The 54,084-nt window shown below is 62.3% G+C and carries 57 protein-coding genes (1 of these 57 only partly in view); 23 read left to right on the top strand and 34 right to left on the bottom strand.

The features are described 5' to 3' along the window. Positions 1-1,077, bottom strand: the 5' portion of a protein-coding gene (locus ACYVOC_RS16360) for a hypothetical protein (RefSeq protein ID WP_461162472.1). Its footprint begins 372 nt before the window's first position; 1,077 of the gene's 1,449 nt are visible here — the first part of the coding sequence; it begins with the start codon at positions 1,075-1,077; its stop codon lies off the left edge, out of view. Positions 1,078-1,188: 111 nt separating this feature from the next. Here ACYVOC_RS16360 and ACYVOC_RS16355 point away from each other — a divergent pair, with 111 nt between their 5' ends. Further along, positions 1,189-1,500 (top strand): I78 family peptidase inhibitor, encoded by a 312-nt coding sequence (locus ACYVOC_RS16355; protein ID WP_116003197.1) that lies wholly within the window; start codon positions 1,189-1,191, stop codon positions 1,498-1,500. Positions 1,501-1,531: 31 nt separating this feature from the next. Here ACYVOC_RS16355 and hemW read toward each other — a convergent pair whose 3' ends face one another. From hemW to ACYVOC_RS16330, 5 genes are all read right to left on the bottom strand, one after another. Then, positions 1,532-2,764: a radical SAM family heme chaperone HemW gene (gene hemW, locus ACYVOC_RS16350; RefSeq protein WP_461162471.1), complete on the bottom strand. Its 1,233-nt coding sequence runs from the start codon at positions 2,762-2,764 to the stop codon at positions 1,532-1,534. A 92-nt stretch (positions 2,765-2,856) separates the two neighbouring features. Then, entirely contained in the window at positions 2,857-3,474 is a 618-nt protein-coding gene (gene rdgB, locus ACYVOC_RS16345; protein ID WP_461162470.1) for an RdgB/HAM1 family non-canonical purine NTP pyrophosphatase, read from the bottom strand. Between the two features lie 42 nt (positions 3,475-3,516). Further along, positions 3,517-4,248 carry a ribonuclease PH gene (gene rph / locus ACYVOC_RS16340; RefSeq protein WP_461162469.1) on the bottom strand — a complete coding sequence of 244 codons (732 nt, stop codon included), beginning with the start codon at positions 4,246-4,248 and terminating at the stop codon, positions 3,517-3,519. 120 nt (positions 4,249-4,368) lie between these two features. Then, positions 4,369-5,268 (bottom strand): PP2C family protein-serine/threonine phosphatase, encoded by a 900-nt coding sequence (locus tag ACYVOC_RS16335; RefSeq protein WP_461162468.1) that lies wholly within the window; start codon positions 5,266-5,268, stop codon positions 4,369-4,371. Continuing rightward, positions 5,265-6,281, bottom strand: a complete 1,017-nt coding sequence (locus ACYVOC_RS16330) for a serine/threonine protein kinase (protein WP_116003192.1) — start codon at positions 6,279-6,281, stop codon at positions 5,265-5,267. The genes ACYVOC_RS16335 and ACYVOC_RS16330 overlap by 4 nt, the downstream gene beginning before the upstream one ends. Positions 6,282-6,355: 74 nt before the next feature. Here ACYVOC_RS16330 and ACYVOC_RS16325 point away from each other — a divergent pair, with 74 nt between their 5' ends. The 4 genes from ACYVOC_RS16325 (at position 6,356) to ACYVOC_RS16310 (ending at position 10,519) form a co-directional block, all read left to right on the top strand. Further along, positions 6,356-7,273, top strand: a complete 918-nt coding sequence (locus tag ACYVOC_RS16325) for a YicC/YloC family endoribonuclease (RefSeq protein ID WP_116003191.1) — start codon at positions 6,356-6,358, stop codon at positions 7,271-7,273. Between the two features lie 36 nt (positions 7,274-7,309). Continuing rightward, entirely contained in the window at positions 7,310-7,930 is a 621-nt protein-coding gene (gene gmk / locus ACYVOC_RS16320; protein WP_116003190.1) for a guanylate kinase, read from the top strand. Positions 7,931-7,945: 15 nt separating this feature from the next. Then, a complete protein-coding gene (gene rpoZ, locus ACYVOC_RS16315; protein ID WP_116003189.1) occupies positions 7,946-8,149 on the top strand; it encodes a DNA-directed RNA polymerase subunit omega in 204 nt (67 codons plus the stop codon). Positions 8,150-8,242: 93 nt separating this feature from the next. Beyond that, positions 8,243-10,519, top strand: coding sequence for a RelA/SpoT family protein (locus tag ACYVOC_RS16310; protein WP_461162467.1), 2,277 nt, complete (start codon positions 8,243-8,245; stop codon positions 10,517-10,519). Here ACYVOC_RS16310 and greB read toward each other — a convergent pair. Next, entirely contained in the window at positions 10,512-11,069 is a 558-nt protein-coding gene (greB, locus tag ACYVOC_RS16305) for a transcription elongation factor GreB (RefSeq protein ID WP_461162466.1), read from the bottom strand. The genes ACYVOC_RS16310 and greB overlap by 8 nt on opposite strands. Before the next feature lie 223 nt (positions 11,070-11,292). On the opposite strand from greB, the gene ACYVOC_RS16300 reads away from it, so the two are divergent. Continuing rightward, positions 11,293-12,519 carry a multidrug effflux MFS transporter gene (locus ACYVOC_RS16300; protein WP_461162465.1) on the top strand — a complete coding sequence of 409 codons (1,227 nt, stop codon included), beginning with the start codon at positions 11,293-11,295 and terminating at the stop codon, positions 12,517-12,519. A 5-nt stretch (positions 12,520-12,524) separates the two neighbouring features. Here the strand turns inward: ACYVOC_RS16300 and ACYVOC_RS16295 are convergent, their stop codons facing one another. The 3 genes from ACYVOC_RS16295 to orn all read right to left on the bottom strand — a co-directional run bounded on the left by ACYVOC_RS16295 (position 12,525) and on the right by orn (position 16,772). After that, complete coding sequence (locus ACYVOC_RS16295; RefSeq protein WP_461162464.1) at positions 12,525-14,027, bottom strand: sensor domain-containing diguanylate cyclase; 1,503 nt, start codon at positions 14,025-14,027, stop codon at positions 12,525-12,527. 77 nt (positions 14,028-14,104) lie between these two features. Next, on the bottom strand, positions 14,105-15,940 hold the full coding sequence (locus ACYVOC_RS16290) for a DEAD/DEAH box helicase (protein ID WP_461162463.1): 1,836 nt from the start codon (positions 15,938-15,940) through the stop codon (positions 14,105-14,107). 253 nt (positions 15,941-16,193) lie between these two features. After that, positions 16,194-16,772, bottom strand: coding sequence for an oligoribonuclease (gene orn / locus ACYVOC_RS16285; protein WP_116005931.1), 579 nt, complete (start codon positions 16,770-16,772; stop codon positions 16,194-16,196). Between the two features lie 37 nt (positions 16,773-16,809). Here orn and ACYVOC_RS16280 point away from each other — a divergent pair, with 37 nt between their 5' ends. From ACYVOC_RS16280 to rsgA, 3 genes are read left to right on the top strand one after another with little or no spacing between them, the layout of a single operon-like run. Next, a complete protein-coding gene (locus ACYVOC_RS16280; protein WP_461162462.1) occupies positions 16,810-18,126 on the top strand; it encodes a M48 family metallopeptidase in 1,317 nt (438 codons plus the stop codon). Further along, positions 18,123-18,458, top strand: coding sequence for a 4a-hydroxytetrahydrobiopterin dehydratase (locus ACYVOC_RS16275; protein WP_461162461.1), 336 nt, complete (start codon positions 18,123-18,125; stop codon positions 18,456-18,458). The genes ACYVOC_RS16280 and ACYVOC_RS16275 overlap by 4 nt, the downstream gene beginning before the upstream one ends. 18 nt (positions 18,459-18,476) lie before the next feature. Further along, entirely contained in the window at positions 18,477-19,421 is a 945-nt protein-coding gene (gene rsgA, locus ACYVOC_RS16270; RefSeq protein ID WP_116003184.1) for a ribosome small subunit-dependent GTPase A, read from the top strand. Between the two features lie 124 nt (positions 19,422-19,545). Here the strand turns inward: rsgA and ACYVOC_RS16265 are convergent, their stop codons facing one another. The 7 genes from ACYVOC_RS16265 to rpsP all read right to left on the bottom strand — a co-directional run bounded on the left by ACYVOC_RS16265 (position 19,546) and on the right by rpsP (position 24,749). Further along, the gene (locus ACYVOC_RS16265) at positions 19,546-20,625 is read right to left on the bottom strand and encodes a hypothetical protein (RefSeq protein WP_116003183.1); all 1,080 of its coding nucleotides are present in this window, start codon (positions 20,623-20,625) and stop codon (positions 19,546-19,548) included. Between the two features lie 79 nt (positions 20,626-20,704). Continuing rightward, positions 20,705-21,691 (bottom strand): CobD/CbiB family protein, encoded by a 987-nt coding sequence (locus tag ACYVOC_RS16260; protein ID WP_116003182.1) that lies wholly within the window; start codon positions 21,689-21,691, stop codon positions 20,705-20,707. A 70-nt stretch (positions 21,692-21,761) separates the two neighbouring features. Further along, entirely contained in the window at positions 21,762-22,466 is a 705-nt protein-coding gene (locus ACYVOC_RS16255) for a CoA pyrophosphatase (RefSeq protein ID WP_116003181.1), read from the bottom strand. Between the two features lie 76 nt (positions 22,467-22,542). Continuing rightward, entirely contained in the window at positions 22,543-22,944 is a 402-nt protein-coding gene (gene rplS / locus ACYVOC_RS16250) for a 50S ribosomal protein L19 (protein ID WP_116003180.1), read from the bottom strand. A 120-nt stretch (positions 22,945-23,064) separates the two neighbouring features. Next, entirely contained in the window at positions 23,065-23,823 is a 759-nt protein-coding gene (trmD, locus tag ACYVOC_RS16245) for a tRNA (guanosine(37)-N1)-methyltransferase TrmD (RefSeq protein WP_461162460.1), read from the bottom strand. 19 nt (positions 23,824-23,842) lie between these two features. After that, positions 23,843-24,412 carry a ribosome maturation factor RimM gene (rimM, locus tag ACYVOC_RS16240; RefSeq protein WP_116003178.1) on the bottom strand — a complete coding sequence of 190 codons (570 nt, stop codon included), beginning with the start codon at positions 24,410-24,412 and terminating at the stop codon, positions 23,843-23,845. A gap of 85 nt (positions 24,413-24,497) precedes the next feature. Further along, positions 24,498-24,749 carry a 30S ribosomal protein S16 gene (gene rpsP, locus ACYVOC_RS16235; RefSeq protein ID WP_116003177.1) on the bottom strand — a complete coding sequence of 84 codons (252 nt, stop codon included), beginning with the start codon at positions 24,747-24,749 and terminating at the stop codon, positions 24,498-24,500. A gap of 152 nt (positions 24,750-24,901) precedes the next feature. On the opposite strand from rpsP, the gene ACYVOC_RS16230 reads away from it, so the two are divergent. Beyond that, entirely contained in the window at positions 24,902-25,423 is a 522-nt protein-coding gene (locus ACYVOC_RS16230; protein WP_461162459.1) for a GNAT family N-acetyltransferase, read from the top strand. Between the two features lie 7 nt (positions 25,424-25,430). After that, a complete protein-coding gene (locus ACYVOC_RS16225) occupies positions 25,431-25,877 on the top strand; it encodes a TM2 domain-containing protein (protein WP_116003175.1) in 447 nt (148 codons plus the stop codon). 66 nt (positions 25,878-25,943) lie between these two features. Here ACYVOC_RS16225 and ACYVOC_RS16220 read toward each other — a convergent pair whose 3' ends face one another. The 8 genes from ACYVOC_RS16220 to ACYVOC_RS16185 all read right to left on the bottom strand — a co-directional run bounded on the left by ACYVOC_RS16220 (position 25,944) and on the right by ACYVOC_RS16185 (position 33,362). Then, positions 25,944-26,954: an inorganic phosphate transporter gene (locus ACYVOC_RS16220; RefSeq protein WP_116003174.1), complete on the bottom strand. Its 1,011-nt coding sequence runs from the start codon at positions 26,952-26,954 to the stop codon at positions 25,944-25,946. A gap of 22 nt (positions 26,955-26,976) precedes the next feature. Then, positions 26,977-27,624, bottom strand: coding sequence for a DUF47 domain-containing protein (locus tag ACYVOC_RS16215; RefSeq protein WP_116003173.1), 648 nt, complete (start codon positions 27,622-27,624; stop codon positions 26,977-26,979). 133 nt (positions 27,625-27,757) lie between these two features. Then, entirely contained in the window at positions 27,758-28,120 is a 363-nt protein-coding gene (locus tag ACYVOC_RS16210; RefSeq protein WP_116003172.1) for a DMT family protein, read from the bottom strand. 120 nt (positions 28,121-28,240) lie between these two features. Continuing rightward, positions 28,241-28,966 (bottom strand): ABC transporter ATP-binding protein, encoded by a 726-nt coding sequence (locus ACYVOC_RS16205; protein ID WP_116003171.1) that lies wholly within the window; start codon positions 28,964-28,966, stop codon positions 28,241-28,243. Positions 28,967-28,968: 2 nt separating this feature from the next. After that, entirely contained in the window at positions 28,969-29,751 is a 783-nt protein-coding gene (locus tag ACYVOC_RS16200; protein WP_116003170.1) for an ABC transporter ATP-binding protein, read from the bottom strand. A gap of 22 nt (positions 29,752-29,773) precedes the next feature. Further along, positions 29,774-30,853, bottom strand: a complete 1,080-nt coding sequence (locus ACYVOC_RS16195) for an ABC transporter permease subunit (RefSeq protein ID WP_116003169.1) — start codon at positions 30,851-30,853, stop codon at positions 29,774-29,776. A 12-nt stretch (positions 30,854-30,865) separates the two neighbouring features. Next, positions 30,866-31,795, bottom strand: a complete 930-nt coding sequence (locus ACYVOC_RS16190) for a branched-chain amino acid ABC transporter permease (protein WP_461162458.1) — start codon at positions 31,793-31,795, stop codon at positions 30,866-30,868. Between the two features lie 256 nt (positions 31,796-32,051). Then, complete coding sequence (locus tag ACYVOC_RS16185) at positions 32,052-33,362, bottom strand: replication-associated recombination protein A (protein ID WP_461162457.1); 1,311 nt, start codon at positions 33,360-33,362, stop codon at positions 32,052-32,054. Between the two features lie 115 nt (positions 33,363-33,477). On the opposite strand from ACYVOC_RS16185, the gene ACYVOC_RS16180 reads away from it, so the two are divergent. Together ACYVOC_RS16180 and ACYVOC_RS16175 are read left to right on the top strand one after the other, a co-directional pair. Beyond that, positions 33,478-34,065, top strand: a complete 588-nt coding sequence (locus ACYVOC_RS16180) for a uracil-DNA glycosylase family protein (RefSeq protein WP_461162456.1) — start codon at positions 33,478-33,480, stop codon at positions 34,063-34,065. Positions 34,066-34,138: 73 nt separating this feature from the next. After that, positions 34,139-34,495 (top strand): DUF1304 domain-containing protein, encoded by a 357-nt coding sequence (locus tag ACYVOC_RS16175; RefSeq protein ID WP_461162455.1) that lies wholly within the window; start codon positions 34,139-34,141, stop codon positions 34,493-34,495. Between the two features lie 12 nt (positions 34,496-34,507). On the opposite strand, the gene lolA is transcribed toward ACYVOC_RS16175, so the two are convergent. From lolA to ACYVOC_RS16160, 3 genes are all read right to left on the bottom strand, one after another. Further along, positions 34,508-35,140 carry an outer membrane lipoprotein chaperone LolA gene (gene lolA, locus ACYVOC_RS16170; protein ID WP_461162454.1) on the bottom strand — a complete coding sequence of 211 codons (633 nt, stop codon included), beginning with the start codon at positions 35,138-35,140 and terminating at the stop codon, positions 34,508-34,510. An 82-nt stretch (positions 35,141-35,222) separates the two neighbouring features. Further along, positions 35,223-37,559 (bottom strand): DNA translocase FtsK, encoded by a 2,337-nt coding sequence (locus ACYVOC_RS16165; RefSeq protein ID WP_461162453.1) that lies wholly within the window; start codon positions 37,557-37,559, stop codon positions 35,223-35,225. A gap of 60 nt (positions 37,560-37,619) precedes the next feature. Next, entirely contained in the window at positions 37,620-38,294 is a 675-nt protein-coding gene (locus ACYVOC_RS16160; protein WP_461162452.1) for a Crp/Fnr family transcriptional regulator, read from the bottom strand. Positions 38,295-38,477: 183 nt separating this feature from the next. Here ACYVOC_RS16160 and trxB point away from each other — a divergent pair, with 183 nt between their 5' ends. The 3 genes from trxB (at position 38,478) to rpmG (ending at position 40,039) form a co-directional block, all read left to right on the top strand. Next, positions 38,478-39,437 carry a thioredoxin-disulfide reductase gene (trxB, locus tag ACYVOC_RS16155; protein ID WP_116003162.1) on the top strand — a complete coding sequence of 320 codons (960 nt, stop codon included), beginning with the start codon at positions 38,478-38,480 and terminating at the stop codon, positions 39,435-39,437. Between the two features lie 186 nt (positions 39,438-39,623). Then, entirely contained in the window at positions 39,624-39,857 is a 234-nt protein-coding gene (gene rpmB / locus ACYVOC_RS16150) for a 50S ribosomal protein L28 (RefSeq protein ID WP_116003161.1), read from the top strand. Between the two features lie 11 nt (positions 39,858-39,868). Beyond that, positions 39,869-40,039 (top strand): 50S ribosomal protein L33, encoded by a 171-nt coding sequence (gene rpmG / locus ACYVOC_RS16145; protein ID WP_008904999.1) that lies wholly within the window; start codon positions 39,869-39,871, stop codon positions 40,037-40,039. A gap of 266 nt (positions 40,040-40,305) precedes the next feature. Here the strand turns inward: rpmG and ACYVOC_RS16140 are convergent, their stop codons facing one another. Both ACYVOC_RS16140 and ACYVOC_RS16135 read right to left on the bottom strand, forming a co-directional pair. After that, positions 40,306-41,625, bottom strand: coding sequence for an RsmB/NOP family class I SAM-dependent RNA methyltransferase (locus ACYVOC_RS16140; protein WP_461162451.1), 1,320 nt, complete (start codon positions 41,623-41,625; stop codon positions 40,306-40,308). 47 nt (positions 41,626-41,672) lie between these two features. Beyond that, entirely contained in the window at positions 41,673-41,999 is a 327-nt protein-coding gene (locus ACYVOC_RS16135) for a DUF3579 domain-containing protein (RefSeq protein ID WP_116003160.1), read from the bottom strand. A gap of 236 nt (positions 42,000-42,235) precedes the next feature. Between ACYVOC_RS16135 and ACYVOC_RS16130 the strand changes: the two genes are divergently transcribed. From ACYVOC_RS16130 to ACYVOC_RS16120, 3 genes are all read left to right on the top strand, one after another. After that, the gene (locus ACYVOC_RS16130) at positions 42,236-43,432 is read left to right on the top strand and encodes an acetylornithine/succinylornithine family transaminase (RefSeq protein WP_461162450.1); all 1,197 of its coding nucleotides are present in this window, start codon (positions 42,236-42,238) and stop codon (positions 43,430-43,432) included. Positions 43,433-43,452: 20 nt separating this feature from the next. Continuing rightward, a complete protein-coding gene (argF, locus tag ACYVOC_RS16125; RefSeq protein WP_461162449.1) occupies positions 43,453-44,373 on the top strand; it encodes an ornithine carbamoyltransferase in 921 nt (306 codons plus the stop codon). A gap of 157 nt (positions 44,374-44,530) precedes the next feature. Beyond that, entirely contained in the window at positions 44,531-44,860 is a 330-nt protein-coding gene (locus tag ACYVOC_RS16120) for a YkgJ family cysteine cluster protein (protein ID WP_116003157.1), read from the top strand. 274 nt (positions 44,861-45,134) lie between these two features. On the opposite strand, the gene ACYVOC_RS16115 is transcribed toward ACYVOC_RS16120, so the two are convergent. Then, complete coding sequence (locus tag ACYVOC_RS16115; protein WP_461162448.1) at positions 45,135-46,553, bottom strand: aminotransferase-like domain-containing protein; 1,419 nt, start codon at positions 46,551-46,553, stop codon at positions 45,135-45,137. 189 nt (positions 46,554-46,742) lie between these two features. On the opposite strand from ACYVOC_RS16115, the gene dctP reads away from it, so the two are divergent. The 4 genes from dctP (at position 46,743) to ACYVOC_RS16095 (ending at position 51,105) form a co-directional block, all read left to right on the top strand. Continuing rightward, on the top strand, positions 46,743-47,789 hold the full coding sequence (gene dctP / locus ACYVOC_RS16110; RefSeq protein ID WP_461162447.1) for a TRAP transporter substrate-binding protein DctP: 1,047 nt from the start codon (positions 46,743-46,745) through the stop codon (positions 47,787-47,789). 111 nt (positions 47,790-47,900) lie between these two features. After that, a complete protein-coding gene (locus ACYVOC_RS16105) occupies positions 47,901-48,446 on the top strand; it encodes a TRAP transporter small permease subunit (protein WP_116003154.1) in 546 nt (181 codons plus the stop codon). Continuing rightward, a complete protein-coding gene (locus tag ACYVOC_RS16100) occupies positions 48,443-49,759 on the top strand; it encodes a TRAP transporter large permease (protein ID WP_116003153.1) in 1,317 nt (438 codons plus the stop codon). The genes ACYVOC_RS16105 and ACYVOC_RS16100 overlap by 4 nt, the downstream gene beginning before the upstream one ends. 62 nt (positions 49,760-49,821) lie before the next feature. Continuing rightward, a complete protein-coding gene (locus ACYVOC_RS16095) occupies positions 49,822-51,105 on the top strand; it encodes a hydroxymethylglutaryl-CoA reductase, degradative (RefSeq protein ID WP_116003152.1) in 1,284 nt (427 codons plus the stop codon). A 449-nt stretch (positions 51,106-51,554) separates the two neighbouring features. On the opposite strand, the gene ACYVOC_RS16090 is transcribed toward ACYVOC_RS16095, so the two are convergent. Genes ACYVOC_RS16090 through ACYVOC_RS16080 form a run of 3 tightly spaced genes read right to left on the bottom strand, consistent with a single transcriptional unit; the run spans position 51,555 to position 53,967 of the window. Next, the gene (locus tag ACYVOC_RS16090) at positions 51,555-51,782 is read right to left on the bottom strand and encodes a hypothetical protein (protein WP_461162446.1); all 228 of its coding nucleotides are present in this window, start codon (positions 51,780-51,782) and stop codon (positions 51,555-51,557) included. A 2-nt stretch (positions 51,783-51,784) separates the two neighbouring features. Then, positions 51,785-53,656 (bottom strand): ferrous iron transport protein B, encoded by a 1,872-nt coding sequence (gene feoB / locus ACYVOC_RS16085; RefSeq protein WP_461162445.1) that lies wholly within the window; start codon positions 53,654-53,656, stop codon positions 51,785-51,787. After that, positions 53,653-53,967 carry a FeoA family protein gene (locus ACYVOC_RS16080; RefSeq protein ID WP_116003149.1) on the bottom strand — a complete coding sequence of 105 codons (315 nt, stop codon included), beginning with the start codon at positions 53,965-53,967 and terminating at the stop codon, positions 53,653-53,655. The genes feoB and ACYVOC_RS16080 overlap by 4 nt, the downstream gene beginning before the upstream one ends. Between the last annotated feature and the right edge of the window lie 117 nt (positions 53,968-54,084).

Here is a 54,084-nt window from a genome sequence, read left to right as displayed (position 1 = left end):
GCCGTAGATGCGCTCGAGCATCGTGGCCAGCCTGCTGCGCACCTCGGGCGACAGGGCATAGCGGAACGGCACCACCACGACACCGATGCTCTGGCCCCTCCAGAGAGCGCCCAGGGTAATGAAATAAGCCCCGCGCATCGACAAGGGGAAAGCACGCCGCAAACGCCAGCGGGCCAGCGCGTTGAGCAGCACCAGGCACAGCCGGGGCGCCGCAACCCACACCAGCACGGAGGCACCATACAGCCAGATCCAGGGCTCGGCGACTTCGCCCGCACTGCCCGGCATACGCAAGCGGTCAATGTGCTGTGCATCCGGAATCGGCAGGTTCAGCAGCCAGGCGCCTGGCGCCAGCACCACGCTGACGATGGCGTGCAACAGTTCGCCGTTCACAAAGGCGTAGGTGGTTTTCCAGCCTGCACGGTACTCTTCGCTGATGCCCCGGGCCCAAAAACTGCCCACTGCGCCCAGTGCAAACAGCAGCGCGGCAAGGTGGGCTGCGAGCCTGAAGCGCACCGCCTGCAAAGGCGCCGCCAGCGTGGTCCAGGCCTGGCGGAAGTCCGCAGCCCAGGGGCGGCTTTTCCCACTGCGCAAGCCCAGCATCTCCCAAACCCACCAACGTCCCAGGGCAGCGGCTGGCAACCCGTGCGACCCGTGGCCCGGGCCAATCCGGCGCCACAGCCAGGCCAGGCAGAGCCAGGTAAACACCAGCCAATTCCAGCCAATCAACAGCACCAAAGGCCATTCCACCACGTCGATATGGGGCTGCGCTGCCAGGTAGTCGGTGGCAAAACCGGCCAGCAAGGCGCACACGGCCAGTACCCATCCCGCCCAAAAAGGCAGTCTGGGCACTCGCAGCCGAACCGCCTGGCCAGGGCTGCGGCGCTGGATTTCCTCCAGTGCCCACTGCGCCCTGCGGGCCACGAAGACATGAAAGGGCGCACCACGCCCCACCAGCTCCCGTGCGGCACGGGTCGCCTCATGGGCATCGCCCGCGGTCCACAGCCCCCCGTTGTCCCGGGTTTGTTCCAGCACCCGGACCAGGGTGATTTGCTGGGCTTGCAATTCGGTCAGCAGCATGTCGATGGTTTCATGGTCTCTTTGAGGATACCCGGACAATCGCTTACAGCAAGAGCACGCCCCCTGCGCCGCGCTTGCGTTAGCCTTGCATTTTTTGACAGGAACCCACTGATGCTGAAACACGCTGTTTTGAAGGGCCTTGTGCCCGCCCTGGTTGTGCTGCTGGCAGGCTGTGCCAGCCAAGGCCCGGCCACCGGCCCCAGCGGTGCACCGCTGGGGGGCACCTGCAACGCCCAGCCAGCGCAATCGGCCGTCGGTAAAAACAGCACGGCCAAGGTGGTGGAGGCGGCGCGCGTCTCCGCCGGTGCGCTGATGGCACGCATCATCCGGCCGGGGCAAATGGTGACCAAAGAATTTGACGCCGAGCGCCTGAACCTGGAAGTCGATGCCGCAGGCCGCATCGTCGCAGTGCGCTGCGGCTGATCTGGCGCCCACCGCGGGGCCGCTGTAGCCCTCAATCGGCCAGAAACAGCTCCTGCAGATCGCTCAGGAAGTCGAATCCCCGCTCCGTCGGCTGCACACGGGCCATGTCGCGCACGATCAGGCCTTTGCGCTCGGCCTCGTCCAGCGCCTTGGCCAGCACCGTCACGGGCAAACCCGTGCGCTCGGTAAAGTCCTGCAGCGCAAAACCACGGCGCAGGCGCAGGGCGTTGAGCATGTATTCAAACGGCAGGTCCGCACGGCGCACATCGTCGTCCAGCGCCAGGGCGTTGCCCGCCAGGGCGCTGTCCATGTACAGGCGCGGCTCGCGCAAGCGGGCCTGGCGCACCACGCGGTGCGCAAAGCTGATCTTGCTGTGCGCGCCGGCACCAATACCCAGGTAGTCGCCAAATTCCCAGTAATTGGTGTTGTGCACGCACTCGTGGCCGGCGCGGGCATAGGCCGAAATTTCGTAGCGCTGCAGCCCCACCTGCCCGGTCAGCTCGGTGATGCGGTCGAGCATGGCGTAGGCGTCATCGTCGGGCGGCACCACAGGCGGGTATTTGGCAAAGAAAGTGTTGGGCTCGATCGTCAGGTGGTAGACGGACAGGTGCGGCGGTGCCAGCGCCAGCGCGGTGCGCAGGTCTTGCTCCAGCCCGGCCAGATCCTGGCCGGGCAGCGCGTACATCAGGTCGAGGTTGAAGGTGTCGAACGCCTGGGCGGCTTCCTCTACCGCTGCCAGGGCCTGGGCACGGTCGTGCACACGGCCCAGGGCCTGCAGGTGCTGGTCGTTGAAGCTTTGCACGCCGATGGACAGGCGCGTGACGCCCGCCGAGCGGAAGGCGCGGAAGCGGTCTTTCTCGAAGGTGCCGGGGTTGGCTTCCAGCGTTACCTCGCAGCCCGCCGCCAGCGGCAGGCGGGCGCGGATGTCGCCGAGCAGCCGGTCAATGGATGCGGGCGCAAACAGGCTGGGCGTACCGCCGCCGATGAAAATGCTTTGCACCTGGCGGCCCCAGACCAGAGGAAGCGCGGCTTCCAGGTCGGCGCACAGGGCATCGAGGTAGCGCTGCTCGGGCAGCGCTACCTCGCCCGCCCACGCATGCGAGTTGAAGTCACAGTACGGGCACTTCTTCAGGCACCAGGGCAGGTGTACGTAGAGCGACAGCGGCGGCAGGCTGGTGAGCTGCAGCAGGCCGGGGCGCATGTAGTGCTGGATGTCGCGCACAGGCACGCCGGGCGGTGCTGCGGGGGTGATGGGGATGTTCATGGTGATATCAAAAGCATAGCTGCTTGCGCTTGTTCATCAACGATTTCAATATTAAAAATAGTTGAAACTGTTTATTTACGAGCGCTGGCAGCTCACTTTTTTGATTCATCCACAAGCCAGCGCTCGCGCATCAACGCCCGCATTTGCTGGGCTGCGCGCCCGCGGTGACTGTGTGCGTTTTTGACCTCGGGGGGCAACTCGGCAAAAGTTTGCCCGAATTCCGGGATGAACATGACGGGATCGAAGCCAAAACCATGCGCACCGCGCGGCGCGTGTGTGATCTCGCCCACCACGCGGCCCACGGCGATCAGTGGCTCGGGGTCTTGCGGGCTGCGCACGGCGACCAGGGTGCTGACCAGGGCGGCGCGGCGGTTGTCCTGGCCCTGCATCTGCTCCAGCAAGGCGCGCACGTTGTTGTCATCGCCTTTCTCGTACCCGAACTGGGTGGCGTAGTAAGCGGTGTCCACACCCGGCAGGCCGCCAAAAGCATCGACACACAGGCCGGCGTCATCGGCCAGCGCAGGAAGGCCGGTGTGGCTGCTGGCAAACCGCGCCTTGGCCAGCGCGTTCTCGACAAAGGTGCGGTGCGGCTCCTCGGCCTCGCCCACGCCCAGGTCGGCCTGGCGCACCAGCTCCACCCCCAGCGGCGCAAACATGGCTTGCAGCTCGGCCAGCTTGCCACGGTTGTTGGATGCCAATACGATCTTCATAGTCAAATCACCCTCTAACGCTTATCCATCAAGCGGAGCAAGCTATTTTTTTTGCAGTGCTATCTGCTGCATCTGCATCAGTTCGCCAATGCCTTTTTCGGCCAGTGCCAAAAGCTGGTCCATCTCGCGCCGCGTGAAAGCCACGCCCTCGGCCGTGCCCTGCACTTCCACGAAATGCCCGGCGCCGGTCATGACGACGTTCATGTCGGTGTCACATTGAACATCTTCCACATACTCAAGGTCGAGCACGGGCTGGCCCTGCACGATGCCCACCGAGATAGCGGCCACCGGCTCGCGGATGGGCGAGGTCGTCAGCTTGCCGCTGGCGAGCAACCGGTTGACTGCATCCTGCGCCGCCACCCAGGCGCCCGTGATGGCGGCGGTGCGCGTGCCGCCGTCGGCCTGGAGCACGTCGCAGTCGAGCACGATGGAGCGCTCGCCCAGAAGCTTCAGGTCAAACACCGCACGCAACGAGCGTCCGATGAGCCGCTGGATTTCCTGCGTGCGGCCGCTTTGCTTGCCGCGCGCGGCCTCGCGGTCGCTGCGCGAATGCGTGGCGCGCGGCAGCATGCCGTATTCAGCAGTCACCCAACCCTCGCCACTGCCGCGCTTGTGCGGTGGCACTTTTTCTTCCACGGTGGCCGTGCACAGCACCCGGGTGTTGCCAAACTCAATCAACACCGAACCTTCGGCGTGCATGGTGTAGTGGCGGGTCATGCGCACAGGGCGCAACTGGTCGACGGCGCGGCCGCCGCTGCGTTCAAAAGTGGTCATGGAATTTCCGGTGTAACAAATGGGTGGGCCTCATGCACAACCCAGGGCCCACCCGAAGCGCGCGACCAAGGCCTGTGACCGCCGCGCAAGGGTCGGCGTGCAGCGACACTCAGGGGGTTGTCATGCTTTGCGTGCAGCAGAGCGGCGAATGGCCTCGTTGATTTCGGCAATGGAGCGTTCGATGGCTTCATCGTCCAGATCGTCGACGAGGCCATCAATGGGCCCTGCCTGGATGGTGGAAGCGAACACATCGTCACTGATGCTGTCGGTGGACACGCCCTGGGTGGACTCGTAGGCGTCGGGGGTTTCCCACTCCATGGCCACTACCGTGACGTTGTCGCTGCTGTCACCCGCTTTGCGCAAAGCCTGTTCCACCAGTTCCGGCACGGAATTTGATACTGTCTGGCTGCCCAGCTGCTTGCCGATTTCCTCGTCGCTGAGGGTGCCCCACAGGCCGTCGGAGCACAGCAGAATACGGTCGCCCTGCTCCAGGTGCACGGGCCCCGTCATGTCATAGATGGGTTTGGTGGGCGAGCCCAGGCAGGTGAACAACACATTGCGGTTGATGCGCTCCAGCCCGACCGGCATGTTGCGCAGCTCCAGGTAGGAGTGATCGCGCGTGCGCGTCAGCAACTCGCCACCGCGCACCATGTACAGGCGCGAATCGCCACAGTGGATCCAGGTGGCACTGCCCGCCTGCACCACAGCGGCCACCAACGTGGTGCGCGGCGAATCGATCATGCCTTTGTCGCTGGCATAGCGCAGGATCTGGTGGTGGGCCGCCAGCAGTGCAGAGGACAAAAACTCCTGTACATCCTCCAGCACAGGCCGCGCCTGGCGCTGGAACAAGGCCGCCACGGTCTGCATGGCGATCTGCGCAGCCACCTCGCCCTCGGGGTGTCCGCCCATACCGTCGGCCAGCACGAACAGGCCGGATTCCCGCGTGTAGCAGTAACCCATACGGTCTTCATTCTTCTCACGGCCACCACGGCGGCTGATCTGGAATACGGAGAATTTCATTTGGGCTTGGCTCCGATTCCTGTGGCGTCACCCACTTTTTGTACATTTTTCTTGGTGTCGGACACCAGGGTATCGAGTTGCAGGCGCATTTTTTCGCCCACACTCAGCTTGGTATAGCGGCGCTCACCTTCGCGTGAGAGCTCTTTTTGCAGCGCAAACACCGACTGCGGGCGCGACAGGGGATCGAGCGCCATGCACCATTCGACCACCTCGATGAGGTTGTCCGAATACACCCCGCGCAGCTTGGCCAACGCCAGCGACAGCCGGTCTTTTTCCTGGCGCTGCGGCGCCTCGTTGGGCGGAAAACCCTGCATGCAGGCGTAAATGCATGCGCCGATGGCGTAGATATCGGTCCAGGGACCCATGGACGAGTCGCGCCGGTACATCTCGGGAGCGGCAAATCCGGGCGTGTACATGGGGCGGATGAAGTTGCCTTCCTTGGACAGCACTTCGCGCGCGGCGCCAAAGTCGATCATCACGGCCTTGTTGTCGTCGGTGATGAAGATATTGGCCGGCTTGATGTCCAGGTGCAGCATCTTGTGCTGGTGCACGATGCGCATGCCGCGCAAGACTTCATCGAACAGACTGCGGATGGTGGACTCGCGGAACACCTTTTGCGTCTTGAGATCGCGCGCGGTGATGATGAAATCCTGCAGGGTTCCCCCCTCCAGGTAGTTCATCACCATGTAGACGGTTTCGTTCTCACGAAAAAAATTGAGCACGCTGACCACCGAGGCGTGCGAGATCTGGGCCAGCGCGCGCCCTTCCTCAAAGAAACTCTTGAGCCCCAGACGGTAGAGCGACAGTTTTTCGGGGGGCACCTTGGGCAACAACTCGCCCGGAGCGCGGGTCGCCAGCGACGACGGCAGGTATTCCTTGATGGCCACCTGCTGCCCCTCGGCATCCACGGCCAGGTAGACGACACCAAAACCACCGGAGGACAACCGGCGGATCACACGGTAACCACCAATCGTGGTATCGGGCGGCAGCGGCGCCGGTTTGATTTTTGACATATTTTGCGCAGAAGATTTGGGGGCCGATCAGAACCCGGATAATCGCCGGATCGCAAGCAACCATCAAAAGCCCAATGCCAGTTTACAGTATGACCGGATACGCCAGCGCCCAGCACGGTGCGGGCGCCGGGAGCAGCGAAGCCGAAGCCCGGCCGCTCCCCGGGCGGCGCCTGGGACTGGAGATCCGCTCCGTCAACAGCCGCTTCCTTGATCTCTCGTTCCGCCTTCCTGACGAACTGCGCGCCATGGAACCCGTGCTGCGCACCCTGCTGACCGCGAAGATCAAACGCGGCAAGGTCGAAGTGCGCGCCACACTGGAAAGCGGCGACTCTTCGACCATTCCCGATCCGTCGCCGCGCATGCTGCAACGCCTCAACTCAGCACAGGACGCCGTGCGCGCCTGGCTGCCCCAGGCAGCCCCTTTGAGCGTGGCAGAGGTCTTACGCCTGTGCACAGGCCAGGGCGCAGGCACCGAGGACTGGAGTGAAACCGTACCGGCACTGGCCGAACAGGCCCTCACTGCCCTGCTGGAAGCCCGGCAGCAGGAAGGTGCGCGCCTGGTGACCATGCTTCGGGGCCACGTCAAGCAATTAGGCGCCTTGGCCCAGCAGGCGACGCCCCTGGTTCCCCTGCTGGTAGAGCAGCAGCGCCAGCGTTTTATGGAACGCTGGAAGGAAGCCATGGGCCTGGCCGAAGGCGCCGCAACGCCCGAGGCCGCACAGGATCGCGCCTTGTCAGAGGCCACGGCCTTCGCCATCCGCATCGACGTGGCCGAGGAAGTCACCCGCCTGCAATCGCACCTGGACGAAATCGAAAGGCTGCTGAAAAAAGGCGGCGAGGTCGGCAAGCGCCTGGACTTTCTCATCCAGGAACTGCACCGTGAGGCCAATACCCTGGGCTCCAAATCATCGGCACTTGACCTCACACGCATCAGCGTGGACATGAAGGTTCTGATCGAGCAGATGCGCGAGCAAGTGCAAAATATCGAGTGACGCTTTAATTTTCATAGCGCATTGCGCTCACCCCTTATGGAATATCCAGGCAATCTATTCGTCGTCGCTGCACCCAGCGGAGCGGGCAAATCCAGTCTGGTCAAGGCTTTGCAGGAACTCGACTCCCAGGTGCACGCCTCGGTTTCGCACACTACGCGCGGCCCCAGAGGCCAGGAAAAACACGGGCGCGAGTATTTTTTTGCGTCGGAGTCAGAGTTCGACGCCATGGTGGCATCCAATGCTTTCGTGGAATGGGCCAATGTGCATGGCCGCCGCTATGGCACCTCGAAAAAGGCCATCGAAGAACGCATCTCCCAGGGCAACGATGTGATTCTGGAAATCGACTTCCAGGGCGCACTCCAGATCAAGGAGGTTTTTGCCAATGCCGTGCTCATTTTTATCCTGCCCCCGAGCTGGGACGAATTGCGTTCGCGTCTGGAGCGCCGTGGCGAAGACTCTGCCGAGGTCATCGAGGTGCGCCTGAAGAACGCGGCCAAGGAGATGGCCCAGGTAAGCCGATTCGACTTCGTTATAATCAACGAGTTATTTGAGCGTGCGCTTTTCGATCTGAAAGCCATTGTCCACGCACAGCGACTCAAATATGCGGCCCAGCGCCGCGCGCGCGCAGAGACTTTTGTGTCGCTCAACATTTCCTGACACCCCGGAGAAACCATGGCCCGCATCACCGTCGAAGATTGCCTTGAGCAAATCCCCAACCGTTTCCAACTGGTGCTGGCAGCCACGTACCGCGCGCGTATGCTCAGCCACGGACATGCTCCCCGCATCGAAAGCCGCAACAAGCCCGCCGTGACAGCGCTGCGCGAAATCGCTGCAGGCAAAGTGGGCATTGAAATGCTCAAGAAGGTTCCCGGCTGATATTTCTGCCGTCGACCTAAAAAAAAAGCACCGCCAGGCGGTGCTTTTTTTATGGATCCCATCTCCAGGCGGCAGCCGCGCTACATTAAAGGCATGAAAGCGGTGTTGAACAATTCCCCTGCGGGCGACATTCGACCGGGCGAGTCCTCGGCGATTCCGGGCGCCAGTTCTGCGGCGGCTGCCAATGCAGCAGCGGCCAGCTTTGCCGCACTCACCGACAGCCTGGACTACCTGGATGCCGCCCAGGTAGAGATGGTCCGCCAGGCTTACCGCTACGCCGACGAGGCACACCTCGGCCAATTACGCAACAGCGGCGAGCCCTACATCACCCATCCGATTGCGGTTGCCGCCCAATGCGCCACCTGGAAGCTCGACGCCCAGGCGCTCATGGCCGCACTGCTGCACGACGCCATGGAAGATTGCGGCGTCACCAAAGCTGATCTGATTGACCGCTTTGGCGCACCCGTCGCCGAACTGGTCGATGGGCTGACCAAACTCGACAAACTGCAGTTCGACACCCGCGAGGAAAACCAAGCCGAGTCCTTCCGCAAGATGCTGCTCGCCATGGCCCGCGATGTACGGGTCATCCTGATCAAGCTGGCCGACCGCACACACAACATGCGGACCTTGTCCGACATGCCGCGCAGCAAATGGGGGCGCATTTCGTCCGAAACGCTGGAAATCTACGCGCCCATCGCCCATCGCCTGGGACTCAACCAAACCTACCGCGAACTGCAAGACCTCTCTTTCCGGCATCTGCACCCGTGGCGTTACGTCACGCTCGCCAAAGCGGTGGGCAAGGCGCGCAATCGTCGCCGCGACCTGGTGCAAAAAGTCCAGGCCGATGTCGATGCCGCCTTTGCACGTATTGGCATGCAGGCCCGGCTGGCTGGGCGCGAAAAAACCCTCTACGCCATCTACCAGAAGATGGAACTCAAGCACCTGAGCTTTGCACAGGTGACCGACATCTATGGCTTTCGGGTGATCGTCCCCGGCATCACGGATTGCTACACCGCCTTGGGCGTTCTGCACCAGATGTACAAGCCTGCGCCAGGCAAGTTCAAGGACCATATCGCCATTCCAAAACTCAATGGCTACCAGTCGCTGCACACTACGCTGGTAGGCCCTTCAGGCGTGAACATCGAATTCCAGATGCGCACCGAAGAAATGCACCTGATTGCGGAGGCCGGTGTGGCAGCCCACTGGCTTTACAAGGCGCAGAGTACGGACGGTACAGCGGCAGAGCGGCTGGGCACCAAATGGCTGCAGTCCCTGCTCGACATCCAGAATGAAACCCGTGACGCCGCCGAGTTCTGGGACCATGTGAAGGTGGATCTGTTCCCGGACGCGGTGTATATCTTCACCCCCAAGAGCCAGATCATGGCCATGCCCCGCGGCGCCACCGTGGTCGATTTTGCCTACGCCATCCACAGCAATGTCGGCAACCATACCAGCGCGGCCAAAATCAACAACGAGCAGGTTCCGCTGCGCACCGAACTGAAAAACGGCGATGTGGTGGAAATCATCACCACACCCAACGCAACCCCCAACCCGGCCTGGTTGGGTTTTGTACGCACCGGGCGTGCGCGCTCCAAAATTCGCAACCATCTCAAGACCCTGGCGCAAAGTGAATCGGAAAGCCTGGGCGAAAAACTACTGACACAGGCACTGCGTGCAGAAGGCCTGGAGCAGTTGCCAGATTCTGGTGATGAGACCCTGCCGATCTGGGACAAACTCCTGCGCTTCACTGGAAGCCGCTCGCGCAGCGACCTGATGACCGACATTGGTCTGGGCAAACGTGTTGCCTCCATTGTGGCCAAGCGGCTGGTCGGGTTGATGTCTGAGCACGGCCACCGCCCCAACGCACTGCTCCTGACACGGGAACGCTACACCTCGCACGAGACAGTGTCCCAAGGGGGCGTTACCCTGGATGGCAGCGAAGGCGTGTCTATTAAATACGCCCCATGCTGCCGCCCCATCCCGGGCGACAGCATCGTGGGCTATCTGGGCCGTGGCGAGGGACTTGTCGTGCACGTCGCGCAATGTGCGGTGGCCAAGCGCCTGCAGAACAAGGACAGTGAGCGTTTTATTGCGGTGGACTGGTCGGAAGAACCGGTGCGCATGTTCGAGACACGCATCATCGTGACCGTGAACAATGGCAAGGGTGTTCTGGCCCGCATTGCTTCCGAACTGGCCAATTCGGAAGCAGACATCACCCATGTGGACATGGACGATGAGACTGCGCTGGACACCATCGACCTGCGCTTCATCATCGCCGTGCGTGACCAAGCCCACCTGGAAGCAGCCCTGCGCAATCTGCGCCGCACACCTGCCGTATTGCGGGCCATGCGCGCGCTGCCGCTCAGCTGATCGCTTGCGGATAGGAAACCGCGAGTATTTCAAGAGCCCGGGAGCCCGCCGGTGTGGGCAACGTCACTTCGTCGCCCACCCGCGCCTTGAGCAGCGCACGGGCCACGGGGGAAACCCAACTCACCTGCCCTAGACTGCTGTCGGCCTCGTCAATGCCCATGATGGTGATGGTGCGCGTGACATCCAGATCATCCATATACGTCACCGTGGCGCCGAAAAACACCTGCTCGCTGCCTGCATGGAGGGCGGGATCGACGATTTCGGCCATTTCCAGCCGTTTTGTCAGAAAGCGAATCCGTCGGTCGATTTCGCGCAAGCGCTTCTTGCCATAGAGATAGTCGCCATTTTCCGAGCGGTCGCCATTGCTGGCTGCCCAGTGCACGATTTCAACCATCCGGGGTCTCTCGTTGTCCATCAGCTCCAGCCACTCGGAGCGCAGCCGCGCATAGCCCCCGGGCGTCATGTAGTTCTTGGTTCCTGCAGGCAAAGGTGGCAGTTCGTGACCGTCGTCCTCGTCTGCATCGGTTTCTTTGGTAAATGCCTTGCTCATGTCGAATCTATCGGTACATTTGGTAAAAAAATTCTTCGGTCCGCGGAATGGGAACCCGCCACTTCATACCAGCGCCAGCTTACCCGTTCAGCCTGCAATGTCGACCGCCCGCTCCGGCAAAAGGCGCTGTCTGCACGGGCGCGGCACACCGCCGTGCTTTCGCCCATAATTTGCTGCTTCTCTGCCGCGCACAGCCTGCGCTTCACCCGCCTGCCTTGTCACTATGAACCCGCAAGCCAATGAACTCTGGCGCGCGCCCCGTTGGGCGCTGGCCGTACTGCTGGCTTTGCTAGGCATGCTGGGCCCGTTCTCGATCGACACCTATCTGCCGGCCTTCTCAGGCATCGCTGGCGCTCTGGGTGCCACTCCGGTCGAAATGCAGCAAACGCTCTCAGCCTACCTGTTTGGCTTTGCTTTCATGAACCTGTTCCATGGCGCGCTGGCAGACAGCTTTGGCCGCAGGCCCGTCGTGCTGTGGGGCATTGCCATGTTCACCCTGGCATCGGCGGGTTGCGCCCTGGCGCAGAGCATTGAACAACTGGTGCTGTTCCGTGCCCTGCAGGGCCTTTCAACTGGTGCGGGCATTGTTGTGTCGCGGGCGGTCATCCGTGACATGTTCCCTCCCGCCCAGGCACAGAAGGTGATGAGCCAGGTCACCATCTATTTCGGTGTGGCACCAGCCGTCGCGCCCATTGTGGGTGGATGGCTTTATGTGCATACCGGCTGGCACAGTATTTTCTGGTTTCTCACCGCCATCGGAGTAGCGCTGTGGACAGCCAATTACCGGCTCCTGCCAGAGACCCTGCACACCGACCACCGCCAGCCATTCAATGTGCAGCACCTGATGCGTGGTTACTGGCAACTGGGCTCCAGCCCGCGCTTTTTGCTGCTGGCACTGGCCAGCGGTGTTCCCTTCAATGGCATGTTCCTGTATGTTCTGGCGGCCCCGGCGTTTCTCGGCCAGCACCTGGAACTGGCTCCTACGCAGTTTTTCTGGTTTTTCATGCTGACCATCTCGGGCATCATGTCCGGCGCCTGGCTCAGCGGCCGCCTGGCGGGGCGCATAGCACCCAAACGGCAGATTCGCCACGGGTTTCTGATCATGCTCACCATATCAGTCCTGAACCTGGTGGCCAACCTGTTTTTGCCCCCCCATGTGGCCTGGGCCATGCTGCCCATCGCCCTCTTTGCTTTTGGCTGGGCGCTGATGGTTCCGGTGGTAACGCTGCTGGTCCTCGATCTCTACCCTGAGCGCCGGGGCATGGCCTCGTCCTTGCAAGCCTTTGTCGGATCGACAGCCAACGGGCTGGTGGCAGGCGTGGTGGTGCCCTTGATCATGCATTCGACTCTGCTATTGGCCACCGCATCTCTGCTCATGATGAGCGTTGGGCTTGTGGCCTGGATCTACCTGCACCACCGCTGGCCCGAAATCGGGCAGCACGCGGGCTGAAAGACTCAGGCTTGCGAATCGCTGCTGCCACGGCGCTCGCGGGGTTGCTGCTGATAGTAGTGCTGCTTTTCGACATACATGGCTTTGTCTGCACGGTGCAAGGTCGACTCGACCTGATCGCCCAAGGCGCAGGTGGCCGTGCCAATGGCCAGACTCAAATGCTGCCCGGGATAGAACTGGTTGCTGATGTCCACCAAAGAGCTGATGCGCTCCTGCACCGCGAGCGCCCCCCGTTCATCGGTGCCTGGCAGCAGCACCGTGAATTCGTCTCCACCAATACGCGCAGCGCAGGCTGATGCCTCCACGGCCTTGGCCAGCACCTCGCCCATTCGCCGCAGCAGCGCATCACCCGCAGCATGGCCATGCTCATCATTGATGGACTTGAGGCCATTGAGATCAATGGTGATCACACTCAAAGGCCAGGGTCCCTTGCGCGTGATGCGGTTGAGTTCCTCGACATAGAAGGTCCGGTTGCGCAACTGGGTGAGTACATCGTGCTTGCCCAAGTATTCAAGATAGGCTTCGGCCTTCTTGCGCGCTGTGATGTCCACCAGTGACAGGAGAACCAGATCCCATTGTTCATGGTGGTCTTCGAGCACCGAAAACTGCATGTGGATGTACACGGGCTCTCCCGAAAGCGCATAGTTGATGACCTCGCGCTGCTGGAACAGTTTGCCGTCCCAGAGGTCCTGCAACTGTTCGGCGAAAGAATCGTGCATTTCGCCGCGAAAAATGCGCCCGATGTTGTTGAGCAATTCGCCCTTGTCCACGGCGCCAAACATCTTCAGTGTCAGCTGATTGATGTCGATGACCCGTATCTCTTCCATGCAACGCGAAACAAACTCGGGGTGCACCTTGATGAAAGTCTTGAAATCGCGAATACCCTGGGCACGCACCCCATCCATGAGGCGCTTGACGGCTGAAAAATCCTCCACCCAGAGGGACACAGGGGAATGCTCGAACAGGTCGCGCGCATAGCGTTCGCTGCGCTGTAGTTTGAGGGCGCTCTGCACCTGGGCCGTTACATCGTCCAGCGAGACCAGTACCCGACTCCACGTTGCCTCATGCCCTGGGAGGATGCGCGCCCGGATTTTTACATCCAGACGCCGCCCATCCAGAGCGTAATTGACCGTCTGGTTGGTGAACTCCGGTGCGCCCGACCACAGTTGCGACAACTCATGGGCGACCTGGGTTTGCATGTCATCCCGAAAAACCTTGTCCAGGTTGTGCATCAACTCGGTCTGGCTGGATGCGGCAAAAAGCTCCAGCGTGCGCTGGTTCACCCGCAAAACCTTGTAGCAAGCAATGCACTGGTGCACTCTGGCAGGGTCCTGCGCCAGGTGTTCACGCAGATCGGTCACACCCTCGGCGCGCCAGGCATCGAACAGCTGCTTGAGTGCACTGAAGTCTTCCAGCCAGAGCGATGTGGGCGCCAGCTCGAACATGTGCTCGAAGTCGGTACCCGAAGAGAGTGTTGGCGGCACGGTAATTTCTCCTGTTTCGTCCATTGTCCGGGCAGCTTTTGATTTTGTCTTGCGGATGACCAAAAAAAACCGGCCCTCAAGGCCGGTTCAGGTTGCTGCGGTCAGCGCGCAGGACGCGCTGGGCGCTTGCGTGCGTCGTGCGGGACAAACGACTTGCCTGCACCTGGTTTGGAGAACGATGGCTGCGGACGCGGCGCGAAATCACCGCGCGGGGCGGCTCCTTCATGCCGTGGAGCAAAACCGCCACGGGCCTGCTCACCAAAGCCAGGCTTGCGGCCAGCACCTTCACCGTCGCGGCGCGGAGCGAAACCACGGTCGTCACGGCCACCACCAAAACCACCCGGCGCAGGCCGGCGGTCGTCGCCGGGGCGCCCCTGCACGCGCTGGCGGTCATTGAAACCACCGCCAAATCCACCGCCAAAATTGCCACGGTCAGCGCCGCGCGAAGGAGGCGCACCGAACTTGCGATCACGCCCGCCGCCGCCTGCACCGCCCCGGTTGGCATAGTCGGGCGCAGGGCGCGACGATGGCATGCGCTGCATGGGCTCAAGACCTGGGATGACCTCGGCCTTGAACTGCTGGCGACTGTAACCCTCGATGTCGAAGATCTTGCGACGATCGCGGAACTCGGCAAAGGTCACGGCCAGGCCATCGCGGCCTGCGCGGCCAGTACGGCCAATGCGGTGCGTATAGTCCTCAGCCTTCATGGGCAAACCATAGTTGAAAACGTGGGTCACGGTGGGCACGTCAATGCCACGCGCGGCCACATCGGTAGCGACCAGAATTTGCACTTCGCCACCGCGCAGCGCCATCAGGCGGCGGTTGCGCAAACCCTGGCTCAAAGCGCCGTGCAGTGCCACGGCGCTGAAGCCGTCCTGTTGCAAATCGGCGGCCAGGCCGTCGCATTCCACTTGGGTGCTGGCAAAAACGATGGCCTGGTTGATGGTGGTGTCACGCAGCCAGTGATCGAGCATCTTGCGCTTGTGCTGGGCGTTGTCGGCCCAATACAGCATCTGCTTGATGTTGGTGTGTCGTTCCTGTGGCGAATCGATCTGGATCTTCTGCACCGAAGCACCGCCATCGTGCATCACGCGCATGGCGAGCTGCTGGATTCGGGGGGCGAACGTGGCGCTGAACATCATGGTCTGCTGGCGCTGGCTGGTCAGCTGATTGATCTCGGCCAGATCGTCAGAGAAGCCCAGATCGAGCATGCGGTCAGCCTCATCGACCACCAGGAACTGCACCTTGTCGAGCTTGATCTGCATCGAGCGCTGCAGGTCCAGCAGGCGGCCGGGCGTCGCCACTACCAGGTCGGCGTTTTGCAACTTGGCGATCTGCAGTTGGTACGGCATGCCGCCCACCACATTGGCCACACGCAGGCCGCGCACATGCTTGACCAGGTCGATGGCATCGTGCGCCACCTGCTGCGCCAGTTCGCGCGTGGGGCAGACAATCAGGGCGCCCGGAATAGCCGGCTTGAAGTTGCGCGTGTTGGTCGGGTCCTTGCGCTTGGCGCGCTTCGGGGCGGCCTCGCCGCGTGCGGCGGCTTCCGCGACAGATTTCTCAAACTCTGCACGGGCAGCCGCTTCAGCCTGGGCCTGCTGGCGAATCAGCGTATGCAGCACGGGCAGCAGGAACGCAGCGGTCTTGCCGCTACCGGTCTGGCTGGAAACCATCAGATCGATGAAGCGACCGCCTTCGGAGCCCGAACCCATGGCCAGGGGAATGGCCTTGAGCTGAACGCTGGTGGGCTGGGTATAGCCCAGGTCGGCAACGGCCTGCACCAGTTCGGGCGCCAGGCCCAGTTCGACAAAGCCATTGGGCTCGGCAGTCACGTCGGCGGCCAGATGCTCAGGGACATCCTGCATGGCAATTTCGGCGACAAAGGAAGATTCAGCAGGCGCGAATTCGCCCTGCACTTGGAAAGTGTCAGTCATATTTTTCTCACACGAAAACACCCACAAGCGCAGCTTGTGGTGGGTTCGTCAATGGTCAAAAAACATCAACCATCAAACGAAACCTGCGCCAGCGTCGTGCTGGTGCGGGTGGGTATTCATCGCAACATGGAAGGCCTTGGCCTGTTCCAGGATTTGCGGACCCAGTGTGTGAAGGGAGATGCACAAATATTGCAGTGCATGTGCATTGCAAGTCTGCGATTATCGCACAACTTCGGGTTTTCCCGCAAGCACCCTACAAAGACAGGAAGTTTGTCCGGTAATGCGCCAGTTCTTCAATGGACTCCTGCACATCGGCGAGTGCCGTGTGTTTCTGGGCCTTTTTGAAGCTGCTGTAAGCCTCGGGCTTCCAGCGTTTGGCCAGTTCCTTGAGGGTGCTCACATCCACGTTACGATAGTGGAAGAAGGCTTCCAGGCGGGGCATGTAGCGGGCCAGAAACCGCCGGTCCTGGCCAATGCTGTTGCCGCACATCGGCACCTTGCCCTTGGGCACATAGCGCGCCAGGAACTCGATGATCTGCTCCTGCGCCTGCTCTTCTGTCAGCATGGACGCCTTGACCTTGTCGATCAGGCCGCTGCGGCCATGCGTGCCTTTGTTCCAGGCATCCATTTTCCCCAGCAGCTCATCGGACTGGTGGATCACCAGCACCGGGCCTTCCACCCGGGGCTCCAGCGAGGGGCCGGTAACGACCACAGCGATTTCGATGATGCGCTCCACTTCGGGGTCCAGCCCGGTCATTTCACAGTCGAGCCAGACAAGGTTCAGGTCGGATTTAGCCAGCACAGGGGCTGGTGCCATGGGTGTTTGAGACATGGGCGGCATTGTCGCTGATGCCCTACACTCGCGCGACATGCCCGTAGACACCCCTGCTTCCCTCTCGCCCTCGCTGGCCCTCACTCTGGCTTTTGCCTTGGCCCTGGTCGCCGGCTTCCTGCTCAAGGCCTGGTTGACATCGCGGCAGATTCGCCACGTGGCACGCCACCGCCAGGGCGTCCCGGCCACGTTCGCCGCGCACATTCCGCTGCAGGCCCACCAGAAGGCTGCCGACTACACCATCGCCAAGGCGCGCTTTAGCCTATTGGAAATGGCCCTGGGCACTGCAGTTCTGATGGGCTGGACGCTGATGGGCGGGCTCGATGCGCTGAACCAGGCGCTGCTGTCCTTGCTGGGCGGCGGCATGCGCCAGCAGTTGGCCCTGCTGGCCGCGTTTGCACTGGTCAACGGCCTGATCGATCTGCCCGCCACGTTGTACCAAACCTTTGTGCTGGAGCAACGCTTTGGCTTCAACCAGATGACGCTGCGGTTGTGGTTGACCGACCTGCTCAAGTCCACGCTGCTGGGAGCGCTTATTGGCCTTCCTGTTGCAGCGGCCGTTCTGTGGCTGATGGGCGCTGCAGGGATGCTGTGGTGGTTATGGGCCTGGGGCCTGTGGATGGGACTGAACCTGCTGCTCATGGTGGTGTACCCCACCTTTATTGCCCCGCTGTTCAACAAGTTCCAGCCCCTGCAGGATGAGTCGCTCAAAACCCGCGTCACCGCCCTCATGCAACGCTGCGGTTTCGCGGCCAAAGGCTTGTTCGTGATGGACGGCAGCCGCCGCAGCGCGCATGCCAATGCCTACTTCACGGGTTTTGGCGCGGCCAAGCGCGTGGTGTTCTATGACACCTTGCTCAAACAACTCACTCCCGGCGAGGTAGAGGCAGTGCTGGCACATGAACTAGGGCACTTCCACCACCGCCATATCCGCAAACGCATGGTGGGCCTGTTTGCCATGAGCCTGGCGGGCTTTGCACTGCTGGGCTGGCTTTCAAGCCAGCCCTGGTTCTTTACAGGCCTGGGCGTACAACCCAGCCTGGCGCTGCTGGTGACCGACACACCTGCAGCACCCAACGACGCCCTGGCGCTGTTGCTTTTTCTATTGGCGGTGCCGGTCTTTACCGTGTTTCTGGCGCCCCTGTTCGCCCAGCTCTCACGCCGCCATGAATTCGAAGCGGACGCCTATGCCATGGCCCAGGCCAACGGTGCAGACCTTGCTTCGGCGCTGCTCAAGCTCTACGAGGACAATGCCTCTACGCTCACGCCAGACCCGCTCTACGTGAAATTCCATTACTCACACCCGCCAGCCGTCGAAAGACTGGCGCGCATGCCCACCCCTGCATCCACATGACATCCGATTTAAAGAAAAAAGACTGGTCAACGCTTACCCGCAAAGCGCTGACAGCTACAGAAATAGTAGCAAAACTGGCCCAACTCGAAGGCTGGAGCCTGCACGGAGACGGCGCCAACGTGGCCATCGAAAAGACCTACCGCTTCGCCAACTATTTCGAAACCATCGCTTTCGTGAATGCTCTGGCCTTCATCGCCCACGCCGAAGACCACCACCCGGATCTGTCCGTGCATTACAACCGCTGCGTGGTGCGCCTGAACACGCACGATGTGGGCGGTTTGTCGGCCAGCGACTTTGACTGTGCGGCGCGCTTTGACGCCTTGGTCGCGTGATGCCGATGCCGCATTTCCATGGCTGAGCGCAGCACCCTCCAGGAAGGCCTGATCGTTGCCAGCCATGGGCGGCACTGCATGGTCGAGTCGCCCGACGGCGAGCGCCGCATTTGCCACCCGCGTGGCAAGAAAAGCCAGGCTGTGGTGGGCGACCATGTGCTGTGGCAGGCACCCCCATCCGGGCAGGGCAGCGAGGGCACGATCGAGAAGGTACAGGAACGGCGCAACCTTTTCTACCGCCAGGATGAGATCCGCACCAAGTCGTTTGCGGCCAATCTGGACCAGGTGCTGATCCTCATTGCGGCCGAGCCCGTTTTTTCCGAAAGCCAACTGGCCCGCGCGCTCATTGCAGCCGAGGCCGCGCACATCACTCCGCTGATTGCCCTGAACAAGAGCGACCTGACCGAACCCTTCGCCCGGGCGTGGGAGCGTTTGCGTCCCTACCGCAACATGGGCGAAGGCCGCTCCTATGAGGTGCTGGCACTGTCCCTGGCGCAGGCCGATGCCACCAGCCGCGCCGAGCTGGTGCGCCACCTGCAAGGCAAAACCACGCTGGTGCTGGGTCCCTCTGGATCGGGCAAGAGCACGCTCATCAACCTGCTGGTGCCGGGTGCCACGGTGCTCACCGGGGAGATCTCACAGGCCTTGAATTCAGGCAAGCACACCACCACCAGCACCACCTGGTACTGGATGGACGGGGAGCGCACCACGGCGCTGATCGACTCGCCGGGGTTTCAGGAGTTTGGACTGCAGCACATCGCCCCCATGCAACTGGCTGGCTGCATGCCCGACATCGCGGCGCATGCCAGCCACTGCAAGTTCTACAACTGCACCCATCTGCATGAACCGGGCTGCGGCGTACTGGCAGCCCTGCGACAGGGCGAAGGCAGCAACGGGCTCAGCGCCCATCGCCACAAAATCTACAGCGAATTGTTCGCCGAACTGGGGCAGACGCGGTACTGATTCCATTTCCAAATCATTCGTGTCTAGGCGCGAAGCCGCAGACAATGCTGCAGCACGGCAAGGCGAAGCAACAACGACACGGGTGATTTAGAAATGGAATGAGCAGGCACCGCACAAGCCAGGCTTAGCAACGACCCAGCCACACCAGGTAGTCGTCCCAGCCCGGCTCGTGCGTCACGGCCAATTCAAGGGCCTGCGCATCGGCCAAACAACGCTGTGCCACGGTCAACGCAGCCTGCACGGCGGCGGGGCTGTCAGCCACATAGCAGCACAGATGGCGCCAGCCGTCGCGCTGCACCACATGGCTGCAAATGCCCTGCTGGTGCACCGCCAGAGACGCCGTCCAGGCCTTTTCGAACGCCCGTGCCGCTGCCAGCGCGCTGGCCGTGTCCACGGGCAGGCTGGCATCCACCCGCCAACCCAGGTCGGCACGGCCTACCAAGGTGTTGGCGCTGCGGTTGACCTGGACATGTATTTCGCTGCCCTGGGCGCTGCGGCCCTGGAGTGCCTCCCAGTCGGGTGAACCCGCCGGAAACTGGCCATTGCGTCCCAAGGCATCGCGCCACAGTGCATCCACCACGGCCACCGCCTGGTCCAGCGGCAAAGGCGGTGCAGCATCGAAACCCGTGCCTTCGCTCAGGCCATCTTCTTCAAACTCCACCAGCCCCACTTTTACCGCCAGATCGAACTCGCCCAGCATGTGGTCCAGCAAGATGAACGCCATGTGCCGCGCATGGTCCTGCATGTCCATGGGCACTGGCTGGGCAAACGACAGACCCAAGGCCACCCGGCCTTCGAACTGCCCTGCGCGCACCAGGAGGTCGCGGCTGGAGAGTTCAAACTTGTCCATGCGCATACCAAAGCCCTCGCCGGCGCGCTGGCGAAAAGCCACCACTGCCCACGGCAAGTCCTGGGGCGTTTGGGACACCACGGCCTGTACGGCAGCAAAGTGCGCTGTGCTGCCGTGCGAGGTGAACACCAGCTGCGCAGCGGTGCCCACAGGACCCTCGGCAGCGCCGCCCGCCACTTCAGCCGCCACACCAGGTACCACAGGCTCCAGCAGGGCATTGAGACGCTCCACCAGGTCATGCGCGGACAGGGCTTGCAATGCGCCCTGCTCTGCCTGCATAGCCTTCCAAAACGCACGGGATCCCTCGGCCAGTTGCTCAGGCGTGGGGGGAAGGGTGTCTGTTGTCTCGTTCATCGATCTGCCAAAAATAGGAATAAATAGGGCTATAGCGCTTGATACACAAGCGCTAACAGCTATCAATTTTGAAAATCAATCAACCCAGCAAACGGGCCAGGGTCAGCAAGGCCAGCAACAGCAGCCACACCACGACCGAACGCCAGACCAGGCCCACCACACTGCGCAGATGGCCTACCTCAGGCTCGCGCCCGGGGGTGCTGTCGCTCTCACCGATGCGGGCGTCCACCTCGAAATCCTGCGTCATCTGCGCATCGGCACGCGACTTGAGCGCCTCGCCGCCCAGGCGCACATTGATGGCCCCTGCAGTCGCGGCCAGGATTACGCCGTCGTTGTCATTGGGGAAACGCTGGGCATGAAAGCGCCAGCCGTCGATGGCCTCTTCAAAACTGCCCACGACGGCAAAAACCAGCGCCGTCAGGCGTGCAGGCACCCAGTCGATCGCAGTCCAGGCATCGGCCGTGGCCTTGCGCAAGGATGGGCTGGCCCGCTGCGCAGCGTCGCCGCCCTGGTCGGCCCAGTAGCGGGAAACAAACTCGGCCATGCGGTACAGCACCGCACCCATGGGCCCCAACCCCAGCGCAGCCAGCACAGAGAACCAGGCCAATACCCCGAACACATGGCGGTGCGCGGCCAACACCGAATATTCGATGACGTGGCGGACCACCTCGCTGCGCGGCAGGTCACCCACATCCACCTGCTGCCAATGCGCCAGGCGTTCACGGGCAGCGTCTTCATCGCCCACTTCCAACGCATCGCGAATACCGGTGAAATGGTGGCTGAACTGCCGAAAACCCAGGGTGACGTAAAGCACTGCCACGTTCCAAAGCACCGCCACCGGCCAGCCCACGAACCAGAGCAGCCCTTGGTACACGGCCAGCACAAACAGGGGAGGCACCAGCACTGCGAGCGCCCAGGCCACCCAGCCGTGGTGCGACTTGCCCGCATCGAAATTGCGGCTGACCGACAGTGACCAGGCGCGCAGCCCGGCATGGATCGGGTTGCTGCGCGCCAACGGGCGGGCCTGCTCGACCAGCAGCGCAAACAGGATGGCAAAGAAACTCATGGACGTGGATGATACCGACCCGATGGACAGACCTTGCCTGCACAGAGCCCCCACACAGACCCCAGCGCCTTCATGCCTGCATGAAACGGTAAAAATTGCGCAGCATGCCCGCCGTGGCACCCCAGATGAAATGGCTGCGCACACCGTCATCGTAGGGCATGGAGAACCACTCGCGGCGCACGCCCTCCCACTCCACCGCGTGGCGCTGGTGGTGCGCCGGGTCGAGTAAAAAAGCCAGGGGCACCTCGAAAATCGCGGCTACTTCATACGGGTTGGGGTGCAGCACGCAATCGGGCCGCACCAGAGCGACCACGGGCGTGATGATGAAAGAGGAACCCGTCTGGTACGTGGGCAACGAACCCAGCACTTCGACAAAGCGCCGCTCAAGGCCTACTTCTTCCTGCGCCTCGCGCAAGGCGGTATCGGCGGGACTGCTGTCCCCGGGATCGGCCCGCCCGCCTGGAAACGCCACCTGGCCCGAGTGCGTAGACAAGTGCAAGGTGCGTTCGGTCAACAGCACCATAGGCTGGTCGCGCTGCACGATGGGCAACAGTACCGAGGCGCGGGCCGGTGCCCGCTCGCTGAAGCGTTTCTCCGAGGCAATCTCGGGCGCCCAGACGGGCGGCGCCCGAAAACGCTCCCGCAGTGCCTGCGCCGTTTGCTGCGCCGCAGGCACTGCCGGCAGGTGTGCGTCCACCCCCAGCACCGGTATGGCACGCGGGTCGAAGTCGGGCAACCGGTGCACCGGCGGTTCAGAGGGGGGAGAAAAAGCCATGGGGGAAATGCAGAAAAGCAAAAAGCCGCTACAGACAGAAGCTGCAGCGGCTCGGGCCGTTCAGTCAAGCAATGCTTTACGCTGCGGTCGCCGCAGCAGCAACAGCCGCCGTCTTGTTGACGCGCTGGGGCAGCTTTTCTTTGATACGCGCCGACTTGCCGCTGCGCTGGCGCAGGTAGTACAACTTGGCACGGCGCACATCACCACGGCGCTTGACTTCGATCTTGGCGATCAGCGGGCTGTAGGTCTGGAACGTACGCTCAACACCTTCGCCGCTGGAGATCTTGCGCACGGTGAAGCCACTGTTGATACCGCGATTGCGCTTGGCGATCACGACACCTTCGTAGGCCTGCAGGCGCTTGCGGGTGCCTTCGACCACGTTCACGCTCACGATGACCGTGTCGCCGGGTGCAAATTCAGGGATGGTCTTGCCGAGGCGGGCAATTTCTTCCGCCTCGAGGGTCTGGATCAGGTTCATGTTTACATCTCGCGATCATGTCCGCGCCAAGATTGGCAGCGTCGGGATTGACGTTTGGGCCCCGCATCAGGTGTGCGAAGCGGCCGGGCAGAGGATCGAAAAGCCTTTGATTATAGCTTCTCAGCGCAGACCGTCCAGAACCTGCTCGTCCAGTCGGCTCAGCCGCCCCGCCGCACGCGCTGCATCAATCAGTTCCGGGCGATGGCGCAGCGTCATGGCAAGGCGCTGCGCACGGCGCCAGTGTTCGATGTTCGCGTGGTGGCCCGACATCAGTTCGGCAGGCACCGCCTGCCCTTCCCATTCTTCAGGGCGGGTGTAATGCGGGCAGTCCAGCAGGCCATCGAGCGCTGGATTGAAACTGTCGAACTGGTGGCTGCCTTCGTCGTGCAGCACCCCCGGCTGCAGCCGCGCCACCGCATCGAGCAAAGCCAGCGCAGCAATTTCGCCGCCCGAGAGCACAAAATCGCCCAGGCTGATCTGTACGTCGACATGGCTATCGATGAATCGCTGGTCAATACCCTCATAGCGGCCGCACAGCAGCACAGCGCCCTGGCTGGCCGACCAGCGCTCTACGGCACCATGGTTCAGAGGCTTGCCCATCGGAGAAAAAAGAACCACGGGCGCCTCGTGGCCCGCAGCGTCCCGGCGGTCTGCACGCACGGCGTCCAGACAGCGCAACAAGGGCGGCGCCATCATCACCATGCCCGGGCCGCCACCGAACGGGCGGTCGTCCACGCGGCGGTAGTTGCCCTGCGCGTAATCACGCGGGTTCCACAGCCGCACATCGACCAGGCCCGTGCCATACGCGCGGCGCGTCACGCCGCTGGCCAGGAACGGGCCAAACAGCTCGGGGAAAAGGGTAATGACGTCAAAGCGCATGCTGCGCAGGCCTGGCGGCTTAGTAGTCGGGTTGCCAGTCCACCGTGATGCGGCGCTCCGGCAGTTCGACCTTGTCGACATAGGCCGACACGAACGGTACCATGCGCTCTTGCGGCTTGCCGTCCTGTTCATAGACGATCACCAGCACTGTCTGGGGGCCGGTAGACAGCAGCTCACGCACCTGCCCCAGGGCAACACCTTCACGGTTGACCACATCCAGGCCGATCAGATCGACCCAGTAATACTCATCGCTCTGGGTCTGGGGAAAATCTGCACGGGGCACAAAAATGCGTGCGCCGCGCAACAGTTCAGCGGTATTGCGGTCGTCCACGCCCTGCGCCCAGGCCACGACGGAATCAGAATGCGTGCGCGACTGCCGGATGGCCAGCCGGGCCGTTCCGCTGAACGTGCGAGCGCCCCGCTCGCTGGGCTGCAAAAACCAGCTACGGGCCGCCAGCAAGGCTTGCGGATCAGTGTTGTGCGACAGCACCTTGAACCAGCCCTTGACACCCCAGGCATCGGCGATTCGCCCGACCTCGACGGCATCCAGGGGCAGCTCGGCGGGCTCCAGATTCAGTGCGAGAGTCATGGTATAGGCCTGCGAAGAAATGAAAAAGGCGGGTTCCGCCAGCCATGGACCGACGCAACCCGCCCTTGTGGAAGCTACAAGAGCCTCAGGCAGCCTTCTTGGCCGCTTGCTTGATCAGACGATCCACCGTAGGGGACGACTGTGCACCCACGCCCACCCAGTAGGCCAGACGGTCTTGCGCAATGCGCAGGCCTTCTTCGGTTTCCTTGGCCGTGGGGTTGTAGAAACCCAGGCGCTCGATAAAGCGGCCATCACGGCGTACGCGCTTGTCAGCAACGACGATGTTGAAGAAAGGACGGCCCTTGGAGCCGCCGCGAGAGAGTCGAATGACGACCATGATTTATCCTTCGGGTGGTGGGCCGGCGCACAGCGCACAGGCCACAGAAATTCGCAACGTTTGAGACACGCGACATGACCACCCGGTCAGCGACACGCTGCAAAGCCGCCGATTATATCTTTGTTTGCTCCTGAGAAACGGTTCTTGAATTTATGCCACTGATTCGACCCAGCCATGACGGCGATCTCGCTGCCATCACCGCCATCTACGCCCACCATGTATTGCATGGTACGGGCACTTTCGAGATCGATCCGCCCAGCGCCGCCGACATGGCGGCCCGCCGTGCCGAGGTACTGGCCCGCGGCCTGCCCTGGCTGGTAGCCGAGCAGGACGGGCAGGTTCTGGGCTTTGCCTACGCCAACTGGTTCAAACCCCGGCCCGCCTACCGTTTTTCAGCCGAAGACTCGGTCTATGTGGCTGACAACGCACGGGGCATGGGCATGGGCCGTGCCCTGCTCACCGCACTGGCAGCCCATGCCGAGGCGGCCGGCGTACGCCAGCTCATGGCGGTCATCGGCGATTCCGCCAATGAAGGCTCCATCGCCCTGCACCGTGCATTGGGTTTTTCCGAGGTGGGGGTGATGCGCGCCGTGGGCTGGAAACATGGCGCTTGGCGCGACATCGTGCTCATGCAAAGACCCCTGGGCTCCGGCAACGCCACTTCCCCCGAATAATGCAGGGATGAAAAACAAGACCATCGCTGCTTGGCTCACCTTTTTTGGCGGGCCACTGGGCCTGCACCGCTTCTACCTGTACGGCATGGGCGATTTGCTGGGCTGGATGCTGCCGATTCCCACGGCGCTGGGGCTGTATGGCATTGAGCGCGTGCAGCAAATGGGGCTGGACGATCACTGGAGTTGGGTACTTATCCCGTTGCTGGGTTTTACCATCGCCGGGTGTGCGCTGCGCGCGATTCTGTATGGATTGACCACCCCGGAGCGATGGAACGCGCGCTTTAACCCCACGGCACCCGCCGACGCCGCGCCGGGCCAAACCCACTGGCTCACCATTGGCGCCATCGTGGTGTCCCTGATGATTGGCACCGCCGTGCTCATGGCCAGCCTGGCCTTCAGCTTTCAGCGCTACTTTGAATACCAGATCGAGGAAGCGCGCAAGATCTCCCAGTAATAAGCAAAATAGCTGCTGAGGCTTGTACAACAAGCGTCAGCAGCTATTTATTCGATAGCATAAAAATCAGAACATCTGCAGACTGATCCAGTAGGCGATAGCGGCCACGAAGGCGCTGGCCGGAATCGTCAAAATCCAGGCCCAGACAATATTGCCTGCCACACCCCAGCGCACAGCACTGGCGCGCTGCGTGGAACCCACGCCGACGATGGCCCCGGTAATGGTGTGTGTGGTGGACACCGGAATGCCCAGCATGGTGGCCAGAAACAAGGTCATGGCGCCACCCGTCTCTGCGCAAAAACCGCCGACGGGTTTGAGCTTGGTGATTTTCTGGCCCATGGTCTTGACGATGCGCCAGCCGCCAAACATCGTGCCCAGGCCAATCGCTGCATAGCAGATCACGATGCTCCACAGCGGCGGTGACGCGTCGGAGGCCGAAGCGTAACCCGTGGCAATCAGCAGCAGCCAGATGATACCGATGGTCTTTTGCGCGTCATTCCCGCCATGCCCCAGGCTGTACGCCCCGGCTGATATCAGCTGCAAGCGCCGGAACCACTTATCCACCCCACTGGGGCGTGCCCGGCGAAAAATCCACGCGACAGCCACCATCATGAGCGAGCCCAGCAGGAAACCCAGCAACGGCGAGATAAAGATGAAAGCCACCGTTTTCAAAATACCCGCGGACACCAGAGCACCCGCTCCTGCCTTGGCGATCACGGCCCCCACGATGCCACCAATCAGCGCGTGCGACGAGCTGCTGGGGATGCCGTAGTACCAGGTGATCAGGTTCCAGCAGATGGCGCCGACCAGCGCACCAAACACGACGTGGGTGTCCACCACACTGGGCTGCACGATGCCTTTGCCAATGGTGGCAGCCACGCTGAGGTGAAAAATGAAAATGGCGACGAAATTGAAAAAGGCGGCAAACACCACTGCCTGCCCGGGGCGCAGCACGCCGGTGGAGACCACCGTGGCAATCGAGTTGGCAGCATCATGAAACCCGTTCATGAAGTCGAACAGGACCGCCAGCACTACCAGCATCACCACGACCCACAGGCCGATTTGTACGGTTTCCATGGAAGGATCGCTTCCGGACAGGTCAGGAGTTCTCGAGGACAATGCCCTCGATCAGATTGGCCACATCCTCACACTTGTCTGTGATGGTTTCCAGCAGCTCGTAGATCGCCTTGAGCTTGATCAGCTCCCGCACATCCGGCTCTTCACGAAACAACTTGCTCATGGCACTGCGCAGCACCCGGTCGGCATCGCTTTCAAGCCTGTCGATCTCTTCGCAGGTTTTGAGGGCCGCCTCCGCCGTGGCCGGGTCGGCCAGCTTGTTGAGCAGCTTGACGGCATCGCGTACACGCTCGCAGCACTTGACGCTCAGATCCGTCAGCCGCGAGATCTCGTCCGTCATGTGACGGATGTCGTACAGGCTCATCGTCTCGGCCGAATCCTGGATCAGGTCGGCGACATCGTCCATGGTGTTGATGAGCGAGTGGATCTGCTCGCGGTCAATCGGCGTGATGAAGGTCTTGTGCACCGCCTTGTTGATGTCGTGCGTCACGCGGTCTGCAGAACGTTCGGCGTTGTCCACGTCCTGGGCATACTTCTCGCGCAGATGGGGATCGTTGTAGTTCGCCACCAGTTGCGAAAAAGCATGTGCAGCTTCAACGATGCGATCTGCATGCTGGTTGAACATCTCGAAAAAATTGCCTTCGCGCGGCAAAAGCTTGCCAAACAGCATAGGGGCTCCCGGGGGTGGAATCGAAAATGGATAAAGATGTAACGAAACTGTGACCGTTTCGTAGATAGCGGAAGTTTAACCGCACGTTTTCGGCGGTACCCGCCACAAGGCTGACGTTGAAAGCTTGCCGGTATCAGGCGCCCCTGAAAATGAAATACACCGCGCCGACCATGCACAACCCCGCCCAAAGGTAATCCCACTTGAGCGGTTGTCCCAGGTAGAAAACGGCAAAAGGCACGAAGACGGACAGCGTGATGACTTCCTGAATGATCTTGAGCTGCCCCACATCAAACTGCGTAAAACCAATGCGGTTCGCCGGGACCTGCAAAAGATACTCAAACAGCGCAATCCCCCAGCTGGCCAGTGCCGCCACGTACCAGGGCGATGTCGCCAGATTTTTCAGGTGCCCGTACCATGCAAAAGTCATGAAGACATTGCTGGCGACCAGCAACAGCACCGTTTGTACGGGCACGGACAGGGATAGCAGGGTATTCATCGCATCGCTACCTCACTACGTATTCATCAAAAAACCAGACGGCCCAGTGCAAAAAAGACACCGCCTTGTGAGGCCGGTGTCTTTGGGGCCCTGCGGAGACCTCCGCAGGCATTGCAGTGCTTATTCGCCCAGGTAGGCAGCACGCACCTTCGGGTCGCTCAGCAGTTCCTGGCCGGGGCCGGTCATCGTGATGATGCCAGACTCCATCACGTAGCCACGGTCGGCAATGGCCAAGGCCCGGCTGGCGTTTTGCTCGACAAGGAGAATGGTCACGCCCAGGGCGTAGACATCGCGCACCACCTCGAAGATCTTGTCCACCATGATGGGCGACAGGCCCATGGAGGGCTCGTCCAGCAGCAGCAGCTTGGGCTGGCTCATCAGCGCACGGCCCATGGCCAGCATCTGCTGTTCGCCGCCCGACATGGTGCCCGCGAGCTGGTCCTTGCGCTCGCGCAGGCGCGGGAAGATGGTGAACATCTTCTCGATGTCGGCCAGGATGCCCGCCTTGTCCTTGCGGATGTAGGCGCCCATCTGCAGGTTTTCGGTGATAGTCATGCGGGCGAACACGCCACGGCCCTCGGGCACCATCACCAGGCCTTTTTTCACCAGATCCCAGGCGCCCTTGCCCTTGATGCTCTCGCCCAGGTACTCGATGCTGCCATCGCCCATGGGCTGCGTGCCTGTAATGGCCTTCATGGTGGTGGTCTTGCCGGCACCGTTGGAGCCGATGAGGGATACCAGTTCGCCTTCGCGCACCTCGAAATCCACGCCCTTGACGGCCTGGATGCCGCCATAGGACACCTTCAGCCCCTTGACCTTCAGCAATACATTCGATTTTTCGGCCATGCTCAATGTCCTCCGGTGCCCAGATAGGCCTCAATCACTTTTTCGTTCTTCTGCACCGTCGCCGGCGTGCCCTCGGCGATCTGTTTGCCGTAGTCGAGCACCGTAACGCGGTCGCACAGGCCCATCACCAGCTTCACGTCGTGCTCGATGAGCAAGATGGTGCGGTTGTCGTTGCGAATACGGTCGATCAATTCGCGCAGCATCACCTTTTCGGTGGCGTTCATGCCGGCAGCCGGCTCATCCAGAGCAATGAGTTGCGGGTCGGTGGCCAGGGCACGGGCGATTTCCAGGCGACGCTGGTCACCGTAGCTCAGGGTGCGCGCCTTGTAGTCGGCAAAACCGCCAATGCCCACGTAATCGAGCAACTCTTGCGCACGCTTGGCAATGGCGGCTTCCTCCGCCTTGAAGCCCTTGGTGCGCAGTATGGCGCCCAGCAGGCCGGACTTGGTGCGGATGTGCCGTCCTACCATCACATTCTCCAGCGCCGTCATTTCAGCGAACAGTCGAATATTCTGGAAGGTGCGTGCGATGCCGGCCTTGGCCACCTCGTGCACAGCCGTGGGTTCGTAGGGCTTGCCGGCCAGTTCAAAAGTGCCGCTATCGGGGGTGTAGAGGCCGGTGATCACGTTGAAAAACGTGGTCTTGCCAGCGCCGTTGGGCCCGATCAGGCCATAGACCTGACCACGTTCAATGGTGATGCCCACATCGGAGAGGGCCTGCAAGCCGCCGAAGCGTTTGGAAATGCCTGCAACCTTCAGCACCACATCTTTGGATTTCTCTGCCATGTTCTGTCTTTCTGCGGTGTGTTCAGGTCTTCTGCGTCAGGCTCTTGCCGTGGTCAGGCGCGGGCCACAGGCCACGGGGGCGCAGCAGCATGACGATGATCATGGCCAGGGCGATGAGCAACTGGCGCAGGATAGCTGCGTCCAGACGTCCATCGGTCATGGCCTGCAGCGGGCCGGCCACATAGCGCAGCACCTCAGGCAGCGCAGACAGCAGCACGGCACCCAGAATCACGCCAGGAATGTGGCCGATACCACCGAGCACCACCATGGAGACAATCATCACCGACTCCATCAGGCTGAACGATTCAGGAGACACAAAGCCCTGGAAGGCGCCGAACATGGCACCCGAGACGCCCCCGAATGAGGCGCCCATACCAAAGGCAAGCAGCTTCATGTTGCGCGTATTGATACCCATGGCCTTGGCGGCAATTTCGTCTTCACGGATGGCCATCCAGGCGCGGCCGATGCGCGAATCCTGCAGGCGGTAGCAAATCACAATGGTGATCAGCACCAGCGCCAGGAACAGGTAGTAGTACAGCGTGACCGAGTTGAGGTCATAACCGAATACTTCGAGTGTTTTACCGAAATTGATACCAAACAGCTTGACCGAATCGATCTGCCCAATGCCCTTGGGACCGTTGGTCAGGTTGACGGGGTGGTCGAGGTTGTTCAGGAAGATGCGGATGATTTCACCGAAACCCAGCGTCACGATGGCCAGGTAGTCGCCGCGCAACTTGAGCACAGGAATACCCAGCAGCACCCCGGTGCACGCCGCGATGATCAGCGCCAGCGGTATCACCAGCCACAGCGAGATATGCAGCCCATCGGGAAACATTGCAGCAACATACGCAAAATTTTCTGCCAGGTGGGGCGACGCCAGCAGGGCGAACATATAGGCGCCCACCGCATAGAAGGCCACGTAGCCCAGGTCGAGCAGGCCAGCGTAGCCCACCACAATATTGAGGCCCAGGGCCAACAGCACATACAACAGGGCCAGGTCGGCAATACGCACCCAGGCGTTGCCGAAGGACTGAAGAATGAGCGGGAGGACCAGCAGGGCAATGCCGCCCAAGACCCAGTTGATGGTTTTTTTGTTTGTCATGGCAATCGGTCCTCAGGCACGGTCGGCCACTCGTTCACCCAGCAGGCCCGAGGGGCGCAGCGTGAGGATGATGATGAGCACGATGAATGCAAAGATGTCGGTGTAGTGGCTGCCCAGCAATCCGCCTGTCAGCGTGCCGATATAGCCCGAACCGATCGCCTCGATCAGCCCGAGCAGGATGCCTCCCACCACAGCGCCTGCCAGGTTGCCAATGCCGCCAAACACGGCTGCGGTAAATGCCTTGAGACCCGGCAGGAAGCCCATGGTGTGCTGCGCCGTGCCGTAGTTGGACGCATACATGATGCCGGCAATGGCCGCCAGGATGGCGCCAATGATGAAGGTGGCCGAAATAACCATATCGGGCTTGACGCCCATGAGCGAGGCCACACGCGGGTTCTCTGCCGTGGCACGCATGGCGCGGCCCAGGTTGGTGTGGTTCACCAGGTACATCAGCAGTGCCAGGGACACGGCCGTCACACCCAGAATCAGGATCTGCGTGGGCGTGATGTAAGCGCCACCAATCTCGAAGGGCGAACTCGGCAGCAGCGTGGGATAGGGCTTGTAGTTGGGCTTCCAGATGATCATGGCCAGCGTCTGCAGCAGTATCGACATGCCGATGGCCGTGATCAGGGGCGCCAGGCGAGGACTGTTGCGCAGCGGCCGGTAAGCCACCTTCTCAATCACAAAATTGAGCGTTGCCGCCACCACACAGGCGATGAGGGTCGCCAACAGCAGAATGACCCAGCCCGGCGCACCAGGCATGGCTGCCTGCATCATTCCGATGCAGCTCCAACTGGTCAATGCACCGATCATGAGCACTTCGCCATGGGCGAAATTGATCAGTTGAATAATGCCGTACACCATCGTATAGCCCAAGGCTATCAAAGCGTACATGCTGCCGAGAACCAGACCGTTGATGATCTGCTGCAGCAAGATTTCCATAAGAAAAGTCCTTCGTTTGTGACGGGTCCACACTGGAGGCACCTGGATCGGTACAGCCTTTTGAGCCCGCCTGCCATCTAGCAAAAAACCCGCCGGTAAAGCAGCCATGCGGGTTTGAGGACGGAATTGTAGCCACTTGCATACCGTTCACCATTGCACGTTCGGGGGGGTTTTCCCTTGGGTTTTTGCCCCATCAGGCAGGTTCCCGGTGCATAAGAATTGATTATGGAGACAGTCTTATTGATGTGCGGACTTATCAATCAGGCGGCGCTGCCCTGTTGCGCGCGCGCAGTTCCTGCAACTTTTCGCCGATACGAATTTCCAGGCCGCGCGGCACGGGCAGGTAAAAGCCGGGGTTTTGCATGCCTTCGGGCCAATAACTTTCGCCCGCAGCAAACCCACCGGGTTCGTCATGCGCATACCGGTAGCCTTTGCCATAGTCCAGCTCTTTCATGAGCTTGGTCGGCGCGTTGCGCAGGTGCAGAGGCACAGGGCGCGTACCGTCTTGCTTTACAAAAGCACGCGCCGCGTTGTAGGCCTTGTAGACCGCATTGGATTTAGGTGCGACTGCAAGGTAAACCACGCATTCGGCCAACGCCAGTTCGCCCTCGGGGCTGCCCAGGCGCTCGTACACCTCGGCGCAATCGAGCGCCAGGCGCAGCGCGCGCGGGTCGGCCAAGCCCACATCTTCAGAGGCCATGCGCACCAAGCGGCGCGCCATGTAGCGTGGATCGGCTCCACCATCGAGCATACGTACCAGCCAGTACAGCGCCGCATCAGGGTCAGAACCGCGCACCGACTTGTGCAGCGCGCTGATCGTGTCGTAGAACTGCTCGCCGCCCTTGTCATAGCGTCGCATGCGCTCGCCCAGCACCTTGAGCACCCAGGCATCGGTGATCTCCGCCAGTTGCTCCTGCTGGGCCGCCATGCCCAAAGTTTCCAGGGTGTTGAGCAGGCGCCTGGCATCGCCATCGGCATAGGCCACCAGGCGCTCTATCGCATCATTTTCGATAGCTGGCAGCGCTTGCTGCGCCTGCGCTAGAGCCACAATTTGCTTCAAATCCTCGGTAGAGAGCGGTTGCAGCACGTACACCGCTGCGCGCGAGAGCAGCGCCGAGTTGACCTCGAACGACGGGTTCTCGGTCGTGGCGCCGATAAAAGTAAACAGCCCGCTCTCCACATGCGGCAAAAAGGCATCCTGCTGGCTCTTGTTGAAGCGGTGCACCTCGTCCACAAACACCAGGGTGCGCTGCTGCACCAGCCCATCACGCGCGGTTTCGGCCAGTTGCACGGCCTCGCGGATATCCTTCACCCCACCCAGCACGGCGCTGATGCTGATGAACTGCGCATCAAAGGCATCGGCCATGAGGCGCGCAATGGTGGTCTTGCCCACGCCCGGCGGCCCCCACAAAATGCAACTGTGTGGCCGACCCGACTCAAACGCGAGGCGCAGTGGCATGCCCGGCCCCAGCACATGCTGCTGGCCAATGACTTCAGAGAGCTGGCGCGGGCGCAGGCGCTCGGCCAGGGGTTGGTGGGGTGCGGCAGGGTGTTTCACGGTTGCCATGGATGGTAGCGGGCAATAGGACCACAATAAACACCCACGGAGGTATTCCATGGCCGCTCATATGGCGCCAATCAGCAGTTCCCACCCCTGCGGCGAAAACGCCTGCATCGCCTGAATGCCCGCCGCAGAATCCCTCGACGCCTTGTTGGTGCGTGTACGCGCCTGCCAACTCTGCGCGGCGCACCTGCCGCTGGGCCCCCGCCCGGTGCTGCAGGCGGCCACCGGTGCACGCATCCTCATCGCCAGCCAGGCGCCGGGGCGCAAGGTGCATGCCTCGGGCATTCCGTTTGACGACGCCAGCGGCGAGCGCCTGCGCGCCTGGATGGGCATCACAAGCGCCACGTTTTACGACCCCCACCAGGTGGCTATTTTGCCCATGGGGTTTTGCTTTCCCGGCACGGGCCGCTCGGGCGACCTTCCCCCGCGCCCCGAATGCGCCCCAGCCTGGCGCAAGCCCTTGCTCGACCACCTGCCTGATGTGCGGCTCACCCTGGTTCTGGGCCAGTACGCGCTGGCTTGGCATCTACCCCTGCAGCGCGGCACGCTGACCGAAACAGTGCGGCAATGGCGCAGCCGCAGCCCTGTGCTGCTGGCGCTGCCCCACCCCAGCCCGCGCAACAACGGCTGGCTGCGGCACAACCCGTGGTTTGAGGACGAACTGTTGCCCGTTCTGCGCGAACAGGTGGCCCGCGCGCTGGCCTGACGACGGGCCTCCCTGCGCGCTCTACCCATTCCAGCTATGCTGACGGGCCCATCCCTGCACCCCATACCCCGCCATGCTGCTTGCCGCCAACACCGTCGTTGCATTGATTGCGTTGCTCCACGTCTACATTCTGGTTTTGGAGATGTTTTTGTGGGACAAGCCCGCCGGCCTGCGCGCCTTTGGCATGAAACAGGATCTGGCCACGGCCACGCGGGTGCTCGGAGCCAACCAGGGGCTGTACAACGGCTTCCTGGCTGCAGGGCTGTTCTGGGGTCTGTGGCTGGGCGACGCCGGCCTGCAGGTCAAAGTCTTCTTTCTGCTGTGCGTGCTGGCGGCCGGTGTTTTTGGCGCAGCCACGGCCAGCCGCAAGATTTTGTTCATTCAGGCAATACCAGCGACCATCGGCCTGGCATTGCTGGGGCTGGCCTGAACAGGCGCCCGGCTATTGCTTGAGCACGTCCACCCCTGCCGGTGGTTTGAACTGGAAGGTGGCAGCAGACAGCGAAGGATTGGCCTGCAGCCGGGCAAAGCGGATGACCGAGCGCTGACCAAAGCTATCGAGAATCTCCAGCACCTCCAGTTGATCGCCACGCAACCCCACGCGCACGCTCTGCAACTGCCCATCCCGGGCCTTGGGCGTGGCCTGCACCCACTGCAGGCCATCGTGTTCAGGCGCGGATTCGAGCGCAAAGTCAGCACGCAAGGCCCGCAGATCAGGGGCTGAAGCCAGCAAAGCTGCCGGCGTGCTGCCCAGCGCCTGCGCCTGGGGCCGCTGGGTCACCTGGTTCAGGTCCACGTCGTAGAACCACAGCGTCTGGCCATCGGCCACGATGGTTTGCTCGAACGGTTTTTTGTACTCAAAACGAAACCGCCCCGGGCGCTGGAACTCAAAATGTCCACTGGAGGTTTTCTGGCGTGCGGCCTGCCCATCCTTGCCCGGGGTGGTCACCACCTGGGAAAAGTCGGCCCGTGCGGCCTGCGTGCCCTGCATGAAGGACTCAAGGCTTTTTAGGCCGTCAGCGCTTGCCCACTGGGCGCTAGCAGCTATCAAAAAAGTAATGATTGTTTTCTTCATGGCAGTTCCTTCAACGCACCGTACTCAACCCGCAGCGCACGCAATGGCCGTGGCCCACCCCAGCGGCGCAGGGGGATAGCCCTCACTCTCGTGCAGGCACCAGCACCTCGCGCTGGCCGCTGGTGGTCAGCGCGCTGACCAAACCGGCTTTTTCCATGTCTTCGAGCAGGCGCGCCGAGCGGTTGTAGCCAATACGCAGCTTGCGCTGCACGTACGAGATGCTGGCCTTGCGATCCTTGAGCACCACTTCGACCGCCTGGTCATACATGGGGTCTTTTTCGCCGCCATCACTCCCGCCTTCACCATTGAGATCACCGTCGCCGTCCATGGTTCCGCCTTCAAGCACACCCTCTATGTAGTCCGGCTCCCCCTGTTGCTTGAGGTAATTGACGACACGGTGTACTTCTTCGTCTGACACGAAGGCGCCGTGCACGCGGATCGGCAGGCCGGTGCCGCTGGCCATGTAGAGCATGTCGCCCATGCCCAGCAAGGCCTCGGCGCCCATCTGGTCGAGGATGGTGCGGCTGTCGATCTTGGAGCCTACGGAGAAAGCAATGCGGGTAGGAATGTTGGCCTTGATCAAGCCCGTGATCACGTCCACACTGGGGCGCTGCGTGGCCAAAATCAGATGAATGCCCGCAGCCCGTGCCTTTTGCGCCAAACGGGCGATCAGCTCTTCAATCTTCTTGCCGACCACCATCATCAGATCGGCCAGTTCGTCGATAACGACGACCACATGCGGCAGGCGCTGCAGCGGCTCGGGCGCCTCGGGGGTCAGGCTGAAGGGGTTGCTGATGAACTCTTCACGTGCTGCGGCTTCGTCAATCTTCACGTTGTAGCCGGCCAGATTGCGTACGCCCAGCTTGCTCATCAGCTTGTAGCGCCGCTCCATCTCGCCCACGCACCAGTTCAGGCCGTGCGCGGCCTGCTTCATGTCGGTCACCACAGGCGCCAGCAGGTGCGGAATGCCCTCGTAGACCGACATTTCCAGCATCTTGGGGTCGATCATCAAGAGACGCACGTCCTTGGCCTCGGCCTTGTAGAGCAGCGAGAGGATCATGGCGTTGATACCCACCGACTTGCCCGAGCCCGTGGTACCGGCCACCAGCACGTGCGGCATCTTGGCCAGATCGGCCACCACCGGGTTGCCCACGATGTCCTTGCCCAGACCCATGGTCAACATGGACTTGGCCTCGTGGTAAACCTGCGAGCCCAGAATTTCCGAGAGCTTGATGGTCTGGCGCTTGGCATTGGGCAACTCCAGCGCCATATAGTTCTTGCCGGGAATCGTCTCGACCACGCGGATCGACACCAGACTCAAGGAGCGCGCCAGATCCTTGGCCAGGCCCACCACCTGCGAGCCCTTCACGCCGGTGGCCGGTTCGATCTCGTAGCGCGTGATCACCGGGCCCGGCATGGCGGCCACCACGCGCACCTCCACGCCAAAGTCCTTGAGTTTCTTCTCGATCAAACGGCTGGTCATCTCCAGCGTTTCGGGCGACACCGTTTCCTGGCGCTGCTGGGCGCCGTCGAGCAACTCCACCAAAGGCAGACGGCTGTCGGGCATATCGGTGAACAGGGGTTTCTGGCGCTCTTTCACGACGCGCGTGCTCTGGGGAACTTCGACCAGAACAGGCTCGATGATCTGGACAGGGTGCGGGTGGTGCACCTCGGTTTCGGCGCGCTCTTCAAACACCACTTCCGCGCGCTCGCGCGCAGCGCGCTTGCCTTCGGCCAAATCCTTGGCCACCTCGCGCTTGGTGCGGCCCAACTGCACCAACGCATCGATGCGGGAGCCCAATCCTTCAGCCACATGCCCCCACGAGAAACGAAATACCAGCGCTGCGCCCAACACCGCCAGCACGATGCAGGCCAAGCCCGAGCCGGTGAAGCCCAGCCAGCGCATGCTGGCCGGCCCCACCAGATACCCCAGCACGCCACCGGCATGGCCTGGCAGGGCGGCTTCGAAACGGTACAACCGCGACCACTCCAGCGCCGTGCTGGCACACAGCAGCAACACCAGGCCGCCCCAGAAAAGACTGCGCCAGACCAGCGGGTGGCTGACTGCGGTAGCGTGCGGCACCTCGCCCCCGCGCATCCAGTGCGCCAGCGAAGACAGCCAGGCACGCACGCCGGCCGCCACGCACCACCAGACGGAAAAACCCAGAACAAAATAACTGCCATCGGCCAGCCAGGCCCCCAGGCGGCCTACCCAGTTACGCACCAGTACGGTCCCGCCCACGCCGGAGGTGGACCACGCCGGGTCCATGGGTGAATAACTCAGCAAGGCCAGCAGCCAGAAAACCAGGGCCAGCAGACCCACGACCAGCCCCATTTCATGGCCAAAACGGGCACCTGCAGTGCGTGGGGCGGACTTGTCGCCCGAGGATGCGTTCAGTGTGTTCAGGGAATAGGTCATAAGCGTGCGGGCGAAGCTTACCCCATGGCTCCCTGCCTGCGCAGGGCGCCTGGGCGAGCGTCAACTCAGCGTGGACAAGCGATTTTTCAGAATCATTGCGCCCGACGGCAGGGTTTCGATGAAGCCCCGCGTTTCCAGGTCTTTCATCACACGGCTGACCATTTCCCGCGAGGCACCGATGGTTTTCGCCAGATCCTGTCGCGACACCTTGCCCATGATCACCTGCTGCCCGTTCGCGTCGGTCTCCGCCTCTTCCAGCAAGGCATGCGCCACACGGCCATACACATCCAGCAAGGCCAGTGACTCTATCTTGCGGTCGGCCTGGCGCAGGCGCTTGACCAGTCCACGCATCACGACCAGAGACATCGCGGTGTTCTCGCTCAGGCAGCGGGTGAATTCTGCACGCTCCAACTGCAGCACGTCCGTCTGCACCTCGGCCCGCACGGTGGCGCTATGGGGTTCGTTGTCGATGATGCTCATCTCGCCCAGGTAGTCGCCCTGGCCCAAGGTGGCCAGAATCACCTCGCGCCCGCGGCTGTCGGCGGCCGTGACGCGGGCGCGCCCTGTCAGCAGCAGGTACAGCGCATCGGACTTCTGGCCCTGTTCCACCAGGGCTTCACCGCGCTTGAAGCGACGCTTGACCACCGCGCTGCCAATGGCTTCGGCCTGTGCCACCGTCAAACGGGAAAACAGGGGGACACGGCGCAGCAGATCCAGGTTCGACAACATCGCCATAGCAACATCTCCTTGCAATAAACCGACAGCACGCACGGCCATTGGTTTTTTCAATCTCCGTGACAGAAACAAGATTTGGGTGCGATCAGCAACACTTGGTTGATACTTGGGGTTTCATCCCCCAAATGGATTGATACCCTTCTTTTTTCATGCGCCTTGGGCGCACAAACCCGAGCTTTTACCATGTCCACCCCCCAACACGCCAAAGTTCTCATTCTCGGTTCCGGCCCTGCGGGCTATACCGCAGCCATCTACGCGGCCCGCGCCAATCTGAACCCGGTGCTGATCACCGGCATGGCCCAGGGCGGACAGCTCACCACCACCACCGAGGTGGACAACTGGCCCGCCGACGTGCATGGCGTGCAGGGCCCGGCGCTGATGCAGCGCTTCCTGGAACACGCCGAGCGCTTCAAAACGCAGATCATCTTCGACCACATCAACAAGGTCGATTTCAGCCAGCGCCCGTTCACGCTCACGGGCGACAGCGGCACGTACACCTGCGACGCACTCATCATCGCCACGGGCGCCTCAGCCAAATACCTGGGCTTGCCATCCGAGGAAGCCTTCATGGGCAAGGGCGTATCGGGCTGCGCCACCTGCGACGGCTTCTTCTATCGGGACCAGGAGGTGTGCGTCATCGGCGGTGGCAACACCGCCGTGGAAGAGGCCCTGTACCTGTCCAACATCGCCAGCAAGGTCACGCTGGTGCATCGCCGCGACAAATTCACGGCCGAGCCGATCCTGGTGGACCACATGATGGAAAAGGTAGCCGCAGGCAAGATCGAACTCAAAACCTTCCACACTCTGGATGAGGTGTTGGGCGATAACTCTGGCGTGACCGGTATCCGCATCAAGAATGTCAAAGACGGCACGACCCAGGACATCGCGCTGCAAGGCTGCTTCATCGCCATTGGCCATGCTCCCAACACCGAGATTTTCCAAGGCCAGCTCGACATGGAAGGCGGCTACATCATCACGCGCGGCGGCCTCAAGGGTTTTGCCACGCAGACCTCGGTCCCCGGCATCTTTGCCGCGGGCGACGTGCAGGACCACGTATACCGCCAGGCCATCACCAGCGCCGGCACCGGCTGCATGGCCGCACTGGACGCACAGCGCTACCTGGACCAGGGCTCTGCCGCCTGAGAACGCGCTATAATCCATGGCTTTGCTAAAACTGGCTGCGCATTGCGGTGTGCGGCTGGGGCCCTGATGGACCACCGGCAATCGGGTTACCGCCACCCTTTCTGGCGAGGTGAGGCTGCAAGCATGCCGGGTTTTTAACAACCACAGGCCCTTGCTGGCAGCCGTTATATATATCGGAGTGTCCTCATGGCACGCGTCTGCGAAGTAACGGGCAAGAAGCCCATGGTCGGGAACAACGTTTCCCACGCCAACAACCGAACCAAGCGCCGGTTCCTGCCGAACCTGCAATACCGCCGCTTCTGGGTCGAAACCGAAAACCGCTGGGTGCGTCTGCGCATCTCCAACGCTGGTCTGCGTCTGATCGACAAGAACGGTATTGATTCTGTGCTCGCAGACCTGCGCGCACGTGGCCAAGCTTAAGGAGAAACACCATGGCAAGCAAAGGCGGACGCGACAAGATCAAGCTGGAATCCACTGCGGGTACCGGTCATTTCTACACCACGACCAAGAACAAGAAGACGATGCCCGAAAAGATGCTGATCATGAAATTTGATCCCAAGGCACGCAAGCACGTCGAATACAAGGAAATGAAGCTGAAGTAATTCAGCCCAGGCTCCTTGCCAAAAACCGCCCGGCGCGAGCCCGGCGGTTTTTTTGCGTCTGCGCAGAGCAAAAACGGATCAAAAAACCCGCTGATTCTGTTTCCAAATCATGCGTGTCTAGGCGCGAAGCCGCCGACAGTGCTGTAGCACGGCAAGGCGAAGCAACAACGACACGGATGATTTAGAAATGGAATGACTCGATACGCCAGCGGGTTTTCAACTTGGAAGCAAAAGGCATCAAAAACTCGGGATGCCCCTCACGCTGCTCAGCTCCGTTGCCACACCGCGGCGAAGAAACCATCGGTCTGGTGACGGTGCGGCCACAGGCGCAGGTAGCGGCTGCCGGTTTCACCGCCGCTGCACAGCGTGGCGGCGTCCGGCACCTTGAGTTGTGCCAGCAATTCGCCGGCATCGAGTGGCACGAATTCGGGGTGCTGGAGCGCAAAGGCTTCGGCAATGGCTTCGTTTTCCTGCGGCAGCACGCTGCAGGTGGCGTACACCAGACGACCGCCCGATTTCAACAGGCGTGCGCTGCTGTCCAGAATGGCCGCCTGCTTGACCACCAGCTCCTCCAGGGCCTGCGGGGTCTGGCGCCACTTCAGGTCGGGGTTGCGGCGCAGCGTGCCCAAGCCAGAGCAAGGGGCGTCAACCAGCACCCGGTCGATCTTGCCCGCCAGGCGCTTGACCCGGTCGTCACGCTCGTGCGCAATGGCAGCAGGGTGCACGTTGGACAGGCCGCTGCGCGCCATCCGGGGCTTGAGGGCGTCGAGCCGGTGGGCCGCCACATCAAAGGCATAGAGCCGCCCCGTGCTGCGCATGGTGGCGCCAATGGCCAGGGTTTTACCGCCCGCGCCAGCGCAGAAATCGACCACCATCTCGCCGCGCTTGGCGTCGAGCAGCAGCGCCAGCAGTTGCGAGCCTTCGTCCTGCACCTCGATCGCACCGCGCACAAAGGCGGGCAGCTTCGCCAGTGGCGGCTTTCCGCTGGCGCGCAAGCCCCAGGGCGAATAGGGTGTTGCTTCTGTTTTGATAGCTGCTTGCGCAAGCTCCTTTTGCACATCAGCCCGTTTTTCCTTCAAAACGTTGACACGCAGATCCAGCGGCGCACTGCGCGCCAGCGATGCCACCAGAGGCCAAAATTCGCTGCCCAACTGTTCCTTGAGCGGCTGTGCCAGCCATTCGGGCAGGTTGTGGCGGTGGCGCTCCAAGAGTTCATCTTCCTGCACGGCATCGCACTGCGCCAGCCACTGCTGCTCGCGGTCGTTCAAGGCCGCGCGCAAAAAGTCGCGCTGGCCATGCATGGCCTGGGGGTTGGCACGCCGCGCCTCCTCGTCCTGCCAGTGGGCAAAGCCCAGGATGGCCATGCGCCGCTCCTTGGGACCCGAGCCGGACGGTGACATGTGGTCAAACAGCAGTTTCTTGCGCAGCACGGTGTACACCGTCTCGGCCAGGGCGGCGCGTTCACGCTGGCCAAGGCCCCGGTGGTCGCGAAAGAAACGGGACACCACGGTATCGGCCGGGTGTTCAAAAGTAAGGGTCAGCCTGACGAGTTCCGCGCAGGCGTCCAGAAGGGCGTTGGGATGCATGGGCGCCATTGTCCCATCCTTGCCCCGACAGGGCATTGAAATCTGGCTCAGACCTTATCGGCCGGCGGCGGGTCAGGCAACAGGCAGGCTTCGACGAGTTGCAGATCGTTGTCGCGGGCGAAGTTCATCACAAAGTCCCAGGCCATGGGCTCATGGCCCTGCAGCGCCCGGTTGACCACCACGCACTTGACACCATTGAGCGTGGTCGGAATGCACCAGGGGGAATAGCTGAGGTGGCTGCCGGGACGGGCGCCTCCGGGCCTGAAGCTGCTCATCACCCCGGCCAGGCGTTCGGCCCAGTCACTCGGGCGGAAGGTTTTTCCGCAGAGCGTGATGCCTTGAATGAAGACTTCTTTACTGGAAGGAGAAACCATCGGGTAGTGGTGGGTTAAGGACGGATAGGCAGGATCGCTGCTTGTTGCGCCGCAACACAGCATTCTAACTCTTATATAAGACTTTGCCGACACCCCGCTGACGACACTGGCGCACGCATTGCAGTGATGCGTATTCGTCACCGCAGCGTGGCGGCACACGCCCTAGAATCGGTTCTCGATTTTTCCAGGGCTGCATCTGTCGCAGCCCGTCACCCGCCCCGTCTGGAGAACTGTGCATGACCGCCTTCATTGAAGCCGCCTCGCCCCATGTGATGAACACCTATGGCCGCGTGCCCATCGCGCTGGCCCGTGGGCAGGGCTGCCGCGTCTGGGACGTCAACGGCAAGGAGTACCTCGATGCACTGGGCGGCATCGCCGTGAACACGCTGGGCCACAACCATGCCCGGCTGGTACCTGCGCTGCAGCAGCAGCTCACGCAGCTCATCCACACCTCGAACTACTACCACGTGCCTCTGCAAGAGACGCTCGCCGCCAAGCTGGTGGAACTCTCGGGCATGAGCAACGTGTTCTTCTGCAATTCGGGGCTGGAAGCGAACGAAGCGGCGCTCAAGATCGCACGCAAATACGGCGTGGACAAGGGCATCGCCAAGCCCGAAATCGTGGTGTACGAAAAAGCCTTTCATGGCCGATCCATCGCCACCATGTCGGCCACCGGCAACCCGAAGATCCACAACGGTTTCGGCCCGCTGGTCGAGGGTTTCGTTCGCGTGCCGCTCAATGACATTGCCGCCATCAAGGCGGCCACCGAAGGCAACCCCAACGTGGTGGCGGTGTTCTTCGAGACCATCCAGGGCGAAGGCGGCGTGAATCCCATGCGCGTCGAATACCTGCAGCAGCTGCGCAAGCTGTGTGACGAGCGCGGCTGGCTGATGATGATCGACGAAGTGCAGTGCGGCATGGGCCGCACGGGCAAGTGGTTTGCCCACCAGTGGGCGGACATCCTGCCCGACGTGATGCCGCTGGCCAAGGGCCTGGGTTCGGGCGTGCCTATTGGCGCGGTGGTGGCGGGCCCCAAGGCCGCCACAGTGCTGCAGCCGGGCAACCATGGCACCACCTTCGGCGGCAACCCGCTGGCCATGCGCGCCGGGGTGGAAACCATCCGCATCATGGAAGAAGACGGCCTGCTGCAAAATGCCGCCACCGTGGGCGCGCACCTCAAAACCGCGCTGCAAGGCGCTTTGGGCAGCCTACCGGGCGTGAAGGAAGTGCGCGGTCAGGGCCTGATGCTGGGCGTGGAACTGGCCAAGCCCTGCGGCGTGCTGGTCGGCCGTGCGGCAGAAGCGGGGCTGCTCATCAGCGTGACAGCCGAGAGCGTGATCCGCATCGTCCCGCCGCTCATCCTCACCACCGTTGAAGCCGACGAAATCGTTGCCCGGCTGGCCCCCCTGGTCACAGCCCTCCTGGCCGAATGACACCGCCGCACGAGACACGCATGAAACACTATCTGCAATTCAAAGATTTCACCGCCGACGAATACGCCTATCTGTTCGAACGCGCCGCTGTCATCAAGAAGAAATTCAAAGCCTACGAAAAGCACCACCCTCTGGTGGATCGCACGCTGGCCATGATTTTCGAGAAAGCCAGTACCCGCACGCGCGTGAGCTTCGAGGCCGGCATGTACCAGCTCGGCGGCAGCGTGGTGCACCTGACCACGGGCGACAGCCAACTGGGCCGCGCTGAACCCATCGAGGACAGCGCACGCGTCATCAGCCGCATGGTCGATCTGGTGATGATCCGCACCTTCGAACAGACCAAGATCGAGCGCTTTGCAGCCCATTCGCGCGTGCCCGTCATCAACGGCCTGACCAACGAATTTCATCCCTGCCAGATCCTGGCCGACATCTTCACCTTCATCGAGCACCGGGGCTCCATCGCCGGCAAGACGGTGGCCTGGGTGGGCGACGGCAACAACATGGCCAACACCTGGCTGCAGGCCGCCGAGTTACTGGACTTCAAGGTCCATGTGAGCACTCCGCGCGGCTACGAAGTTGATGAGAAATTGGCCGTTGGCGCAGGCGGGGCAAGCGCTGCCAGCTATCAATTTTTCAGCAACCCCAAAGACGCCTGCCGGGGCGCAGACCTGGTTACCACCGACGTGTGGACCAGCATGGGCTACGAAGCAGAGAACGAAGCGCGCAGAAAAGCCTTTGCCGACTGGTGCGTGGATGAAGACATGATGGCCACGGCCCGCCCCGACGCCCTGTTCATGCACTGCCTGCCCGCCCACCGCGGCGAAGAAGTCGATGCCGACGTGATCGACGGCCCTCAGTCCGTGGTGTGGGACGAGGCAGAAAACAGGATGCACGTGCAAAAGGCACTCATGGAGTACCTTTTGCTCGGCCGCGTAGCATGAAGTGCAACGCGGTGGCGCGCCAGCGCCAGCATCCTGTTTCGGCGCAGGCTCATGGCCGCAATGCGGACGTGAAGCAGCCGCAGGCTGCGGGCCGAAGCCAAAACCGCATGCACGTGCAAAAGGCACTCATGGAGTACCTTTTGCTCGGCCAGGTGGCGTGACCCACCCCTGCCTCACCTGTGGTGCCTGCTGCGCCAGTTTTCGCGTGGACTTCTCGGTGTACGAAACCCAGGAGATGGGCGGCGACGTGCCCGACGGGCTGGTGGTGGAAGTAACCGACACTCTGCGCCGCATGCGCGGCACCGACCACAGTCCGCCGCGCTGCGCAGCACTCACGGGCAAGGTGGGCAGCCAGGCCGCCTGCGGCATCTACGAATGGCGCCCCTCGCCCTGCCGCGAATTCGCCGCGGGCAGTGAGGCCTGTGAGCGGGCCCGGTTGCGGCATGGCCTGCCGCCCTACCCTGCGGGTGTTTTATTGGGCCTATAGCGCTTCACCATCAGCTTTCAAAACCATCAAAATAAACGTTTTAAACAAGGCTACCTTGCAAGACTGCCGTGCGCTGGATGCGAAAGACCCGGTGCATGCCCTGCGCGCGCATTTCACGCAGCGAGGCGGCGTCCTTGACCTGAACTGCAGCTCGCTGGGCGTCACGCCCACAGCCGCGACAGGATGACGTGGCCATCCGGATGCGCACGCATGTGAGCTACCGCAGTCGCCGCAGCTTCGTCCGCGCCTTGCGCCCATCCCCACTGGCTGCGGTTCACGAACCGGCGCGCCAAGCGTCCAAGGCGCCTTCCATAAAGTGCAGGAACCGTGCGTCGTTGACATAGCCAACGTTCAGCCGCAACGCCTGCTGCGCCCCATGGCGATCTGGATAAAACACGGAACCTGGTGCCAAGAAAATGCTTCGCTCCGCAGCGCTGCGCACCAAAGCCGACTCTGTCATCCCCTGCGGCAGCTCCACCCACAGGTAGTAGCCGCCCGACTGGCTGTGATGCACGGCAAGGCCTAGGCGCTCCAGCGCCTTCTGCCCGGGCCCGAGAGCCGCGCTGATTCGCTCTCTCAGGCGGCTCAGATGGCGCCAGTACTGTCCGCTCGAGAGAAGCTGGTGCACGATCCGTTCGACAAATTCGGATGTGGACACCAATGTCAACATCTTGAGGTCGCACAGAGCATGGATGCGGTCCGCCGCACCAGCGATGTAGCCCACGCGCAGGTCGGCAGACAAGGTCTTGGAAAAGCTGGACACGTAGATCACCCGTTCCAACTGGTCCAACGCCGCCAGGCGCGGCACCGTGGCAGGCAGCAGATCGGCAAACGGATCGTTTTCCACGACCAGAAAGCCATGGGTCGCAGCCATCTGCATCAGCCGGTGCGCCTTGGGCAGGCTGATCGAGCCGCCCGTGGGGTTGTGCGCCAGCGACTGCGTGAAGAACACCTTGGGGCGGCGCGTCTGCAGGATCGCTTCCAGCGCATCAAGGTCCGGCCCATCAGCCTGACGCGGGACCCCCAACATCTGGACCTTGGCCAGCCGGAGCTTGCCAAACAAGGGGTAGTAGCCCGGCGCGTCCACCAGGACCTCGTCCCCCGCCTCCAGCAGCTGACGCACGATCAGGTCGAGCGCATGGTTGGCGCCTTGGGTGAGCAGCACCTGCCGCTCATTCACATGAATGCTGCGCTCACACAACATGTGGGCGATGGTCTCGCGCAGTGGCAAATAACCCCAGGACGTCCTGTAGCCATGCTCAATTTCGGTCATTCCATGGGATCGCGCGCGACGCAGGTGCTGGCGCAGTTCTGAGCCTTCTATCCATGAGGCGGGTGGCCGCCCCTCCCCCACGCGCACCTCGTAGTGCCGCTCGAGCTGCTCGCGCAGCAGCGACACCACGTCTACCGCCTCGGTCACGTGCAGCGGTGGCAACTGGGCCCGCAGGCCAGGGGGCTGCTTGCGCACGTAGTAGCCCGAACCGGCACGCGCCTCCACATAGCCACGTGCGGCCAAGCGCGCATAGGCCTCCACCACCGTGTTACGGCCGACCCCCTCCTTCGCAGCGGCATCACGGATCGAGCGCAGGCGAGAGCCCACCGCGATTCCGCCCTGCTCAATCGACTGCGCAATGCGCTGTGCCAAGGCCATTACCTTGCTGTGGGAAACCGCCACATCCTTTTCCCGCGTCATGTACTTCCTTTGGTGTATCTGTTTTTGATGGATACAGTTTCTGTTCCTGCACCCAAACTGTACCCATCAATGCACCGGCAGGCATCCTATACTTTTTTGCGCCCTTTCCACAGGGGCCAACGAAGGGCGGTGCGACACAAGAACAGCACGCCAATACACGGCGGACATATCAACCGACAGGAGACACACATGGCAGATCAATCCATCAATCGACGCAACATCCTCAAATCCTCCCTGGCCGCAGCCACTGCCGTGGGCGCTGCAGTACCGCTGGTCAGCCACGCCCAGGCGACCGTGACGTGGCGCATGCAAGCCCTGTGGGACGGCGGCACGACACCGCAAAAGTTTGAAGAACGCTTTGTGGCCCGCGTCGCCGAGCTTACCGGTGGCCGGTTCAAGATCAACCTGTTCGCTGCCGGGCAGATCGTGCCCGCTGCACAGGCCTTTGACGCCGTGCGGGGTGGCGCGTTCGAGCTGATGAAGACTTTCGACGGCTACGAGGCAGGGAAGATTCCGTCGTTTGCTTTCACCAGCACCATCCCGTTCGGTTTCCCAGAGAGCGATCAGTACGAGGCTTGGTTCTACGAGCGCGGCGGGCTGGATATGGCACGTCAGGCCTATGCACCGGCCGGCCTTCACTACATTGCACCCACGGTGTATGGTCAAGAGCCACTGCACTCGAAAGTGCCAATTCGCAAAATGGCCGACCTGGCTGGCAAGAAGGGCCGCTTCGTGGGCCTGGCCTCGGCGGTGATGGGCGCCATGGGCGTTGCGGTCACGCCGCTGCCCACGGGCGAGGTGTACACGGCGCTCGACAAGGGCGTGATCGACATGGCCGACCGCGGCGATCTGACGGCCAACTTCGAAGCGGGTCTGGCCGAAGTGGCGAAATACGTCATCGTGCCGGGCTTTCACCAGCCCACCACCGCCGCCAGCTACGTTGCCAACCGGGGCGCATACGACAAACTGCCCGCTGAATTCAAGGCAGCCTTGGCGGTGTCTGCACGTGAAGTCTCGGCATCGCTGCGCCAACACATCCTGGTGAATGACGCCACGGTGCTGGCCAAGTACCAGGCCAAGGGTTGCGAGGTCATCCATTTCAACGCGGCCGATATTGCCGCCGCCCGCCCCAAGGCGATGGCGTCCTGGCGCGCCGCCACCAAGGGCGACGCACTGGCCTCCAAGATTCTGGACAGCCAGGTGGCGTTCATGAAGGAACTGGGCTTGCTGGCCTGATCTTCAAGCGCGGGCCAGGCGCCTGGCCCGCGCGCACCGCCCGGTCGGCGCGCCTTGTAATTGCGCGCGGCCCCTGTATCGGCGGCCCCCCTTGCTCACCAGGAGTCACGCATGCCTCAATGGCTTATCTTCTCCACATCTGCGATCACCACCCTCAACCGCTGGATCTTCCAGGCGACGGTGTGGTTGATGGCCATCGTGGTTCCCGTCATGCTCTACGAGGTCGTGGCGCGCTACCTGTTCAATGCCCCCACGGTATGGGGCATGGAGCTGGCCGTGCTGCTGTTCGGCCCCTACTTTCTGCTCGGCGGCCCTTACCTTCTTCACCTCAAGGGCCACGTGGCGTTGGATGTCGCGCGCGAACGCATGAGCCCCTCGTGGCAGCGCCGGTTTGACTTGCTGAACTATCCCGTCATCGTGGTGTTCTGCATCATCCTGCTGTACTTCAGCCTGCCCTCGGCGCTCAGTGCGTTCAACTACCGCGAGACGAGTTTCTCGGCCTGGAATCCGCCCATCTGGCCCTTCAAGGCCACCGTGCCACTGGCCTTGGTGCTCATGCTGCTGCAGGCGGTGGTCGAATTTCTCAATACGCTGTTCACGCCTGCGGATGTCACCTACGGCAGCACTGGCAGCTTGCCTATAGAGGGACACCCATGAGCCCCAACATGATCCTGCTGCTGATGTTCGGCGGCCTCACCGTATTCATGCTGACCGGTCTGCCGATTGCCTTCGTGCTGGGTGGACTGTCGCTGCTTTTCACCGTCACGCTGTGGGAGCCCAACGCTGTCATCGTGATCGTGCTGCAGATCTACGACACCATGAAGTCAGAGGCGCTGCTGGCCATCCCGCTGTTCATCCTGATGGCCTGCATCCTGCAGCGCTCGGGCGTGATCGAAGACCTCTACAAGGCCATGGAACTGTGGTTCGGGCGACTGCGCGGCGGCTTGGCTATCGGCACCGTGATCATCTGCGTGATGATGGCCGCCATGACCGGCGTGGTCGGTGCGGCCGTCACCGCGATGGGCATTCTGGCGCTGCCGGAGATGCTGCGCCGAGGATACAAACCCGAGCTGGCGCTGGGCACGATCTGTGCCTCCGGGACCCTGGGCATTCTGATTCCACCCTCGGTGCTGACCATCGTCTACGCGGTGACCGCGCAAATCTCCATCGGCCAAATGCTGATCGCCGGCATCGTGCCGGGCCTCCTGCTCGCAAGCCTGTACATCGGCTATATCGTCGTCGTGGGGTGGCTCAAGCCAGAGTGGGTGCCGATCGATCGCTCGATGCGCAGCGCGCCATGGCGCGAAAAGCTGCTCTCGCTGAGGACGCTGGTGTTCCCGATTTTTCTGATCGTGCTGATCCTTGGCTCGATCTTCTTTGGCATCGCCACGCCCACCGAATCGGCCGCAGTGGGCGTGGGCGGCGCCTTGCTGCCGGTGCTGTTCAAGCGCAGCATCAGCTTGGCCATGCTGCGCGCTGTCGGCGCAGAGACACTCAAGGCAAGCGCCATGATTCTGTGGATCACACTGGGCGCCAAAGCCTATGTGGCGATCTTCACCGGGCTGGGCGGCGCCGACACGCTGCTGCAGTTCATCCAGGGGCTGGAGGTGAACCGCTGGCTGATTTTGGGGGCCATGATGCTGCTGCTCATCTTCCTGGGCACAGTGCTCGACGAGTTGGGCATCATCCTGCTGACAGTGCCGGTGTTCCTCCCCATTGTCCGTCTGCTGGGCTTTGACGAGCTGTGGTTCGGCGTGCTCTACGCCATCACCATCCAGATGGGCTACATCAGCCCACCGTTCGGCTACACGCTGTTCTACATCAAAGGCACGCTGCCCAAAAACATCGGCATGAGTGCGGTCTACCGCGGCATCCTGCCCTTTGTCGGATTGCAGGTCGTCGGCCTGCTGATTTGCGCCGCCTTCCCCGACCTCGTGACCTATCTGCCCAGGCTGATGGCTGCGCGCTGAGCGCACCCAAGCGGCCTGCCCGGCACCATTTTTTTCTTATTGAACCTCCGTCAGAAATCACCATGACCACCCACACGACTCCTCCCAGCAGCCGCATCAGCGGATTTCACAAGCTCGATGTACCCGCCCGCATCGACGCTGTCGCCCATTTCGCCGGCCTCGACGAGGCCGACAAGGCGCACCTGCTCAACACCGGCAACCTGCCGCTCGAACTGGCAAGCCACCTGATCGAAAACGTCATCGGCACGATGAACATCCCGATCGGCATCGCCACCAACATGAAGATCAACGGCCGCGACCGGCTGATCCCCATGGCCACGGAAGAGTCGTCCGTGGTGGCCGCTGTGTGCAACGCTGCACGCCAGTGCTACGACCAAGGTGGTTTCATCACCTCGATGTCGGGCACTGAGATGATCGCCCAGATCCAGCTGACCCACGTGCGCGACCCGCAGAACGCACGCATCAGCATCCTGGAGCGCAAAGAAGCGATTCGCGCCCTGTGCGACGCCTGCGATCCGGTGCTGGTCAAATTCGGCGGCGGCTTCCGGGACCTGGAAGTGCGGGTGCTCGAAACGCGCGGCGGCCCCATGGTCATCACCCACCTGATCGTCGACACACGCGACGCCATGGGCGCCAACGCGGTGAACACCATGGCCGAGAAGATCGCCCCGGAAATCGCCGCCTGGACCGGCGGACGCACCAATCTGCGCATTCTCTCGAACCTGGCCGACCGGCGTTTGGCACGGGCGCGCTGCGTCTGGCGCACCGCCGACATCGGCGGCGACGAGGTGCGCGACGCCATGCTCGCGGCCTACCAGTTCGCCGAGGCCGACCCGTACCGCGCCGCCACACACAACAAGGGCATCATGAACGGCATCAGTGCTGTGGTCCTGGTCACCGGTAACGATACCCGGGCGGTAGAAGCCGGCGCCCACGCCTATGCGTCACGCAACGGCCACTACGGCAGCCTCACCAACTGGGAAATCACCAACGATGGCGACCTGGCCGGCTCCATCGAAATTCCCATGGCAGTGGGCTTGATTGGCGGCGCGACCAAGTTGCACCCTACGGCCAAGGCCGCACTCAAAATTCTGGACGTGGGCTCGGCCAGCGAACTGGCGCAGATCATTGCGGCAGTGGGCCTGGCACAGAACTTCTCAGCCCTGAAGGCGCTGGCGACTTTCGGTGTGCAAAAAGGACACATGGCTCTGCACGCACACAACATCGCGATGATGGCGGGCGCCACAGGCGATGAAATCGACCGCATCGCCAAGGTACTGGTGGCCGAAGGCGCCGTTCGCCTGGATCGCGCCGAGACTGAACTCAAGCTCTTGCGTAGCAAATGAATTTGCGCTGCTGCGCCTGGTCGGCACCAGCGGCGTGAACGATTTGCGCCACATGCTCGACATGGCGCTTTTGACCGGCATCTGTGCGTTGTGCGCGGAGCGGTAGAGCGCAAGCGTGCTTGGGCGACGGCACTGCGGCGAGGCGTACGTCCTATCCCCGTCCGCGCCGCGTCCTGGCACCGTCTGTGCCGCTGGTTGATGCTGTTGCGTCTACTCTCGACATTCGCTACTGAACCAGACCGACCGGACGGTCACCGCTATCTTGGCCACCGGCCTGCAGCACGACTTTGGCCGGACGTTGTTCTCGCCCCTGCTGCGCCAGCACGATCACAGGACGCTGGCCAGGCAAACATTTGATGAAATTCGGCTCTAGCGCTTTACAGCAAAGCGCGAGCAGCTATAAAACATATAGCTATTGCATGCAACCTCAGAGGGCAAATCACGAGCCCTCAATGCCTGGATTCCATCCAGACCGTCTTGCCACCCTTGCCCGGTGCGCCCTGCGACACGGGGGTGGCGCAACCTCCGCAGTCGCTGCACGCGCCGCACGAAGGCGCCTTGCCCAGCGCAGGGCGCAGGGAACCCAGGCGCTTGCGCAGGGCTGAGGGCATCCAGTACCACAGCGCATACAGGCCCGCCAGGGCCACGATGGCACCCACCGCCAGGTTCTGCCACATGTTCAGCCTCCTCCCATGGCCAGCGCCACGCGGTAAGTGATCCAGCTGGCCGCGTAGGCCAGCGCAAACAGGTAGGTCGCCATCAGCAACGCCATGCGCCATGAATTCGTCTCGCGGCGCACGGTGGCCAGGGTGGAAAGGCATTGCGGTGCAAACACAAACCACACCAGCAGCGACAAGGCCGTCGCCAGCGACCACTGCTGTGCGATCAGGGGACCCAGCTGGCCCGCCACATCGTCGCCTGTGGCCGACAACGCATATACCGTACCCAGCGCACCCACCACCACCTCGCGTGCGGCCATGCCGGGCACCAAGGCGATGGAAATCTGCCAGTTGAAGCCCAGCGGTGCAAAAACATGCTCCAGCGCGCGGCCCATCTGACCGGCCATGCTGTACTGAATGGCGGGGCCGGTGGCACCGTCCGGGGGCGCCGGATAGGTGGACAGGAACCACAGCAGCACCGTGAGCGCCAAGATGATGCCGCCCACACGCTTGAGGAAGATGGCCGCCCGTTCGTACAGCCCCCGTGCCAGGCTGCGCGGACTGGGCAGACGGTAGGGCGGCAGCTCCATCAGCAGCGGCGAAGGCCGCACCTTGCCGCGCCAGATTTTGAGCACCGCGGCCACAACCATGGCACCCAGAATGCCGCCCATATAGAGCGCAAACATCACCAGCCCCTGCAGGTTGAAGAAGCCGCCCACGGTGCGATCGGGGATGAAGGCCGCGATCAGCAGCGCATACACCGGCAGGCGCGCCGAGCAGGTCATGAGCGGCGCGATCATGATGGTGACCAGCCGCTCACGCCAATGCGTGATGGTGCGCGCAGCCATGATGCCCGGGATGGCGCAGGCAAAACTCGACAGCAACGGAATGAACGAGCGCCCCGACAGCCCCACCGTGCCCATGACGCGGTCCAGCAGAAAAGCCGCACGCGGTAGGTAGCCCGAGTCTTCGAGCGCCAGGATGAAGAAGAACAAAATCAGAATTTGCGGCAGAAACACCAGCACGCCCCCCACACCGGCGACGATGCCGTCCACCAGCAGGCTGCGCAGCACGCCGCCGGGCAGGTGGGCCTGCAGCCATTGGCCCAGAGCGTCCATCGCGCCGGTGATGGCGTCCATGGGCACAGCCGCCCAGCTGAACACGGCCTGGAACATCAAAAACATGGTCCCCGCCAAGATGAGCATGCCCCACAACGGGTGCAGCACCACGCGGTCAATGGCGTCGTCCACGCGCAGCAGGCCCTCAGGCTCGCTCACCGCAAGGCGCAGGATGCGGCGTGCCTCCTGTTGGGTGCGCAGCACCTGTGTGGGGCCTTGCGCCTCCCAGGGCAGCGCCTGCACGGGGCCCTCGGGGCGCCAGCCATCCAGCCATTGCAGCAGCTCTTTGGCCCCGCCCTGGTGGATGCCCACGGTTTCCACCACCGGCATGCCCAGCTCACTCGACAACAAGGCACGGTCAATGGCGATACCGGCGCGCCGCGCCGCATCGCTCATGTTCAGCGCCATCACCATGGGCAGGCCCATGGCGCGGGTCTCCAGCACCATGCGCAGGCCCAGCTGCAAGTTGGTGGCATCGACCACGCACACCAGCAGGTCGGGAGCCGCCTCACCGGCGCGCTGGCCGGTGATGACGTCGCGCGTCACAGCCTCGTCGGCGCTCAGGGCGTTGAGACTGTAGGCACCGGGCAAATCCAGCACCCGAACCTGGTGCCCCGAGGGCGTGGTGAGCTGCCCCTCCTTGCGCTCGACCGTCACGCCGGCGTAGTTGGCGACCTTCTGGCGACTGCCGGTCAGCAGGTTGAACAGCGCCGTCTTGCCGCTGTTGGGATGGCCCAGCAAGGCCAGGCGCAAGGGCGCGGTGGCGGTCATCATGCAGCTCCGGCGGCCGGGGGCGTGGTGCTGATGCGGATCAAGGCGGCCTCGCGGCGGCGCAGCGCAAAAGTGCTGCGGCCCACGCGCACGGCGAGCGGGTCACCCGCGGGAAAGGAACGCGCCATCACGCGCACGCGCTCGCCGGGCAGGAAGCCGATTTCCAGCAGGCGCAGCAACAGGTCGCCATCCTGCGCAGCCGCTTCCATGTGCAGGCCGACAACCCAGGCGTCAGTGCGCAGGGGCAAATGGGCCAGTTCGCAGCCCACTTCGTCCACCGTGCACGGTGCATCCATCGCCATCAATGCTTCCATGATTTCCTAAATATAAACAATTCTCATTAATTAATTGTACGCCGCCTGTTTACCGCTGCCCAGCCTTTGCGGAGCGATCTCCCCGCCCGGAATCGGGCCGGGCCATCAGTTCTTGCG

The organism is Simplicispira piscis (genome assembly GCF_054783455.1).
Note: the sequence above shows the minus strand (reverse complement) of the source record. Positions and strands in the feature narration are given on the sequence as shown.

Excerpts from the sequence above, each read along its gene's own strand:
- ACYVOC_RS16205 (WP_116003171.1), bottom strand. The coding sequence starts at position 28,966 with ATGGCCGAAAAATCGAATGTATTGCTGAAGGTCAAGGGGCTGAAGGTG.
- ACYVOC_RS16135 (WP_116003160.1), bottom strand. The coding sequence starts at position 41,999 with ATGGTTTCTCCTTCCAGTAAAGAAGTCTTCATTCAAGGCATCACGCTC.
- trxB (WP_116003162.1), top strand. The coding sequence starts at position 38,478 with ATGTCCACCCCCCAACACGCCAAAGTTCTCATTCTCGGTTCCGGCCCT.
- hemW (WP_461162471.1), bottom strand. The coding sequence starts at position 2,764 with ATGAACATCCCCATCACCCCCGCAGCACCGCCCGGCGTGCCTGTGCGC.
- ACYVOC_RS16290 (WP_461162463.1), bottom strand. The coding sequence starts at position 15,940 with ATGACTGACACTTTCCAAGTGCAGGGCGAATTCGCGCCTGCTGAATCT.
- ACYVOC_RS16265 (WP_116003183.1), bottom strand. The coding sequence starts at position 20,625 with ATGAACGAGACAACAGACACCCTTCCCCCCACGCCTGAGCAACTGGCC.
- ACYVOC_RS16185 (WP_461162457.1), bottom strand. The coding sequence starts at position 33,362 with ATGGCAACCGTGAAACACCCTGCCGCACCCCACCAACCCCTGGCCGAG.
- trmD (WP_461162460.1), bottom strand. The coding sequence starts at position 23,823 with ATGCGCTTTGACGTCATTACCCTTTTCCCCGAGCTGTTTGGCCCGTTC.
- ACYVOC_RS16220 (WP_116003174.1), bottom strand. The coding sequence starts at position 26,954 with ATGGAAACCGTACAAATCGGCCTGTGGGTCGTGGTGATGCTGGTAGTG.
- ACYVOC_RS16195 (WP_116003169.1), bottom strand. The coding sequence starts at position 30,853 with ATGACAAACAAAAAAACCATCAACTGGGTCTTGGGCGGCATTGCCCTG.
- dctP (WP_461162447.1), top strand. The coding sequence starts at position 46,743 with ATGGCAGATCAATCCATCAATCGACGCAACATCCTCAAATCCTCCCTG.
- ACYVOC_RS16190 (WP_461162458.1), bottom strand. The coding sequence starts at position 31,795 with ATGGAAATCTTGCTGCAGCAGATCATCAACGGTCTGGTTCTCGGCAGC.
- feoB (WP_461162445.1), bottom strand. The coding sequence starts at position 53,656 with ATGATGACCGCCACCGCGCCCTTGCGCCTGGCCTTGCTGGGCCATCCC.
- argF (WP_461162449.1), top strand. The coding sequence starts at position 43,453 with ATGAAACACTATCTGCAATTCAAAGATTTCACCGCCGACGAATACGCC.
- rpsP (WP_116003177.1), bottom strand. The coding sequence starts at position 24,749 with ATGGTCGTCATTCGACTCTCTCGCGGCGGCTCCAAGGGCCGTCCTTTC.
- ACYVOC_RS16300 (WP_461162465.1), top strand. The coding sequence starts at position 11,293 with ATGAACCCGCAAGCCAATGAACTCTGGCGCGCGCCCCGTTGGGCGCTG.
- ACYVOC_RS16180 (WP_461162456.1), top strand. The coding sequence starts at position 33,478 with ATGCCCGCCGCAGAATCCCTCGACGCCTTGTTGGTGCGTGTACGCGCC.
- rimM (WP_116003178.1), bottom strand. The coding sequence starts at position 24,412 with ATGACTCTCGCACTGAATCTGGAGCCCGCCGAGCTGCCCCTGGATGCC.
- ACYVOC_RS16080 (WP_116003149.1), bottom strand. The coding sequence starts at position 53,967 with ATGGAAGCATTGATGGCGATGGATGCACCGTGCACGGTGGACGAAGTG.
- lolA (WP_461162454.1), bottom strand. The coding sequence starts at position 35,140 with ATGAAGAAAACAATCATTACTTTTTTGATAGCTGCTAGCGCCCAGTGG.
- ACYVOC_RS16255 (WP_116003181.1), bottom strand. The coding sequence starts at position 22,466 with ATGGCTTTTTCTCCCCCCTCTGAACCGCCGGTGCACCGGTTGCCCGAC.
- rplS (WP_116003180.1), bottom strand. The coding sequence starts at position 22,944 with ATGAACCTGATCCAGACCCTCGAGGCGGAAGAAATTGCCCGCCTCGGC.
- ACYVOC_RS16115 (WP_461162448.1), bottom strand. The coding sequence starts at position 46,553 with ATGACGCGGGAAAAGGATGTGGCGGTTTCCCACAGCAAGGTAATGGCC.
- ACYVOC_RS16095 (WP_116003152.1), top strand. The coding sequence starts at position 49,822 with ATGACCACCCACACGACTCCTCCCAGCAGCCGCATCAGCGGATTTCAC.
- ACYVOC_RS16215 (WP_116003173.1), bottom strand. The coding sequence starts at position 27,624 with ATGCTGTTTGGCAAGCTTTTGCCGCGCGAAGGCAATTTTTTCGAGATG.
- orn (WP_116005931.1), bottom strand. The coding sequence starts at position 16,772 with ATGTCTCAAACACCCATGGCACCAGCCCCTGTGCTGGCTAAATCCGAC.
- gmk (WP_116003190.1), top strand. The coding sequence starts at position 7,310 with ATGGAATATCCAGGCAATCTATTCGTCGTCGCTGCACCCAGCGGAGCG.
- ACYVOC_RS16140 (WP_461162451.1), bottom strand. The coding sequence starts at position 41,625 with ATGCATCCCAACGCCCTTCTGGACGCCTGCGCGGAACTCGTCAGGCTG.
- ACYVOC_RS16330 (WP_116003192.1), bottom strand. The coding sequence starts at position 6,281 with ATGTCAAAAATCAAACCGGCGCCGCTGCCGCCCGATACCACGATTGGT.
- ACYVOC_RS16335 (WP_461162468.1), bottom strand. The coding sequence starts at position 5,268 with ATGAAATTCTCCGTATTCCAGATCAGCCGCCGTGGTGGCCGTGAGAAG.
- ACYVOC_RS16100 (WP_116003153.1), top strand. The coding sequence starts at position 48,443 with ATGAGCCCCAACATGATCCTGCTGCTGATGTTCGGCGGCCTCACCGTA.
- rpmG (WP_008904999.1), top strand. The coding sequence starts at position 39,869 with ATGGCAAGCAAAGGCGGACGCGACAAGATCAAGCTGGAATCCACTGCG.
- ACYVOC_RS16160 (WP_461162452.1), bottom strand. The coding sequence starts at position 38,294 with ATGGCGATGTTGTCGAACCTGGATCTGCTGCGCCGTGTCCCCCTGTTT.
- ACYVOC_RS16355 (WP_116003197.1), top strand. The coding sequence starts at position 1,189 with ATGCTGAAACACGCTGTTTTGAAGGGCCTTGTGCCCGCCCTGGTTGTG.
- rsgA (WP_116003184.1), top strand. The coding sequence starts at position 18,477 with ATGGCTGAGCGCAGCACCCTCCAGGAAGGCCTGATCGTTGCCAGCCAT.
- ACYVOC_RS16090 (WP_461162446.1), bottom strand. The coding sequence starts at position 51,782 with ATGTGGCAGAACCTGGCGGTGGGTGCCATCGTGGCCCTGGCGGGCCTG.
- ACYVOC_RS16275 (WP_461162461.1), top strand. The coding sequence starts at position 18,123 with ATGACATCCGATTTAAAGAAAAAAGACTGGTCAACGCTTACCCGCAAA.
- ACYVOC_RS16165 (WP_461162453.1), bottom strand. The coding sequence starts at position 37,559 with ATGACCTATTCCCTGAACACACTGAACGCATCCTCGGGCGACAAGTCC.
- rpoZ (WP_116003189.1), top strand. The coding sequence starts at position 7,946 with ATGGCCCGCATCACCGTCGAAGATTGCCTTGAGCAAATCCCCAACCGT.
- ACYVOC_RS16280 (WP_461162462.1), top strand. The coding sequence starts at position 16,810 with ATGCCCGTAGACACCCCTGCTTCCCTCTCGCCCTCGCTGGCCCTCACT.
- rdgB (WP_461162470.1), bottom strand. The coding sequence starts at position 3,474 with ATGAAGATCGTATTGGCATCCAACAACCGTGGCAAGCTGGCCGAGCTG.
- rpmB (WP_116003161.1), top strand. The coding sequence starts at position 39,624 with ATGGCACGCGTCTGCGAAGTAACGGGCAAGAAGCCCATGGTCGGGAAC.
- greB (WP_461162466.1), bottom strand. The coding sequence starts at position 11,069 with ATGAGCAAGGCATTTACCAAAGAAACCGATGCAGACGAGGACGACGGT.
- ACYVOC_RS16260 (WP_116003182.1), bottom strand. The coding sequence starts at position 21,691 with ATGAGTTTCTTTGCCATCCTGTTTGCGCTGCTGGTCGAGCAGGCCCGC.
- ACYVOC_RS16310 (WP_461162467.1), top strand. The coding sequence starts at position 8,243 with ATGAAAGCGGTGTTGAACAATTCCCCTGCGGGCGACATTCGACCGGGC.
- ACYVOC_RS16105 (WP_116003154.1), top strand. The coding sequence starts at position 47,901 with ATGCCTCAATGGCTTATCTTCTCCACATCTGCGATCACCACCCTCAAC.
- ACYVOC_RS16325 (WP_116003191.1), top strand. The coding sequence starts at position 6,356 with ATGCCAGTTTACAGTATGACCGGATACGCCAGCGCCCAGCACGGTGCG.
- ACYVOC_RS16200 (WP_116003170.1), bottom strand. The coding sequence starts at position 29,751 with ATGGCAGAGAAATCCAAAGATGTGGTGCTGAAGGTTGCAGGCATTTCC.
- ACYVOC_RS16230 (WP_461162459.1), top strand. The coding sequence starts at position 24,902 with ATGCCACTGATTCGACCCAGCCATGACGGCGATCTCGCTGCCATCACC.
- rph (WP_461162469.1), bottom strand. The coding sequence starts at position 4,248 with ATGACCACTTTTGAACGCAGCGGCGGCCGCGCCGTCGACCAGTTGCGC.
- ACYVOC_RS16175 (WP_461162455.1), top strand. The coding sequence starts at position 34,139 with ATGCTGCTTGCCGCCAACACCGTCGTTGCATTGATTGCGTTGCTCCAC.
- ACYVOC_RS16295 (WP_461162464.1), bottom strand. The coding sequence starts at position 14,027 with ATGGACGAAACAGGAGAAATTACCGTGCCGCCAACACTCTCTTCGGGT.
- ACYVOC_RS16225 (WP_116003175.1), top strand. The coding sequence starts at position 25,431 with ATGAAAAACAAGACCATCGCTGCTTGGCTCACCTTTTTTGGCGGGCCA.
- ACYVOC_RS16210 (WP_116003172.1), bottom strand. The coding sequence starts at position 28,120 with ATGAATACCCTGCTATCCCTGTCCGTGCCCGTACAAACGGTGCTGTTG.
- ACYVOC_RS16130 (WP_461162450.1), top strand. The coding sequence starts at position 42,236 with ATGACCGCCTTCATTGAAGCCGCCTCGCCCCATGTGATGAACACCTAT.